General features: G+C 60.6%; 56 protein-coding genes (2 of these 56 only partly in view). 25 read left to right on the plus strand and 31 right to left on the minus strand.

Going from position 1 to position 55,504, the window contains the following annotated elements:
- The 11 genes from ccoG to ccoN (DK870_RS15620) form a co-directional block, all read right to left on the minus strand.
- Window positions 1-333, minus strand: the 5' portion of a protein-coding gene (gene ccoG, locus DK870_RS15570) for a cytochrome c oxidase accessory protein CcoG (protein ID WP_161549077.1). It extends 1,083 nt beyond the left edge of the window; the window shows 333 of its 1,416 coding nt (coding positions 1-333); its start codon is at window positions 331-333; its stop codon lies off the left edge, out of view.
- A 206-nt stretch (window positions 334-539) separates the two neighbouring features.
- Window positions 540-950 carry a type II toxin-antitoxin system VapC family toxin gene (locus DK870_RS15575; protein ID WP_161549078.1) on the minus strand — a complete coding sequence of 137 codons (411 nt, stop codon included), beginning with the start codon at window positions 948-950 and terminating at the stop codon, window positions 540-542.
- Window positions 950-1,204: a type II toxin-antitoxin system Phd/YefM family antitoxin gene (locus DK870_RS15580; protein ID WP_161549079.1), complete on the minus strand. Its 255-nt coding sequence runs from the start codon at window positions 1,202-1,204 to the stop codon at window positions 950-952. The genes DK870_RS15575 and DK870_RS15580 overlap by 1 nt, the downstream gene beginning before the upstream one ends.
- Before the next feature lie 153 nt (window positions 1,205-1,357).
- Window positions 1,358-2,335 (minus strand): cytochrome-c oxidase, cbb3-type subunit III, encoded by a 978-nt coding sequence (ccoP, locus tag DK870_RS15585; RefSeq protein WP_060756153.1) that lies wholly within the window; start codon window positions 2,333-2,335, stop codon window positions 1,358-1,360.
- Window positions 2,332-2,517, minus strand: coding sequence for a CcoQ/FixQ family Cbb3-type cytochrome c oxidase assembly chaperone (locus DK870_RS15590; protein ID WP_016775513.1), 186 nt, complete (start codon window positions 2,515-2,517; stop codon window positions 2,332-2,334). Before DK870_RS15590 ends, ccoP (DK870_RS15585) begins: the two co-directional genes overlap by 4 nt.
- Before the next feature lie 5 nt (window positions 2,518-2,522).
- Entirely contained in the window at window positions 2,523-3,131 is a 609-nt protein-coding gene (gene ccoO, locus DK870_RS15595) for a cytochrome-c oxidase, cbb3-type subunit II (RefSeq protein ID WP_161549080.1), read from the minus strand.
- Window positions 3,131-4,573, minus strand: a complete 1,443-nt coding sequence (gene ccoN / locus DK870_RS15600; RefSeq protein WP_060756152.1) for a cytochrome-c oxidase, cbb3-type subunit I — start codon at window positions 4,571-4,573, stop codon at window positions 3,131-3,133. The genes ccoO (DK870_RS15595) and ccoN (DK870_RS15600) overlap by 1 nt, the downstream gene beginning before the upstream one ends.
- 385 nt (window positions 4,574-4,958) lie before the next feature.
- Entirely contained in the window at window positions 4,959-5,906 is a 948-nt protein-coding gene (gene ccoP, locus DK870_RS15605) for a cytochrome-c oxidase, cbb3-type subunit III (protein WP_104994482.1), read from the minus strand.
- The gene (locus DK870_RS15610; protein ID WP_060756150.1) at window positions 5,903-6,103 is read right to left on the minus strand and encodes a cbb3-type cytochrome c oxidase subunit 3; all 201 of its coding nucleotides are present in this window, start codon (window positions 6,101-6,103) and stop codon (window positions 5,903-5,905) included. The genes ccoP (DK870_RS15605) and DK870_RS15610 overlap by 4 nt, the downstream gene beginning before the upstream one ends.
- Before the next feature lie 3 nt (window positions 6,104-6,106).
- Window positions 6,107-6,715, minus strand: a complete 609-nt coding sequence (ccoO, locus tag DK870_RS15615) for a cytochrome-c oxidase, cbb3-type subunit II (RefSeq protein WP_060756149.1) — start codon at window positions 6,713-6,715, stop codon at window positions 6,107-6,109.
- 10 nt (window positions 6,716-6,725) lie between these two features.
- Window positions 6,726-8,150 carry a cytochrome-c oxidase, cbb3-type subunit I gene (ccoN, locus tag DK870_RS15620; RefSeq protein ID WP_090369385.1) on the minus strand — a complete coding sequence of 475 codons (1,425 nt, stop codon included), beginning with the start codon at window positions 8,148-8,150 and terminating at the stop codon, window positions 6,726-6,728.
- A gap of 79 nt (window positions 8,151-8,229) precedes the next feature.
- On the opposite strand from ccoN (DK870_RS15620), the gene DK870_RS15625 reads away from it, so the two are divergent.
- The gene (locus tag DK870_RS15625; protein ID WP_161549081.1) at window positions 8,230-8,919 is read left to right on the plus strand and encodes an alpha/beta family hydrolase; all 690 of its coding nucleotides are present in this window, start codon (window positions 8,230-8,232) and stop codon (window positions 8,917-8,919) included.
- 35 nt (window positions 8,920-8,954) lie between these two features.
- Here the strand turns inward: DK870_RS15625 and DK870_RS15630 are convergent, their stop codons facing one another.
- Window positions 8,955-10,520, minus strand: coding sequence for a PAS domain-containing methyl-accepting chemotaxis protein (locus DK870_RS15630; protein WP_060756146.1), 1,566 nt, complete (start codon window positions 10,518-10,520; stop codon window positions 8,955-8,957).
- Window positions 10,521-10,593: 73 nt separating this feature from the next.
- Window positions 10,594-11,385 carry a CPBP family intramembrane glutamic endopeptidase gene (locus DK870_RS15635; RefSeq protein ID WP_060756145.1) on the minus strand — a complete coding sequence of 264 codons (792 nt, stop codon included), beginning with the start codon at window positions 11,383-11,385 and terminating at the stop codon, window positions 10,594-10,596.
- A gap of 419 nt (window positions 11,386-11,804) precedes the next feature.
- Between DK870_RS15635 and DK870_RS15640 the strand changes: the two genes are divergently transcribed.
- Window positions 11,805-12,665: a DMT family transporter gene (locus DK870_RS15640; protein ID WP_161549082.1), complete on the plus strand. Its 861-nt coding sequence runs from the start codon at window positions 11,805-11,807 to the stop codon at window positions 12,663-12,665.
- Between the two features lie 146 nt (window positions 12,666-12,811).
- On the opposite strand, the gene DK870_RS15645 is transcribed toward DK870_RS15640, so the two are convergent.
- Window positions 12,812-13,696: a DMT family transporter gene (locus tag DK870_RS15645; RefSeq protein WP_090369391.1), complete on the minus strand. Its 885-nt coding sequence runs from the start codon at window positions 13,694-13,696 to the stop codon at window positions 12,812-12,814.
- 52 nt (window positions 13,697-13,748) lie between these two features.
- Window positions 13,749-15,374, minus strand: a complete 1,626-nt coding sequence (locus DK870_RS15650) for a methyl-accepting chemotaxis protein (RefSeq protein WP_161549083.1) — start codon at window positions 15,372-15,374, stop codon at window positions 13,749-13,751.
- 391 nt (window positions 15,375-15,765) lie between these two features.
- Here DK870_RS15650 and aceK point away from each other — a divergent pair, with 391 nt between their 5' ends.
- The 5 genes from aceK (at window position 15,766) to DK870_RS15675 (ending at window position 23,733) form a co-directional block, all read left to right on the plus strand.
- On the plus strand, window positions 15,766-17,475 hold the full coding sequence (aceK, locus tag DK870_RS15655; protein ID WP_161549084.1) for a bifunctional isocitrate dehydrogenase kinase/phosphatase: 1,710 nt from the start codon (window positions 15,766-15,768) through the stop codon (window positions 17,473-17,475).
- Window positions 17,476-17,593: 118 nt separating this feature from the next.
- Window positions 17,594-21,505: an ATP-dependent RNA helicase HrpA gene (hrpA, locus tag DK870_RS15660; protein WP_161549085.1), complete on the plus strand. Its 3,912-nt coding sequence runs from the start codon at window positions 17,594-17,596 to the stop codon at window positions 21,503-21,505.
- A 240-nt stretch (window positions 21,506-21,745) separates the two neighbouring features.
- On the plus strand, window positions 21,746-22,867 hold the full coding sequence (locus DK870_RS15665) for a beta-ketoacyl-ACP synthase III (protein WP_161549086.1): 1,122 nt from the start codon (window positions 21,746-21,748) through the stop codon (window positions 22,865-22,867).
- A 15-nt stretch (window positions 22,868-22,882) separates the two neighbouring features.
- Entirely contained in the window at window positions 22,883-23,497 is a 615-nt protein-coding gene (locus DK870_RS15670; protein ID WP_161549087.1) for an RNA polymerase sigma factor, read from the plus strand.
- Window positions 23,491-23,733, plus strand: coding sequence for an anti-sigma factor (locus DK870_RS15675; protein ID WP_060756138.1), 243 nt, complete (start codon window positions 23,491-23,493; stop codon window positions 23,731-23,733). Before DK870_RS15670 ends, DK870_RS15675 begins: the two co-directional genes overlap by 7 nt.
- 105 nt (window positions 23,734-23,838) lie before the next feature.
- Here the strand turns inward: DK870_RS15675 and DK870_RS15680 are convergent, their stop codons facing one another.
- Complete coding sequence (locus tag DK870_RS15680) at window positions 23,839-25,161, minus strand: putative porin (protein WP_060756137.1); 1,323 nt, start codon at window positions 25,159-25,161, stop codon at window positions 23,839-23,841.
- Between the two features lie 284 nt (window positions 25,162-25,445).
- Here DK870_RS15680 and DK870_RS15685 point away from each other — a divergent pair, with 284 nt between their 5' ends.
- The 3 genes from DK870_RS15685 (at window position 25,446) to DK870_RS15695 (ending at window position 27,152) form a co-directional block, all read left to right on the plus strand.
- Window positions 25,446-26,570 carry a GNAT family N-acetyltransferase gene (locus DK870_RS15685; protein WP_161549088.1) on the plus strand — a complete coding sequence of 375 codons (1,125 nt, stop codon included), beginning with the start codon at window positions 25,446-25,448 and terminating at the stop codon, window positions 26,568-26,570.
- Window positions 26,571-26,647: 77 nt separating this feature from the next.
- Window positions 26,648-26,926, plus strand: a complete 279-nt coding sequence (locus DK870_RS15690) for a BrnT family toxin (RefSeq protein WP_060756135.1) — start codon at window positions 26,648-26,650, stop codon at window positions 26,924-26,926.
- Entirely contained in the window at window positions 26,904-27,152 is a 249-nt protein-coding gene (locus DK870_RS15695) for a BrnA antitoxin family protein (RefSeq protein ID WP_060756134.1), read from the plus strand. Before DK870_RS15690 ends, DK870_RS15695 begins: the two co-directional genes overlap by 23 nt.
- A 49-nt stretch (window positions 27,153-27,201) precedes the next feature.
- Here DK870_RS15695 and aqpZ read toward each other — a convergent pair whose 3' ends face one another.
- The 5 genes from aqpZ to DK870_RS15720 form a co-directional block, all read right to left on the minus strand.
- Complete coding sequence (aqpZ, locus tag DK870_RS15700; RefSeq protein WP_161549089.1) at window positions 27,202-27,906, minus strand: aquaporin Z; 705 nt, start codon at window positions 27,904-27,906, stop codon at window positions 27,202-27,204.
- Between the two features lie 182 nt (window positions 27,907-28,088).
- Window positions 28,089-29,921 (minus strand): ABC transporter ATP-binding protein, encoded by a 1,833-nt coding sequence (locus DK870_RS15705; RefSeq protein ID WP_161549090.1) that lies wholly within the window; start codon window positions 29,919-29,921, stop codon window positions 28,089-28,091.
- An 82-nt stretch (window positions 29,922-30,003) separates the two neighbouring features.
- Window positions 30,004-30,567, minus strand: coding sequence for a peptidylprolyl isomerase (locus tag DK870_RS15710; protein WP_161549091.1), 564 nt, complete (start codon window positions 30,565-30,567; stop codon window positions 30,004-30,006).
- Window positions 30,568-30,570: 3 nt separating this feature from the next.
- Window positions 30,571-31,374: an alpha/beta fold hydrolase gene (locus tag DK870_RS15715; RefSeq protein WP_090369402.1), complete on the minus strand. Its 804-nt coding sequence runs from the start codon at window positions 31,372-31,374 to the stop codon at window positions 30,571-30,573.
- 14 nt (window positions 31,375-31,388) lie between these two features.
- Complete coding sequence (locus tag DK870_RS15720) at window positions 31,389-32,312, minus strand: LysR family transcriptional regulator (protein ID WP_060756129.1); 924 nt, start codon at window positions 32,310-32,312, stop codon at window positions 31,389-31,391.
- A 48-nt stretch (window positions 32,313-32,360) separates the two neighbouring features.
- Here DK870_RS15720 and DK870_RS15725 point away from each other — a divergent pair, with 48 nt between their 5' ends.
- From DK870_RS15725 to DK870_RS15735, 3 genes are all read left to right on the plus strand, one after another.
- Window positions 32,361-32,675 (plus strand): 3-phosphoglycerate kinase, encoded by a 315-nt coding sequence (locus DK870_RS15725; RefSeq protein ID WP_161549092.1) that lies wholly within the window; start codon window positions 32,361-32,363, stop codon window positions 32,673-32,675.
- Between the two features lie 151 nt (window positions 32,676-32,826).
- The gene (locus tag DK870_RS15730; RefSeq protein WP_060756127.1) at window positions 32,827-33,426 is read left to right on the plus strand and encodes an FMN-dependent NADH-azoreductase; all 600 of its coding nucleotides are present in this window, start codon (window positions 32,827-32,829) and stop codon (window positions 33,424-33,426) included.
- Window positions 33,427-33,630: 204 nt separating this feature from the next.
- Complete coding sequence (locus tag DK870_RS15735; protein WP_090369408.1) at window positions 33,631-34,500, plus strand: carboxylate/amino acid/amine transporter; 870 nt, start codon at window positions 33,631-33,633, stop codon at window positions 34,498-34,500.
- Here DK870_RS15735 and DK870_RS15740 read toward each other — a convergent pair.
- Window positions 34,497-35,795, minus strand: a complete 1,299-nt coding sequence (locus tag DK870_RS15740; protein WP_060756125.1) for a mechanosensitive ion channel family protein — start codon at window positions 35,793-35,795, stop codon at window positions 34,497-34,499. The genes DK870_RS15735 and DK870_RS15740 overlap by 4 nt on opposite strands.
- A gap of 193 nt (window positions 35,796-35,988) precedes the next feature.
- Between DK870_RS15740 and DK870_RS15745 the strand changes: the two genes are divergently transcribed.
- Window positions 35,989-37,335 (plus strand): DEAD/DEAH box helicase, encoded by a 1,347-nt coding sequence (locus DK870_RS15745; RefSeq protein WP_161549093.1) that lies wholly within the window; start codon window positions 35,989-35,991, stop codon window positions 37,333-37,335.
- 49 nt (window positions 37,336-37,384) lie between these two features.
- Here the strand turns inward: DK870_RS15745 and DK870_RS15750 are convergent, their stop codons facing one another.
- Window positions 37,385-37,660, minus strand: coding sequence for a hypothetical protein (locus DK870_RS15750; protein WP_161549094.1), 276 nt, complete (start codon window positions 37,658-37,660; stop codon window positions 37,385-37,387).
- Window positions 37,661-37,814: 154 nt separating this feature from the next.
- Between DK870_RS15750 and DK870_RS15755 the strand changes: the two genes are divergently transcribed.
- From DK870_RS15755 to copD, 5 genes are all read left to right on the plus strand, one after another.
- Window positions 37,815-38,204, plus strand: a complete 390-nt coding sequence (locus DK870_RS15755; RefSeq protein WP_104994471.1) for a transcriptional regulator — start codon at window positions 37,815-37,817, stop codon at window positions 38,202-38,204.
- A gap of 124 nt (window positions 38,205-38,328) precedes the next feature.
- On the plus strand, window positions 38,329-40,035 hold the full coding sequence (locus DK870_RS15760) for a copper resistance system multicopper oxidase (protein ID WP_161549095.1): 1,707 nt from the start codon (window positions 38,329-38,331) through the stop codon (window positions 40,033-40,035).
- Between the two features lie 10 nt (window positions 40,036-40,045).
- A complete protein-coding gene (locus DK870_RS15765; RefSeq protein WP_161549164.1) occupies window positions 40,046-40,861 on the plus strand; it encodes a copper resistance protein B in 816 nt (271 codons plus the stop codon).
- Window positions 40,862-40,910: 49 nt separating this feature from the next.
- On the plus strand, window positions 40,911-41,297 hold the full coding sequence (gene copC / locus DK870_RS15770; protein WP_161549096.1) for a copper homeostasis periplasmic binding protein CopC: 387 nt from the start codon (window positions 40,911-40,913) through the stop codon (window positions 41,295-41,297).
- Window positions 41,294-42,148: a copper homeostasis membrane protein CopD gene (copD, locus tag DK870_RS15775; RefSeq protein ID WP_161549097.1), complete on the plus strand. Its 855-nt coding sequence runs from the start codon at window positions 41,294-41,296 to the stop codon at window positions 42,146-42,148. Before copC ends, copD begins: the two co-directional genes overlap by 4 nt.
- Here the strand turns inward: copD and DK870_RS15780 are convergent.
- From DK870_RS15780 to DK870_RS15790, 3 genes are all read right to left on the minus strand, one after another.
- Window positions 42,145-43,011 (minus strand): DUF6279 family lipoprotein, encoded by an 867-nt coding sequence (locus tag DK870_RS15780; RefSeq protein WP_161549098.1) that lies wholly within the window; start codon window positions 43,009-43,011, stop codon window positions 42,145-42,147. The two genes, copD and DK870_RS15780, sit on opposite strands and share 4 nt — an antisense overlap.
- A gap of 65 nt (window positions 43,012-43,076) precedes the next feature.
- Window positions 43,077-43,799 (minus strand): TorF family putative porin, encoded by a 723-nt coding sequence (locus DK870_RS15785; protein WP_161549099.1) that lies wholly within the window; start codon window positions 43,797-43,799, stop codon window positions 43,077-43,079.
- Between the two features lie 197 nt (window positions 43,800-43,996).
- Window positions 43,997-44,176: a hypothetical protein gene (locus tag DK870_RS15790; protein ID WP_003193095.1), complete on the minus strand. Its 180-nt coding sequence runs from the start codon at window positions 44,174-44,176 to the stop codon at window positions 43,997-43,999.
- 323 nt (window positions 44,177-44,499) lie between these two features.
- On the opposite strand from DK870_RS15790, the gene DK870_RS15795 reads away from it, so the two are divergent.
- The 3 genes from DK870_RS15795 (at window position 44,500) to DK870_RS15805 (ending at window position 47,428) form a co-directional block, all read left to right on the plus strand.
- A complete protein-coding gene (locus tag DK870_RS15795) occupies window positions 44,500-45,336 on the plus strand; it encodes a S1 RNA-binding domain-containing protein (protein ID WP_060756116.1) in 837 nt (278 codons plus the stop codon).
- Between the two features lie 52 nt (window positions 45,337-45,388).
- On the plus strand, window positions 45,389-45,787 hold the full coding sequence (locus tag DK870_RS15800) for a DUF2177 family protein (RefSeq protein WP_090369427.1): 399 nt from the start codon (window positions 45,389-45,391) through the stop codon (window positions 45,785-45,787).
- Between the two features lie 198 nt (window positions 45,788-45,985).
- Window positions 45,986-47,428: an NCS1 family nucleobase:cation symporter-1 gene (locus DK870_RS15805; protein WP_104994464.1), complete on the plus strand. Its 1,443-nt coding sequence runs from the start codon at window positions 45,986-45,988 to the stop codon at window positions 47,426-47,428.
- On the opposite strand, the gene DK870_RS15810 is transcribed toward DK870_RS15805, so the two are convergent.
- The gene (locus DK870_RS15810; RefSeq protein ID WP_161549100.1) at window positions 47,340-48,539 is read right to left on the minus strand and encodes an MFS transporter; all 1,200 of its coding nucleotides are present in this window, start codon (window positions 48,537-48,539) and stop codon (window positions 47,340-47,342) included. The genes DK870_RS15805 and DK870_RS15810 overlap by 89 nt on opposite strands.
- A gap of 104 nt (window positions 48,540-48,643) precedes the next feature.
- On the opposite strand from DK870_RS15810, the gene DK870_RS15815 reads away from it, so the two are divergent.
- Together DK870_RS15815 and DK870_RS29700 are read left to right on the plus strand one after the other, a co-directional pair.
- Window positions 48,644-49,537 carry a LysR family transcriptional regulator gene (locus DK870_RS15815; protein ID WP_060756112.1) on the plus strand — a complete coding sequence of 298 codons (894 nt, stop codon included), beginning with the start codon at window positions 48,644-48,646 and terminating at the stop codon, window positions 49,535-49,537.
- Window positions 49,538-49,680: 143 nt separating this feature from the next.
- Window positions 49,681-49,803 (plus strand): PA1414 family protein, encoded by a 123-nt coding sequence (locus DK870_RS29700; RefSeq protein WP_003193089.1) that lies wholly within the window; start codon window positions 49,681-49,683, stop codon window positions 49,801-49,803.
- A 237-nt stretch (window positions 49,804-50,040) separates the two neighbouring features.
- On the opposite strand, the gene DK870_RS15820 is transcribed toward DK870_RS29700, so the two are convergent.
- From DK870_RS15820 to speB, 4 genes are read right to left on the minus strand one after another with little or no spacing between them, the layout of a single operon-like run.
- Window positions 50,041-51,423 carry a sodium:solute symporter gene (locus tag DK870_RS15820; protein WP_060756111.1) on the minus strand — a complete coding sequence of 461 codons (1,383 nt, stop codon included), beginning with the start codon at window positions 51,421-51,423 and terminating at the stop codon, window positions 50,041-50,043.
- A gap of 23 nt (window positions 51,424-51,446) precedes the next feature.
- Window positions 51,447-52,970 carry a cytosine permease gene (locus DK870_RS15825; protein ID WP_060756110.1) on the minus strand — a complete coding sequence of 508 codons (1,524 nt, stop codon included), beginning with the start codon at window positions 52,968-52,970 and terminating at the stop codon, window positions 51,447-51,449.
- Window positions 52,971-52,991: 21 nt separating this feature from the next.
- A complete protein-coding gene (locus DK870_RS15830) occupies window positions 52,992-53,414 on the minus strand; it encodes a nuclear transport factor 2 family protein (protein WP_060756109.1) in 423 nt (140 codons plus the stop codon).
- A complete protein-coding gene (speB, locus tag DK870_RS15835) occupies window positions 53,414-54,364 on the minus strand; it encodes an agmatinase (RefSeq protein ID WP_161549101.1) in 951 nt (316 codons plus the stop codon). Before speB ends, DK870_RS15830 begins: the two co-directional genes overlap by 1 nt.
- Window positions 54,365-54,656: 292 nt before the next feature.
- On the opposite strand from speB, the gene DK870_RS15840 reads away from it, so the two are divergent.
- Window positions 54,657-55,504: the 5' portion of a LysR family transcriptional regulator gene (locus DK870_RS15840; protein ID WP_060756107.1), read on the plus strand. The gene runs 46 nt beyond the window's last position; 848 of the gene's 894 nt are visible here — the first part of the coding sequence; its start codon is at window positions 54,657-54,659; its stop codon lies off the right edge, out of view.

The raw sequence follows: 55,504 nt of genomic DNA on the forward strand, positions 1-55,504 counted from the left end.
ACCGGCGTACACCGTGATAAAGAACAGGCCAAATGCGGCAATGATCAACAGGCCCGACAGCAGGATGAAGTCCTGGGGCCAGAAGGTCGCGCCAAAAATGAAGAATTTGCGTTCCGGCAGGTTCCACCACACCGCCTGGTGGCCCCCCCAGTTCAGCCACACCGTGCCGAAATAGAGCAGGAACAGACCGGCACCGCCGAGCATGCGCAAATTACGGAACAGGCCGGTGAAGGCGCGGGTGTAGATCTTCTCTCGCGAGGCGTAGAGATCGACCGTGTTGCTGGCGTTTTTGGCAGGCGGGGTAACGTCATGTACCGGTATCTGGTTGCTCATCATTGCATCCCACGGCGGTGGAGACTTGCCTCGGCCAGTACGTGCCAGCCGGGGTCAAATAGGGGTGTGGCAGTGGCCTAATGATACGCCCCCGGTGGTGCGCTAAGGGTGCGACCTTTGGTCGCGTTGGGGGAATTCAATTGATGGTATATGTGATCTGGATCAATTGACTTGGGAAGTATGGACGGTTTTTGCCTCAAGGCGGGTCATTCGTTCCATGGATTGAGCAACGGAACGCCGCTGGACTGAAAGTCGCAGACATTGCGCGTCACGACGGTCAGCCCATGCACCAGCGCTGTCGCGGCGATCAGCGCATCACTTTCATTAGCCTGGTCGGGTACATGCAATTGCGCACAACGCAACGCAACTGCGGCATCGACAGGCAGGATCCTGGCATCAAAGGCGGGCATTACGTGCTTTTTCAGCCAGGTTCGTAACACCTTCCCTTGCACCGGGTCTCGACGTTCAATGCGCAAGACGCCGGTCTCCAGCTCCTTGAGGGTGATAGCCGAGATGAACATGCGTGGAGCAATGACACTTTTTGCCCAGGCGACGACTTTGGCGTCAGCCCGGGGTTTACGAAGTTCAGAGATTACGTTGGTGTCGAGCAGGTACATCAAGAGAGGTCCACAGGTCGATGGATGATCACGGCGCGTTCGGTTTCGAACTCGATATCGGCCGCTTCCGACATCATCAGCAAGTCAACGATGTCAGCATCGAGGCCTGTCAGTTTCTGGTAGTCCTCAATGCTTAGCAGGACATGGGCAGGCTTGCCGCGATCGGTGATAAAAACCGGCCCTTGGCGAGCGGCTTTTTTGGCACCACTTGTGTCTTGATTGAATTCCCGGCTGGAAATGGTGGTGATGGTCATGGGGTATCCCCCTTCGTCAGATTTTATGTAGGCACGTTACTACTTAGGTTCGAGCAGGAGCAAGTCCGAGGCTACGAGCGGTCATTCTGTGGGGGAACAAACAACAAAGCCCTGCGTAGCTGTCGCTGCGCAGGGCTTTGTTGATAGTCAGGTTTACTGCTCTTCGGTCTGCTTATCCCCATGGGACAGGCTGTAGACATATGCCGCCAGCAGATGCACCTTGTCATTGCCTTGCAGTTGCTCCTGAGCAGGCATCTGGCCCTGGCGGCCGTAACGGATGGTCTGCTGCAGTTGGGCGAAGCTGGAGCCGTAGATGAATGCACCCGGGTGGGTCAGGTCGGGGGCGCCCATCGCCGGGGTGCCTTTACCGGCGGGACCGTGGCAGGCCACGCAGTTGGCGGCGAAGAGTTTCGCGCCGTTGGCCGCGTCGGCTTTGGCCCCTTCCGGCAACTTGCGGCCGTCGAGGTTGGTCACCACAAAGGCTGCCACGTCAGCCACGCCTTGTTCGCCGATCACCTCGGCCCACGCCGGCATCACCGCGTGGCGGCCTTTCATGATGGTTTCCTTGATGGTGGCCGGTTCGCCACCCCAGCGCCAATCGGCATCGGTCAGGTTGGGGAAACCGTAGGCGCCCTTGGCGTCGGAACCGTGGCACACCGAACAGTTGGAGGCGAACAGGCGACCTCCCATCTTCAGGGCTTGCGGGTCCTTGGCGACTTCTTCAATCGGCATTGCGGCGAACTTGGCGAAGATCGGGCCGAACTTGGCGTCTGACTTGGCCATTTCCTTTTCCCATTCGTGCACGCCGGTCCAGCCGGTCTGGCCGTTGGCGAATGGGGTTTGCTTGTCGGTGTCGAGGTAGTTGTAGCCGGGCAGCAAGCCCTTCCAATTGCCGAGGCCGGGATACAGCGCCAGGTAGCCGAGGGCGAAGATGATGGTGCCGACGAACAGCATGAACCACCATTTGGGCAGCGGGTTGTCGTACTCCTCGATGCCGTCGAACGAGTGGCCGACGGTTTCGTCGGTCTGCTCGGCGCGCTGGCCCCGGCGGGTGGACAGCAGCAGCCAGGTCAGGGCGAAGATGGTACCCAGACTGAGGACTGTGACGTACAGACTCCAGAACGTAGTCATTCTTTGTTACTCCTAGAAGCTTGCTCGACGTGCTTGATGGCTTCGGGATCATCCGCAAAGGGCAGCATGGTCGCGTCGTCAAACTCCGACTTGCGCTTGGGGCTGAACACCCACAGCGCCAGGCCGATAAAGGCCACCATCACCACAACGGTGCCCAGGCCTCGAATCATCCCGATATCCATGTAGGTCACCGTTTGCTTTTGATGAGGGTGCCAAGGCCCTGCAGGTAGGCCACCAATGCGTCCATTTCGGTCTTGCCCTTCACGGCGGCGGCTGCACCGGCGATGTCTTCATCGGTGTAGGGCACGCCCAGGGTGCGCAAGACTTCCATCTTCTTCGCGGTGTCCTTGCCGTCGAGCTTGTTTTCCACGAGGAACGGATACGCCGGCATTTTCGACTCGGGCACGACGTTGCGCGGGTTGTACAAGTGCGCACGCTGCCAGTCATCGGAGTAACGCCCGCCGACACGGGCCAGGTCCGGGCCGGTACGCTTGGAACCCCACAGGAACGGGTGGTCCCACACGCTTTCACCGGCAACCGAATAGTGGCCGTAGCGTTCGGTTTCGGCGCGGAACGGGCGGATCATCTGCGAGTGGCAGCCGACACAACCGTTAGCGATGTAGACGTCGCGGCCTTCCAGTTCAAGGGCGGTGCGCGGCTTCATGCCTTCGACCGGTTTGTTGGTCACGTCCTGGAAGAACAGCGGGACGATCTGGGTCAGGCCGCCGATACTCACGGCGATGGCCATGAAGAAGGCCAGCAGGCCGATATTCTTCTCGACTACTTCATGCTTCATCAGTGGGCTCCCACAACGGCGATCTTGGCGGCGGCTTCGGCTTCTGCAGGGTCCGAGGCACGCACGGTGCGCCAGACGTTGTAGGCCATGAACAGCATGCCGGCGGCAAAGAACGCACCGCCCAGGGCACGGACGATGTAGCCCGGATGGCTGGCTTGCAGCGCTTCGACGAAGGAGTAGGTGAGGGTGCCGTCATCGTTGATCGCACGCCACATCAGGCCCTGGGTGATGCCGTTGACCCACATCGAGGCGATGTAGAGCACGGTGCCGATGGTGGCCAGCCAGAAGTGCGTGTTGATCAGCCCGACGCTGTGCATCTGCGCACGGCCGAACAGTTTGGGGATCATGTGGTACAGCGCGCCGATGGAGATCATCGCCACCCAACCGAGGGCGCCGGCGTGTACGTGGCCGATGGTCCAGTCGGTGTAGTGGGACAGCGAGTTGACGGTCTTGATCGCCATCATCGGGCCTTCGAAGGTCGACATGCCGTAGAACGCCAGGGACACCACGAGGAAGCGCAGGATCGGGTCGGTGCGCAATTTATGCCAGGCGCCCGACAGGGTCATCATGCCGTTGATCATGCCGCCCCAGCTCGGGGCCAGCAGGATGATCGACATCGCCATGCCCAGGGACTGCGCCCAATCCGGCAGCGCGGTGTAGTGCAGGTGGTGCGGGCCGGCCCAGATGTACAGGGTGATCAGTGCCCAGAAGTGCACGATGGACAGGCGATACGAGTAGATCGGCCGTTCGGCCTGCTTGGGCACGAAGTAGTACATCATCCCCAGGAAACCGGTGGTGAGGAAGAAGCCTACGGCGTTGTGGCCATACCACCACTGGATCATCGCATCCGTTGCCCCGGCGTAGGCCGAGTAGGATTTGAACCAGCTCACCGGCAAGGAGGCGTGGTTGACGATGTGCAGCATCGCCGTCACCAGGATGAACGCGCCGTAGAACCAGTTACCCACATAGATGTGCTTGGTCTTGCGCTTGACGATGGTGCCGAAGAACACCACGGCGTAGGTCACCCACACGATGGCGAGCAAAATGGCGATCGGCCATTCCAGCTCGGCGTATTCCTTGGTGGTGGTGTAGCCCAGCGGCAGGGTGATGATGGCGCCGAGGATCACGGCTTGCCAGCCCCAGAAGGTGAATGCGGCGAGGCCGTCGGAGATCAGTCGCGTCTGGCAGGTTCGCTGCACGACATAGTAGGAGGTGGCAAACAATGCACATCCGCCGAAGGCGAAAATCACCAGGTTGGTGTGCAGCGGGCGCAGGCGGCCGAAGGTCGTCCATGGCAAGCCGAAATTCAATTGCGGCCAGACCAGTTGCGAGGCGATGAACACCCCGAGCCCCATGCCAAGGATCCCCCAGACCACCGTCATGATGGCGAACTGGCGGACTACCTTATAGTTATAAGCAGTCGGACTGATTGCTGTGCTCATTCTAAGGTTCCACGGTTTAGGTTTTTTTATAGGTAAAATCGGCCGCAAGTATGTAGAAAGCGAGGGGTCATTGCAACGCAATGACTGACCTGTATCAATGCGTTCCACGCCAGATTCTGCGCCCTTTCCATGTTTGGTGTAAGGACAAAATCCGAAATAAAAAGCTGATCGAGTGGACAAGAAAATTTGGGGGCCGCAACAATAGTCGTGCGTACGCCAGGATCAGTCCGCTGTGCAAGCAAGCGTAGACCCGAATGGCGAGAGGGGAAAGTTGTGCTTTGGAAGGGTGTGACACTTGGTCGCGTTAAAAGTCCCCCTGTGGCGAGGGAGCAAGCTCCCTCGCCACTGGTAAGTTGCCGCCCCGCAGTGGGGCGGCGTTCAGGGGTTATTGCGACTGGCTTTCTGGCGTTGCGCCATCAGCGTTGTGCGACAGGCTATAAACGTAGGCGGCCAACAGATGCACCTTGTCATTACCTTGCAGCACGTCCTGCGCCGGCATCTGGCCTTGGCGGCCGTGGCGGATGGTCTGCTGCAGCTGCGCCAGACTGGTGCCGTAGATAAACCCGGCAGGCTCGGTCAGGTTCGGCGCGCCCATGGCTTCCATGCCGTGGCCTTGCGGACCGTGGCAGGCCACGCACGTGGTGTTGAAGGCCGCTTGGCCTGCGGCCAGGTCGGCAGTGCTGTCGGCCGGCAATGGCAGCTTGGCCAGGTCATGACGCACATAGGCGGCGACGTTTTTTACCCCGTCTTCGCCGAGTATTTCACCCCAGGCCGGCATTGCCGCGTGACGACCGTTCAAGATCGTGGCCTTGATCGCTTCAGGTGAACCGCCCCAGCGCCAGATATTGTCCGCCAGGTTCGGGAAGCCATAGGCACCCTTGGCATCCGAGCCGTGGCACACCGCGCAGTTGGAGGCGAACAAGCGGCCGCCCATTTTCAGCGCTTGCGGATCTTTCGCGACTTCTTCCACGGGCATGGCTGAGAATTTGGCGAAGATCGGCCCGAACTTGGCGTCGGCCTTGGCCATTTCCTTGTCCCATTCCTTATTCTGGGTCCAACCGTCTTCATAGCCCGGCAATACGCCTTTCCAGTTGCCCAGGCCCGGGTAGAGGATCAGATAGCCGACGGCGAACACCAGGGTGCCGGCGAACAGCATGAACCACCACTGGGGCAGCGGGTTGTCATATTCCTCGATGCCATCGAAGGCATGGCCCATGGTCTGGTCGACACTGCCCTTGGTCTCGCCCTTGCGGGTGCCGATCAATAGCCAGGTCAGGCCGATCAGGCTGCCGAGGGTCAGTACGCAGATCCATGTACTCCAAAAGGTAGTCATGGCCGAGTGCTCCTTGTTACAGGCTCTTCTTGAGCGTCGGATGGAGAGGGTTCATCGGCGAACGGCAGCAGGCGTGCCTGCTCGAATTCCGCATTGCGCCGGTTGTTGAACACCCACAGCGACAGGCCGATAAAGGCGATGGCGACCACCAGCGTGCCGAGGCCGCGGATGGTGCCCGCATCGAATTCAAATCCCATGGCTCACCTCTTGCTCTTGATGGCAGTGCCGAGTACTTGCAGGTACGCAACCAGCGCATCCATCTCGGTCTTGCCCTTGAGGCTGGCGACGGCGCCACTGATGTCGTCGTCGGTGTACGGCACACCGAGGGTGCGCATCACTTTCAACTTGGTTTCGGTGTGGCTGCTGTCCACGGGGGCGGTGACCAGCCACGGGTAGGCCGGCATTTTCGACTCCGGCACCACGTTGCGCGGGTTGTACAAGTGCGCGCGGTGCCAATCGTCCGAGTAGCGTGCGCCGACGCGCGCCAGGTCCGGCCCAGTGCGTTTGGAGCCCCACAGGAACGGGTGGTCCCACACGCTCTCGCCGGCTACCGAGTAGTGACCGTAACGCTCGGTCTCGGCGCGGAACGGGCGGATCATCTGCGAGTGGCACTGTACGCATCCCTCGCGGATGTAGATGTCGCGGCCTTCCAGTTGCAGCGCGGTGTAGGGCTTCATGCCTTCGACCGGCTTGTTGGTCACGTCCTGGAAGAACAGCGGGACGATCTGGGTCAGGCCGCCGATGCTCACGGCGAACACCATCAGCAGCATCAGCAGGCCGACGTTCTTTTCAATCGTTTCGTGTTTCATCACGGACTCCTCAGGCCATCTGCGCAGCAGCGGCGACTTCGACAGGTTGTGCCGAACGCACGGTGCGCCATGTGTTGTAAGCCATCAGCAACATGCCGGTGAGGAACACCGCACCGCCCACCAAGCGCACGATGAAGCCCGGATGGCTGGCCACCAGGGTCTCGACGAAGGAGTAGGTCAAGGTGCCGTCTTCGTTGACTGCACGCCACATCAGGCCCTGGGCGATGCCGTTGACCCACATCGAGGCGATGTAGAGCACGGTGCCGATGGTGGCCAGCCAGAAGTGCGCGTTGATCAGGCCGAGGCTGTACATCTGCTCGCGGCCGAAGACTTTCGGGATCATGTGGTACAGCGCGCCGATGGAGATCATCGCCACCCAACCGAGTGCGCCGGCGTGTACGTGGCCGATGGTCCAGTCGGTGTAGTGGGAGAGGGCGTTGACGGTCTTGATCGCCATCATCGGGCCTTCGAAGGTCGACATGCCGTAGAACGCCAGGGACACCACGAGGAAGCGCAGGATCGGGTCGCTGCGCAGCTTATGCCAGGCCCCTGAGAGGGTCATCATGCCGTTGATCATGCCGCCCCAGCTCGGTGCCAGCAGCACCAGGGACATCACCATGCCCAGGGACTGCGCCCAGTCCGGCAGCGCGGTGTAGTGCAGGTGGTGAGGGCCGGCCCAGATGTACAGGGTGATCAGCGCCCAGAAGTGCACGATGGACAAACGGTAGGAATACACCGGGCGTTCGGCCTGTTTGGGCACGAAGTAGTACATCATGCCGAGGAAGCCCGCCGTCAGGAAAAAGCCGACCGCGTTATGCCCGTACCACCATTGCACCATGGCATCTGTCGCACCGCCGTAGGCCGAGTAGGACTTGGTCCAGCTTACCGGCAGCGAGGCATGGTTGACGATGTGCAGGATGGCCACGGTGATGATGAACGCCCCGAAGAACCAGTTGCCGACGTAGATGTGCTTGGTCTTGCGCTTCATCACCGTGCCGAAGAACACCACACCGTAGGCGACCCAGACGATGGCGATCAAAATGGCGATCGGCCATTCCAGCTCGGCGTATTCCTTGGAGGTGGTGTAGCCCAACGGCAGGCTGATGGCCGCCAGCACAATCACCAGTTGCCAGCCCCAGAAGCAGAACGCGGCGATTTTCGGCGCGAACAGCTGCGTCTGGCAGGTGCGTTGTACCGAGTAAAAAGAACTGGCGAACAGCGCGCAGCCACCGAAGGCGAAGATCACCGCGTTGGTATGCAGCGGGCGCAAGCGGCCGAAGCTGGTCCAGGGCAAATCGAAGTTGAGTGCAGGCCAGACCAATTGGGCGGCGAGAAAAACCCCGAGCCCCATGCCGACGATGCCCCACACCACCGTCATAATGGCGAATTGGCGGACCACCTTGTAGTTATAGGCGGTACTTAAAGTAGTGTTCATGGTTCCCCATCCACGGTTCAACCCAAGCCAATGCGGCACTTGGGCTGGAGTTATAGGCAGACTAAAAAGCGAGGCAAGCATGGGCAAAGAGCACAAGGCCAGTATTGACGGGGATCAATGGGCGCACTGCGTGCAGGAACGCGGCTGGTTGTGGGATGTCGCGCAAGGGGCGGGCGCGCGTGAGCCTGTGACCCTGATCCTGGCCCACGGTGCCGGTGCGCCGATGGACTCCTCGTTCATGAACGACATGGCTGCACGCCTTGCCGGGCATGGCGTGAACGTGTTGCGCTTTGAATTTCCCTACATGGCCCAGCGCCGGCTGGACGGCGGCAAGCGCCCACCGAACCCGGCCCCGAAACTGCTGCAGGCGTGGCGTGAGGTGTATGTCGAGGTGCGACGTCATGTCGCTGGGAAACTGGCGATTGGCGGCAAGTCCATGGGCGGGCGCATGGCCAGTTTGTTGGCCGATGAATTGGCTGCCGATGGGCTGGTGTGCCTGGGTTATCCGTTCTATGCCGTGGGCAAGCCGCAAAAGCCACGGGTCGAGCACCTGGCCGGGTTGAAGACCGCGACGTTGATTGTGCAGGGCGAGCGCGATGCCCTGGGTAATCGGGAGGCGGTCGAGGGGTATGCGTTATCGCCGAGCATCGAGGTGATGTGGCTGGTGGCGGGGGATCATGATTTGAAGCCGTTGAAGGCGTCGGGGTTCAGCCATGAGCAGCATCTGGAGGCTGCGGCGGTGCAGGTGGCTGAGTTTCTCGGTGCCTGATAGGGCCCAATCGGGGGCTTGCCCCCGATCGCGATCTACCGGTTGAAACGCTCTACCAACGAGTACTGGGTATTGGCGGTATGCGTCAGCTCTTCACTCAATTGCGCCGAGTTCAGTGCCTGTTCCGAGGTCTGGTCCGCCAACAGCGCAATGGTGCTGATGTTGCGGCTGATCTCTTCGGCAACCGAGCTTTGCTCCTCGGTGGCGGCGGCGATCTGGGTGGTCATGTCGGTGATATGGGCGACCGCTTCGCTGATGCCCACCAACGCCTGATCCGCTTCCATCACCCGTGCCACACCCTCTTCGGCCTGGCGATGCCCGGCGTCCATGGTTTGTACTGCGGCGCTGGCGGTCTGCTGCAGCTTGGCGATCAACGTGTGGATCTGCCCGGTGGACTCGGCCGTACGTTGCGCCAACTGGCGTACTTCGTCGGCCACTACCGCAAAACCACGCCCCATTTCGCCGGCGCGGGCCGCTTCGATGGCGGCGTTGAGTGCCAGCAGGTTGGTCTGGTCGGCGATGCCTTTGATCACATCGACCACGCCGCCGATTTCATCGCTGTCCTTGGCCAGTTGGGTGACGGTCACGCCGGTTTCACCCACGGCAACGGACAGGCGCTGAATCGCCTCGCGGGTTTCCCCGGCGATGTCGCGGCCACGACCGGTCAGGCGATTGGCTTCCTGGGTGGCGTCGGCGGTGCGTTGTACGTGGCTGGCCACTTCCTGGGTCGTCGCCGCCATCTGGTTGACGGCGGTCGCCACCTGTTCGGTTTCCACGCGCTGGCGTTCCAGGCCGCTGGAGCTGTTATGCGCCAGGGTGTTGGACTGTGCGGCCTGGTCGTTGAGGTGTTCGGCGGTGTCCTGCAAGCGCGTAAGGCAAGTCTTCAGGCGTGCCTCCTGGCTGAGGATCGACATCTCCAGGCGCGCCTGTGAGCCGCGGCTGTCGGTGTACATCTGCGCGATCAACGGGTCGGAAGTGGTCTGCTCGGCCAGGCGCATCAGGCGCTTGAGGCCGCGCTGTTGCCAGCTCAGGCCCAGCAGGCCGAGTGGCACCGACAACCCCGCCGCGAGGGCAAAGCCCCAGTGGGAGTTGAGTGACGCACCGATCATGAAGCTCAACTGGCTCACCAGGATAAACGGCAGCCAGTCCTGCAGCACCGGCAGCCACTTGTCACGCTGGGGAATCGCCGACTTGCCCTGGTTGATGCGTTGATAGAGCGCTTCGGCCCGGCGGATCTGCTCGGCGGTGGGTTTGACGCGCACCGATTCGTAGCCGACCACCTGGTTGCCCTCGAAGACGGGCGTCACATAGGCGTTAACCCAGTAGTGATCGCCGGTCTTGCAGCGGTTCTTGACAATGCCCATCCATGGCAAGCCTTGTTTGAGCGTTGACCACATATGCCCGAACACCGCAGCCGGCACATCCGGGTGACGCACCAGGTTGTGCGGAGCACGGAGCAGTTCGTCGCGGGAGAACCCACTGATTTCGACGAAAGCGTCGTTGCAGTAGGTGATGACCCCTTTGGCATCTGTGGTGGAGATCAACCGTTGCTGAGCGGGGAAGGTACGTTCGCGCTGTGTAACGGGTTGGTTATTACGCATGATTGTTCAATCCGCAAGGCTTTCAGGGGTTATCGGTCGCGGCAGGCTTTTATTTAACTTAATTTTGTAACAATCAGCCGGCCAGCATCGGGTAGGTAAACAACCCGAAGTGAAGCAGATTCAAGCCAAAATGCGTGGCGATTGCGGCGCCCAAGCCACCAAAGCGATAAGCCAGGCCATATCCGGCACCCGCAATGGTCGCCAGCAGCACCCACTGCCAGCCTGCGCCCAGGTGCACCAGGCCGAACAGGAGCGAGGCCAGCAGCAGCGCGAGGTTTTCGCCATAGGGCAGGTGCTTCAAGCGTTGGCTCAGGCCGCCCTGGATGTAGCCGCGGAACAGCGCCTCTTCCACCAGGGTCACCAGCAGCAGGTTGTTGAGTACCCACAGCCAGGCCTGTTCAGGCCATTTCGGCGCCCAACTGACGATGCCCAGCAACGCCGCTCCACCCAGCGCGGCAACCGCTGTCAGCACCAGCGCCAGGGCGGCGACACAGATCGACAGGCGCAGCGAACGGCGTGCCACGATCCACGGGCAGGCCAGCAGTAGCCAGAAACCGATCAGGGGTTTGTCCTGATTCAGGTACATCGAGAAAGGCACTGCATCGGCGGTGAAGCGCTGCGGGGCAATGCCGCGCCCATTGTAGAAACCCGGCAGCCAATGCATGGCCAGGCCCAGGGCCAACACTATGAACAGACCGTGGCCGAGGTAGCGCGCCCAAGGGGTGCGTTGCTGACGTACGGCGTACCCGGCGATCAGCAGCAGGGCGACCGAGACGACCGCCAGCAGGCCCAGTTGCCCGTAGGTCAGGGCCAGTACGTAGCCGATGGAAAGAAGCGCCAGGTACAGCCAGGGCAGAGTGATCATGGGACATCCTTGGAAAAAACTGGGCGGCATTATAACGGCCGCAAGTCCAGCCAGGCATGAAAACTCCTCCACGCAATAGTTGCGATCAGGTGATTGCAAAATGTGTTTGCGGCTGGTTATAGTCGGTGCGTCTTTATCCCTTCAAAAAGATCAGCACATGCCAGCTTCCCCACGCACAGCGGTAGTCGATTCAGCGGTCAACGCTGTGGTCGTGCCGTGCGGGAACCAACAGCTTGTGCAGTTCGGTCATTACCCCCCACCTGTCAGCAGCACGCCGGTGTACGCAGTCGTATCACCGCCGGGTGTTGGCATCGCGGGCTGATCAGCTGATCGCTGTTCCCCTCTGCCCGCCTGAAAAAAACCATTGAACTTCAGCCTTTGCTGAGTCGGCTTTTTTTGCCTGATTACAGGTGGTAAACATGTCTGTTCTTTCGAAACAATCCGTGGCCGCGGCGGCCTCGACGAGCCTGTTTGTGCTGCTGTGGAGCAGCGGGGCGATTTTCTCCAAGTTGGGCCTGGCCCATTCATCGCCCTTCGCTTTTCTGTTGATCCGTTTTGCTATCGCCCTGGTCGGGCTGGTGCTGCTGATACCGCTCTTCAAACTGAAACTGCCGCGTCCCGGCAAGCCGCTGTGGTATGCGGTGGCAACCGGGCTGGTGTTGTTGGGCGCGTACCAGATTTTCTATCTGCTGGCCCTGGACCTCAAAGTCACCCCGGGGGTGATGGCAACCATCATGGGGGTACAACCGATCCTCACCGTGGTGCTGATGGAACGTCAGCGTTCATTGCGCCGGATGCTCGGCCTGGGCCTGGGGCTGGCGGGGCTGATCATGGTGGTCTATCAAGGCATCGGCTTGTCCGGGATGTCCCTGGCGGGGATGCTGTTCGGGCTGCTGGCGCTGGCGAGCATGACCTTTGGCTCGATCATGCAAAAGCGCATCACCGACAACCCTTTGGGCACGCTGCCGGTGCAATACCTGGCTGGCTTGTTGTTGTGCGCGGTGTTTGTACCGTTTCAGCCATTCCACTATGAACACAGCGCCGGCTTTTACCTGCCGGTGCTGTGGATGGGGCTGGTGGTGTCGTTGTTGGCGACGCTGTTGCTGTACCGCCTGATCGCCCGGGGCAACCTGGTGAACGTCACCAGCCTGTTCTATCTGGTGCCGGCGGTGACGGCGGTCATGGACTACCTGATCTTCGGCAATAAGCTCGCAGTGTTGAGCCTGTCAGGCATGGGCTTGATCATCATCGGCCTGGTCTTCGTCTTCCGTAAAAACTGACGCATGTAGTGAGCGGGCTTGCCCCGCGCTGGGGGGCGCAGCCGCCCTAAACCGGCCACCGCGTTCTTCCAGGAAGAGCTCAGGCGCCTGGTTTTGGGGCGGCTGCGCCACCCAGCGCGGGGCAAGCCCGCTCACTACAGAGGTGTTCAAGGTTTTTTCGGGCGCAGTACCAGCCACAACGCCCCGGCGATCAATATTCCACCATACAGATGCGCCATCGACAGCGGCTCATCCAGCAACAATGCGCCCCACAAAACCCCGAACGGCGGAATCATGAAGGTCACGGTCATCGATTTTACCGGCCCAATGGACGACAGCAGGCGGAAGTACAGGATGTAGGCGAACGCCGTACACACCAACCCCAACCCGAGCAGCGACAACCACACCTGCCAACCACCCCAACTGGCCGGGGGATGGCTGATTGCGCTGTAGGCGAATAGGGGCAGGAGAAACAGCGTAGCCCCCAGCATGCTGCCCAATGCGGCGAGCCGGCTGTCCAATCCGCCACGCTGATCCAGCCAGCGCCGCGCCAGGAAACCGGCAAAACCATAGCAAGTCGTCGCCAGCAGGCAGGCCAGCGCGCCCATCAACAATTGCAGGTCAAACGCCACCGGCCCGGCGCGTGTCAGCACGCCCACGCCCAGCAGACCCAGGCTGACACCGGCGATTTTTGCCGACGTCAGCCGTTCGCTGAAGAACAACCCGCCGATCAGCACGCCCATCAGCGGCGTGGTGGCATTGAAGATCGCCGAGTAGCCCGCCGGCAAGACCTGGGCCGCCACCGAGTACATCGTCGCGGGAATCCCCGAGTTGATCACACCCAGCAGCAGCACGGTTTTGAACTTGCCTTGGAAGTCCCAGTTGACGCGCATGATCGTCAGGATCACCAGCAAGCCGGCGGCGGCGATCGACACGCGAAAGAACGCGGTCGGCACGGTGCCGATTTCCGGCGCGATGATGCGCATGAACAGGAAGCTGGCCCCCCAGATGGCAGCCAGCCCCAATAGGTACAAGGTGTCGAGGGGTCTCACGGAACACTCCTACATCAATAAGGCGGCGAGTGTTGCATGACCCGGTGACGGATTACAGGACAAACCGCGTGACCAGACCATTGAGGTCCACGGCCAGGCGAGACAGCTCATGGCTGGCTGCCGAGGTCTGGGTGGCACCGGCGGCGGTCTGGGTGGACAGGTCGCGAATGTTGACCAGGCTGCGGTCCACATCGCGGGCAACCAGCGCCTGCTGCTCGGCGGCACTGGCGATCACCAGGTTGCGCTGGCTGATCTGTGAAATGGCGGCGGTGATTTTCTCCAGCGCGCTGCCGGCACTGTTGGCTCGCTGCAAGGTCTGGCCCGCGTGTTCGGCGCTGCTGTTGAGGGCGTCGACGGTGTTCTGAGTGCCTTGCTGGATGCCGTTGATCATCTGTTCGATTTCTTCGGTGGAGTCCTGGGTGCGCTGCGCCAGGGAGCGTACTTCATCGGCCACCACGGCGAACCCGCGCCCGGCCTCACCGGCACGCGCCGCTTCGATGGCGGCATTGAGCGCCAGCAGGTTGGTCTGCGCGGCGATACCGCGGATGACTTCCAGCACCTTGCTGATGTCTTGCGCCTGTACCGCGAGGCCCTCGGCTTTGGTCGAGGCACCGAGCACTTCGTCGACCAGGTTCTGGATCGAGCTGATGGTTTCGCTGATCTGGTAATGACCGTGCTTGCTGTCTTCGTCCGACGCCTTGGAGGCCTCGGCGCTGGACACCGCATTGCCGGCCACTTCGTCCACGGCAGTGCTCATTTCAGTGACGGCGGTGGCGGCCTGTTCGATCTCGTCGTTCTGCGCCTGCAGGCCACGCGTGCTCTGTTCCATCACCGAACTCATCTCTTCGGCCGCCGAGGCCAGCTGTTGCGCCGATTCGCTGATGCCACGGATAGTGCCCTGCAACTGCGCCTGCATGGTGGCCAGGGCCGCCAGCAGTTGGGCGGGCTCGTCCTTGCCGCTGACGCTGATCGGTTGGCTCAAGTTGCCGCCGGCGATGCTGCGTGCCACGGTCAGCGCCTGGGCGAGCGGGGCGGTGATGCTGCGGGTCAGCAGCCACGCCAGCAGCAAGGTGGCGATCAATGCGCACAGGATGATCAGGCCGACAATCCACTGCGCGCTGAAATAGGTCTGCGCGGAGGCGTTCACTGCGGTTTCCACGCCGTTCTGGTTGAAGGTAATCATGTCCTCCAGGCTCTTGCCGAGGATCAGGCCCTGTGGTGCGAGACGACTGTTGAGCAGGTCAATGGCATCCTGTTGCTGATCCTTGTCGACCAGGGCGACGATCTGTGCGACGAGCGTCAGATAAGTATTTACGTTGTCTTCGAGCTGCTTGAGCATGCCGCGCTCTTCGTCGTCGCTGAGCAGGGCCTTGTGATGGTCCAGCAGGGTTTGCAGCTCGGCGCGCTGGCGCGTGATCAGGGCTTTGCTGTTGTCACGGATGCGTGATTCGTCGGTGGTCGCCAGGCGCAGGGCCTCCAGGCGAATACTGGCCACCAGGGCCGCGCTGTCGTGAATGTTCTCGATGCTGGGCATCCACGACGCTTCGATGACCTGCGCGCTTTGTCGCAACTTGGCCATCTGGCCCAGGCCGAACATCCCGACAATCACCAGCAAGCCGGCCAGCATCCCAAAACTCAGACTGGCACGTAGACCGATCCGCATATTCCTCAATGACATCTCAACGCTCCTTGGGTGATTAGTACCTGTTCCCGGATCGGTCTTCTGACCTTGTTAGGGTGGGAGAAGGGGGCGCTGTATATCAAAGTGCCATCAATGTAGTAATCAGGGTTTCCCTTACGCTGTATCACCACCCTTGCCGGGACTTTCATCTGCGAAGCCGGGTTGTTTTTGCAGCGCACAAACCTCAGGCACCGCCGTTGCTGGCTCACAGCGCGGAGGGCGCGGCTACGCCAAGTGCATTTATTGACTGCTTGGTCGAGTTATAAAAATTGAAAATAAATGTACAAAACCAGTAAGGCTGTACAGCGAGGTTGGAAAAATCATCCTTCTCCTGCCACGGTTCACTGGCTAAGCTCAGGTTTCCCTGACGCCGCTTGAGGTTTTCCGCATGTCGCAGCACGCCCTCGCAATTGCCCGGATGATCCTGGATGGCTTCGACGATTACCGTGAGCACTTCCGCCGAATCACCGATGGTGCCCGCGAGCGTTTCGAAAAGGCTCAATGGCAGCAAGGCCAGGCGGCGTCGGCGGCGCGTATCAACCTGTATGAAGAGAAAGTCGGCGAAGTCACCGCGCGCCTGCGGGCCGGTTTCCCGGCAGCGGTGCTGCTGGAGGTCGATCAGTGGCCCTTGGTCAAGAGCGCGTATATCGGCCTGATCGACCTGCGCTTCGATGATGAGCTGTCGGAGACCTGGTACAACTCGATCTTCTGCGGCCTGTTCAGCCATGACCTGATCAGCGACGGCTGTATGTTCATTCACACCACGCGGCCGAGCCTGCGCCGGGCGCGTGCGGCGCAAACGCGGTTGTACACGCCGGATGGCAAGGTGGCCGAGATGCTGGCGCAGATCTTTGCCGACTACAGCTTCAGCGAACCTTACGCCGACCTGCCCGCCGACCTGCGCCGCCTGGAAGCCCAACTGCGGGAAAACCTGCCGGACTGGGTGTGCAAAGACCCGGACCTGAGCGTCGAGCTGTTTTCCTCAGTGCTCTACCGCAATAAAGGCGCTTATCTGGTCGGCCGTCTCTACACGCACGACGAGCAGTGGCCGCTGGTGATTCCATTGCTGCACCGCGAAGGGCGCGGTATTCAGATCGATGCGCTGATCACCGACGAGGCCGAAGTCTCGATCATCTTCTCGTTCACCCGTTCCTACTTCATGGTTGATGTGCCGGTGCCCGCCGAGTTCATCGGCTTTCTCAAGCGCATCCTGCCCGGCAAACATATCGCCGAGCTGTACACGTCGATCGGCTTCTACAAACACGGCAAGTCGGAGTTCTATCGTGCGCTGATCAACCATCTGGCCAGCACCGATGACCGCTTCATCATGGCTCCCGGCGTGCGCGGCATGGTCATGAGTGTGTTTACCCTGCCGGGCTTCAACACCGTGTTCAAGATTATCAAGGACCGTTTTTCGCCCTCGAAAAACGTCAACCGCGCCACGGTGATCGAGAAGTACCGCCTGGTCAAAAGCGTCGACCGGGTCGGGCGCATGGCCGATACCCAGGAGTTTGCCGACTTCCGGTTCCCCCTGAGCAAGTTCGAGCCCGACTGCCTGGCCGAGCTGCTGGAAGTCGCTGCGGGCACTGTCGAAGTGGAAGGCGACACGGTGCTCATCCGCCACTGCTGGACCGAGCGACGCATGACCCCGCTCAACCTCTACCTCGACAACGCCAACCCGGCGCAGGTGCGTGAAGCCCTGGAAGACTACGGCCTGGCGATCAAACAACTGGCGGCGGCGAATATCTTTCCCGGCGACATGCTGCTGAAGAACTTCGGCGTCACCCGCCACGGTCGCGTGGTGTTCTACGACTACGATGAAATCTGTTTTCTCACCGAAGCCAACTTCCGCCACATCCCGCCGCCGCGTACCCCCGAGGATGAAATGGCCTCGGAGCCCTGGTATTCGATCGGCCCGCTTGATGTTTTCCCCGAAGAGTTTCCGCCGTTCCTGTTTGCCGACGCCGCCCAGCGCAAGCTGTTCGATGAGTTGCACGGCGAGCTGTACAACGCCGATTACTGGAAGGGCCTGCAGGAGGCGATTCGCGCCGGCAAGGTGATTGATGTATTCCCTTATAAGAGAAAAGAGCAGCCATAAGCTTCAAGCGGCAAGTAAAAGCAGATCTTTCCTGACTTGCCGCTTGAAGCTTGCCGCTCGCAGCTGCTTTTCTGCGACAATCCGCCCCCTGCATAAATAGATGACCCAAACGCACCTGATGACTGACCAAGCACCCACGATCGATCAACTGCTCAAGACCCTCGACCACGCCATGCTCGCCGACCGCCACCGCTTGCGGCGGCAGTTGCTTGAATTGCGCAAGAAGCCTGACGAGGAAAAGCTGGCGCAGTGGGTGGCGCGGATGCAGGCGTCCTGTGCCCAGGTCACGGCGCGGCGGGCCAGCCTGCCGGTGATTCGCTACGACGACAGCCTGCCGATTGCCGCCAAGCGCGATGAGATCAAAGCTGCACTGAACAAGCATCAGGTGCTGATCATTGCCGGTGAAACCGGCTCGGGTAAAACCACCCAGCTACCGAAGATCTGCCTGGAAATCGGTCGTGGCCAATTCGGCCTGATCGGTCATACCCAGCCGCGTCGCATCGCCGCGCGCAGCGTGGCCACCCGCGTCGCCGAAGAGTTGGGCACGCCATTGGGGGCATTGGTCGGCTATCAGGTGCGCTTTGAAGACCAGAGCGATTCCAACACCCTGATCAAACTGATGACCGACGGCATCCTGCTGGCGGAAACCCAGAACGACCGCTACCTCGAACGCTACGACACGATCATCGTCGACGAAGCCCACGAGCGCAGCCTGAACATCGACTTCCTGCTTGGCTACCTGAAAACCCTGCTGCCGCGACGCCCCGACCTCAAGGTGATCATCACCTCGGCGACCATCGACCTGGAGCGCTTTTCCAAGCACTTCGACGATGCGCCGATTGTCGAGGTTTCGGGCCGTACCTTCCCGGTGGAAACCTGGTATCGCCCGCTGACCCTGGAACAGGACGAGGAGGGCAACCGTGTCGAGGACGACTTGACCGTCGACCAGGCGATCCTCGCCACCCTCGATGAAATCGCCGCCTATGAACGCAGCGAGCGGCGCAGCCCAGGCGACGTCCTGGTGTTCCTGCCGGGTGAACGCGAGATTCGCGATGCCGCCGAGATGCTGCGCAAGGCCCAGCTCAAGCACACCGAAATCCTGCCGTTGTATGCGCGCCTGTCACCGGCCGAGCAGCAGCGGATTTTCCAGTCGCACCCAGGGCGGCGCGTGGTGCTGGCGACCAACGTTGCGGAAACCTCGCTGACGGTGCCGGGCATTCGTTATGTGATCGACAGCGGCACTGCGCGCATCAGCCGTTACAGCTACCGCGCCAAGGTGCAGCGCCTGCCGATCGAAGCGGTTTCCCAAGCCAGCGCCAATCAGCGTAAAGGCCGTTGCGGCCGGGTCGAGCCGGGCATTTGCGTACGCTTGTACAGCGAAGAAGACTTTATGGGGCGTCCGGAATTTACCGACCCGGAAATCCTGCGCACGAACCTCGCCGCCGTGATCCTGCAGATGCTGCACCTGCGCCTGGGCGAGATCACCGACTTCCCGTTTATCGAACCGCCGGACGGCAAGGCCATCAGCGACGGTTTCAATCTGCTGCAAGAGCTTTCGGCGGTGGACCGCAACAGTCAGCTCACGCCGTTGGGCCGTCAGTTGGCGCGTTTGCCGGTGGACCCACGCATGGGGCGCATGCTGCTTGAAGCCGCCAAGCTTGGCAGCTTGCAGGAAGTGCTGATCGTCGCCAGCGCAATGTCGATCCAGGACCCGCGCGAACGCCCACCGGAGCGCCAACAGGCGGCCGACCAGGCGCACGCACAATGGAAGGATGCCGATTCCGACTTCGCCGGGTTGGTCAATCTGTGGCGCGGCTTTGAAGAGCAGCGCCAGGCGCTGACCGCCAGCCCGCTACGCAACTGGTGTCGCAAGAACTTCCTCAATTACCTGCGCCTGCGTGAATGGCGCGATTCCCATCGCCAGTTGAGCCTGATCTGCCGCGACATGCAGCTGGCCATCAACCAGGCCCCGGCGGACTACCCGAAGCTGCACAAGGCGGTGCTGTCCGGCCTGCTCAGCCAGATTGGCCAGAAAACCGAAGACGGCGACTACCTCGGTGCGCGTCAGCGGCGTTTCTGGATTCACCCGTCTTCGGGCATCGGCAAAAAGCGCCCGCAATGGTTGATGACCGCCGAACTGGTGGAAACCACCAAGCTGTATGCACGCATGGTGGCGAAGATCGACGCCGACTGGATCGAGCCGCTGGCCGGGCATTTGATCAAGAAAAACCACTTTGAGCCGCATTGGGAGAAGAAGCGTGGCCAGGTAGTGGCATTTGAGCAGATCACCCTGTTCGGGTTGATCGTGGTCGGACGTCGGCCGGTGCATTACGGGCCGATCGACCCCGTGGTGTCGCGCGAGCTGTTTATCCGCGAAGGCCTGGTGCGTGGGGAAATCCAGTCCCGTGCCAAGTGCCTGGCGGCCAACCAGCAGTTGCTGGAGCAGCTTGACGAACTGGAAGCCAAGGCCCGCCGCCGCGATATCCTGGCCGATGAAGAAACCCTCTACGCCTTCTATGACGCACGCCTGCCGGCGGAGATCCACCAGACCGCGACCTTCGACAGCTGGTACAAGGTCAACAGCCAGAAAAACCCGCAACTGCTGATCATGCGCGAAGAAGACGTGCTGGCACGCGAAGCCAGTGAAGTCACCGCCGCGCATTACCCGGATACCCTGCACCTGGGCGACCTGGCCCTGACGTTGAGTTACCACTTCGAGCCCAACCATCCGCGTGACGGCGTGACCCTACGCGTGCCAGCACCGCTGCTGCCGGCCCTGCCGCCGGAGCGTCTGGAGTGGCTGGTGCCGGGGCTGATCGAAGCCAAATGCGTTGCCCTGGTGCGTAATTTGCCCAAGGCACTGCGCAAGAACTTCGTGCCGGTGCCGGACTTCGTCAAGGCGGCGCTGCAGCGCATCGAATTTGGCCAGGGTTCGTTGCCCCAGGCGCTGGGGCACGAATTGCTGCGCATGACCGGCGCACGGGTCAGCGATGAGGCTTGGGCGGAGGCGGCTCAGCAGGTGGAAAACCACTTGAAGATGAACCTCGAAGTGGTCGATGGCCAGGGCAAGTTCCTGGGCGAAGGCCGCGATCTGGCGGAGTTGACCGCACGCTTTGCACAAGCCAGCCAAGCCGCCTTGGCCGTGCCGCAAACTGCAAAAAGCCAGCAACCGGTGCAGGCCAAGGTGTTTGCGGCGGTGGCCGAGAAAACCCAGCAAAACATCGCCGGCCTGTCGATGACCGTTTACCCGGCGCTGGTGGAGGACAATGGCACCGTCAAGGAAGGGCGTTTCTCCACCGCTGCCGAGGCCGAGTTCCAGCACCGCCGTGCTTTGCAGCGCCTGCTGATGCAGCAATTGGCGGAACCGGCGAAATTCCTGCGCGCAAAATTACCCGGGCTGACCGAGCTGGGTTTGATGTACCGCGAATTGGGGCGCGTTGACGCGTTGGTGGAAGACATTCTGCTGGCCAGCCTCGATACCTGCGTGCTGGAAGGTGAAGCCAGCCTGCCCCGTGATGGCGCGGGTTTGGCCGCCTTGGCCGAGCGCAAGCGCGGCCATTGGACCGAACATGCCGAACGCCTGGCGCGCCTGACCCTGGAAGTGCTCAAACTCTGGCACGGTTTGCAGAAGCGCTTCAAAGGCAAGATCGACCTGGCCCAGGCCGTGGCGTTGAACGATATCAAGCAGCAACTGAGCCAACTGGTGTACCCCGGTTTTGTGCGGGAAACCCCAGCGCAGTGGTTCAAGGAATTGCCGCGTTTTCTCAAGGCCATCGAGTTGCGCCTGGAGAAATTGCCGAGCCAGGTACAAAAGGACCGGGTGTGGAGCGGCGAGTTGGCAGGCTTGTGGACCCAGTACGAAAACCGCCTGAAAAAACACGCCCAGGAAGGTAAGCGCGACCCGCAACTGGAGCTTTATCGTTGGTGGTTGGAAGAGTACAGGGTGTCGTTGTTTGCCCAGCAGTTGGGCACTAAAGTGCCAATTTCCGACAAGCGCCTGAGCAAGCAGTGGAGCCAGGTGGAGCCCTGATTCTGACGTGGGTCGGGCTGGCTCACTTGCACATTAAAACGGTGCTTGTCTGGGACGTGGCGCCAAATCCCGGCATTTGTGGCAAACTTCGCCGCTATAAATGCCGGGATCGTCGCACAGAGCTGCGGCGCGATGGAATAAAGCGTTGCCAGTCTGATGTCCGCCGCGCGGAATCGGACTACTTACAGTTTGGTACGACGGTACCAATATCTTCTGCCTGACAGATTTAGAGGAACGACCGTGCATAACGTCGTCATCAGCGGCACTGGCCTGTACACCCCGGCCAACAGCATCTCCAACGAAGAGCTGGTGCAGTCTTTCAATGCCTACGTGCAACAGTTCAACAGCGACAATGCCGCTGCTATCGAGCGCGGTGAAGTGCAGGCGTTGACCGAGTCCAGCGCGGCGTTCATTGAAAAGGCGTCGGGCATCAAGAGCCGCTTCGTGATGGACAAGGAGGGCATCCTTGATCCGCAGCGCATGGCCCCGCGCCTGCCCGAGCGCAGCAATGACGAGTGGTCGGTGCTCTGCCAGATGGCGGTCGGCGCCGCCGAGCAGGCCCTCAAGCGTGCAGGCAAGACTGCCGCCGACATCGACGGTGTGATCGTTGCCTGTTCCAATCTGCAGCGTGCCTACCCGGCCATCGCTATCGAAGTCCAGAGCGCACTGGGCATCGAAGGTTTCGGTTTCGACATGAACGTGGCGTGTTCCTCGGCCACCTTCGGCATCCAGAACGCCGCCAACAGCATTCAGTTGGGCCAGGCGCGGGCGATCCTGATGGTCAACCCGGAAGTGTGCACCGGCCACCTGAACTTCCGTGACCGTGACAGCCACTTCATTTTTGGTGATGCGGCCACTGCCGTCGTGCTTGAGTGCGCTGACCTTGCGACCTCCGAGCATCAGTTCGAGGTGGTGAGCACCAAGCTGTTGACCCAGTTCTCCAATAATATTCGCAACAACTTCGGCTTTCTCAACCGCGCGGCGGAAGAGGGCATCGGCGCGCCCGACAAGCTTTTCGTGCAGGAAGGTCGCAAGGTGTTCCGCGATGTCTGCCCGATGGTTGCCGAATTGATCAGCACCCACCTGGCGCAGAACCAGTTGAATGTCACCGACGTGAAGCGCTTCTGGCTGCATCAGGCCAACCTGAGCATGAACCACCTGATCGTGAAGAAACTGTTGGGCCGCGAAGCCACGGTGGAAGAGGCCCCGGTCATTCTCGATACCTACGCCAACACCAGTTCGGCGGGTTCGGTGATTGCGTTCCATACTTACCAGGACGACCTGCCCAAGGGCTCCGTGGCGGTGCTCAGCTCGTTTGGCGCTGGGTATTCCATCGGCAGCGTGATCCTGCGCAAGCGATAAACATCGAGGTCTTGAATGGCGGCAGCGGACGACGCGCACCTGCTTGAACGACTGCTCAAGGGCGAGCAGCGGGCCTACAAGGACATGGTCACCACCTACCAGAGCTCGATGCGGGCGGTGGCCTATGCCATCGTCGGCCAACGCCACGCCGACGAAGTGGTGCAGGACGCCTGGTTGTCGGTGGTGCGCAACCTGGCCAAGTTCGAAGGGCGCTCCAGCCTCAAGACCTGGTTGCTGACCATCACCGCCAACGCTGCCAAAGGCCGTTATAAACAGAATCGTCGTGAAGTCTTGCTCGACGATTTGCCTTCGCCCCACGGCACCATCGGGGATGACCGCTTCGTACCCGACGACGGCCACTGGGCCGTCGCCCCCTACGCCTGGCATCAGGACACCCCGGAAGCCTTGCTGACCGAGGACGAGCTGCGTGAATGCCTGGAGCATACGATTCTGAGTCTGTCGGAGTTACAAAGTAGCGTGCTGGTGCTGCGTGAACGCCAGGGCCTGGAGTTGGAAGAGATCTGTAATCTTCTGACGCTCTCGCTCTCCAATGTCCGTGTGCTGTTGCATCGAGCGCGGCTTAAAGTCTTCGCCACGGTGGAGCATTTTGAGGAAACGGGCGAATGTTGACGTGTAAAGAACAAGTGGCGCGGTCCAGTGACTACCTCGATGGGCAATTGACCTTTCGCGAGCGTTTGCTGGTGCGTCATCACCTGATGTTCTGCCCCAACTGCCGGCGATTTATCCGTCAGATGCGCTTGTTGCAGGCGACGTTGAAGATCATGCCGCAAGCCCCGGTCAAGGATGCCGATGCGTTGGCTGAGCGACTGGCTGCCGAGCGGCGCCAGATCATTAAAGGCGGGTAAAGACAGGCTTGCGTAGGGAGTCGAACGGATGAGGGGCGACCCACCCACGCAAGGCTGTTGAAACCACCTCGGGCCGTCCTGGCCCAAGGCTTGTTACACACACATTTAGAACTTGGCTTCAGCATCCAACTGCAGGGTGTTGGTGTTGGCATCACGCTGGGTGCGGCTGGCGTAGTCGGCCTTGGTCAGGAAATACGTAGCGCCGAGGGCGAAGTTCTTGTCGATGTCGTAGCTGACCTTGAACTTGTGACCGCGTGAACCGGTGGTGCCGTTGGCGAAGTCCGAGTCGGTGAAAGCGCCAACGACCGCGTCACGTTGGGTATCGCGGTAGTTGTAGTCCAGGTTGAAACCGAACACTTTGGATTTGGCACCCAGCAACCAGGCGGTGTCCTGATCGGTCACGGCATCGTTGTTTTTCACGTACTGACCATAAAACGCCAGAGGCACGGCCAGGCCGCCGATATCGGCTTGGGCAAAGCCTTCGTACAGGCGGAACTGGTTGTCGGGCGAGTTGCCGTTGACCGCCAGTGCGCAAGGCGTGGTGGTTGTGGTGCAGCGGCTGTCTTTATCGTTCTGGTAGGCGTAAACGCTGCCGCCCAGGGTCATTTTCAGGTTGTCCGTGACCGAGAAGCGCGTGCCCAGCTGGCCGGATGTCAGGCGCAGGTCGTGGCGGAACTGCACGCCGTCGCCGTCAACGTTGTCCTTGAGGTTGTAGTTGCCGATGCTGCCGAACAGTTCGGCGCTGCTACCCAGTGGGTACTTGTAGGTCAGGGCCAGACCTTCCGGGTTGATGTCGCTATCCCAGATCACGTCGCCCATGTTCACCCAGGGTTGGAGCATCTTGCCGCCGATCACGTGCAAGTTCTTGATCTGGTCCGGGTGGTAGTCGATGTAGCCGAGGTCCAGCCAGATCGACTTCTTGTCGAAGTAGTTGTCCTGGTCCTGGTTGGTGGAGCGGGCATCGTCGTTGCTGCCCGTGGCGATTCGGATGCCGGTGTCCACTTGCGAGTTGATTTCGGTGTAGGCGCCCAGGCGTGCGCGAATACGTTGGCGGTCTTTGTCACGGCCGCCGTTGTTGGATTCGCCTTGGATCTTCACGGTTTCCTGACGGAAACGCACGTCACCCTTGAGTTGGGTGCGCGCGGCCCAGGCCAGCTTCTGGTCGAAAACGCTGAGGTCGTTGGTTTTTTTCGCGGTGGCCGCGATCTGCTCGTTGGTCTCTTGTTGAGCTTGCTGTGCGATCTGCTTTTCTTTCTGGTCTTTGGCCAATTCCGCTTGCAGTTCAGTGTACTGCGCCGCAGTGATCTGGCCGTTGGCCTTGAGCATGTCGAGCAATTTAGCGTCGACTGCAGCGCTGGCTGGAATGCTCAGGGCCATCAGCAGGCCGCCGCACAGGACCGCCGCAGTTTTAGTGGAAGCAAGACGCATATCAATCTCCGAAAGTGAGGAGGGATGGCAAACCATCCAGGACACAACCGACCGATGACGGACGGAAAATAGCCGCCTTATAGAACCAGGCGCTCTAAAAAACAGGCGTCAGTATTGCGATCGTTTATGACGAGGTAGTGGCGAAGTGATTTCATCTGCATGACAAATTATTTAAGAATGGAACTAATTGTTTCGAGGTTTGTCCTTGCGGTTTCGAGGTGTGCCCCGCGCTGTGATAGGCGATACTCGCCAGGCTTTTACGCCCAACACCCGCGAGGACGCCGATGCCGCTGCAACGTCTGGACAGCTTGTCCGAAATTGCCCCAAATGCCTGGGACGCCTTGGTGCCGCATGCTCAGCCCTTCGTGCGGCATGCATTTCTAAGTGCGTTGGAGGACAGCGCCAGCCTGGGCGCGCAGTCGGGTTGGCAGCCTGAGCACTTGCTGCACTGGGAAGGTGATCGCTTGGTGGCGGCCTTGCCCAGTTACCGCAAGTGGCACTCCTACGGCGAGTACGTGTTCGATCATGGCTGGGCGGATGCCTGTGAGCGCGCCGGTATCGACTATTACCCCAAGCTGTTGACGGCGGTGCCGTTCAGCCCGGTGAGCGGGCCAAGGTTGTTGGCAGCGAATGCCGAGGACGGTTTTGAATTGCTTAAAAGCCTGCCGGGCTACCTCGAAGTTGAAGGGCTTTCCAGTGCGCACATCAACTTCACCGACCCACTGGCCGACAGCGCACTGGCCCGGCAAGAGGGCTGGTTGCAGCGCCTGGGCTGTCAGTTCCATTGGCAGAACCGGGGTTATCGCGACTTTCAGGACTTCCTCGATGCCCTCAGTTCGCGCAAGCGCAAACAGATGCGAAAAGAGCGTGAGCAAGTGGCGGGGCAGGGGATCGATTTCGAATGGCTGCAAGGCCACGAACTGAGCGAGGCCCAATGGGACTTTGTCTACGCCTGCTACGCCAATACCTACGCCGTGCGCCGCCAATCCCCCTATTTGACCCGCGCCTTTTTCAGCCTGCTGGCCGAGCGCATGCCCGAGGCGATCCGCGTGGTGTTGGCCAGGCAAGGGGCGCGTCCGGTGGCCATGGCTTTCAGCTTGATCGGTGGCGATAGCTTCTATGGTCGCTATTGGGGTTGCCTGGCGGAGTTCGATCGTCTGCATTTCGAGACATGTTTCTACCAGGGCATGGACTACGCGATCGCCAACGGCTTGCAGCGTTTCGACGCCGGTGCCCAGGGCGAGCACAAGTTGATACGCGGGTTCGAACCGGTGATAACCCGTTCATGGCACTACCTGCGCCATCCGGGTTTGAAGCACGCCGTGGAGGATTTCCTGGCGCGTGAGCGGGTGGGAGTGCTGGTGTATGCCGAAGAGGCGAGGGCAGCTTTGCCTTATCGGCAGGGCTGAACCATCGGTCAGGCAATACTTCCAAGACGCTGGTACGTCGCTATTCTGTATGTACAAAAGTAAATACAGGGCGTGCCATGCTTTTTGAGTGGGATGAATCCAAGAATAAAGCCAATATATTGAAGCACGGCATCGATTTTAATGACGTTCCGGATATCTTCAGGCATCCAATGCTGGCCTTGCGCGATGATCGAGCGGATTATGGTGAGGAGCGTTGGGTCAGTATTGGCTGGATCAAATTGTTAATGGGTGTAGTCGTATACACCGAACGGTGTGGTGATGTGATCCGTATCATCTCCGCCCGAAAAGCAACCAAGAAGGAGGCCAAATACTATGACGCAAACATCGAAAACTGATTGGGAGCGCTTGGCCAAGATGAATGATGACGAAATTGACACCAGCGATATTCCGGAGCTCGACGCCGACTTTTTCCGGCGTGCCGAATTGCGTGTCCCGGTGAAACAGACGGTCACGATTCGACTTGATGCTGATGTACTGGAGTGGTTTAAAGGCCAGGGTACCGGGTATCAGACGCGAATCAATCAGCTCTTGCGTCAGTACATGCAGGCCCACCAAGGATGATGTGATTCACGGCAGCCCTGCCTTATCGGCAGGGCTGAACTCCTTTGCTTCAGGCCGTCTCTTCTTTGCCCAGCCAGCGATAAACCACACCGCCGACGATTGCGCCGAGGATCGGCGCGAGCCAGAACATCCACAGCTGCTGGATCGCCCACCCGCCGACAATCAATGCCGGGCCGGTACTGCGGGCCGGGTTGACCGAGGTGTTGGTGACGGGGATCGAGATCAGGTGGATCAGGGTCAAGGCCAGGCCAATGGCTATGGGTGCCAGGCCCGCAGGGGCACGGCGGTCGGTGGCGCCGAGGATGATCAGCACAAACATCGCCGTCATCACCAGTTCGGTGACAAAGCCTGCCGCCATCGAGTATCCACCGGGTGAGTGCTCGCCATAACCATTGGAAGCCAGGCCGCCGGCCAGTTCAAAACCCGGTTCGCCACTGGCAATGAAGTACAGCAGTGCCGCGGCGACGATGCCGCCGATGACTTGGGCCACGATGTACGCCGGTAATTCCCTGGCCGGAAACCTTCCGCCCACGACCAACCCCACCGATACTGCCGGGTTGAGGTGACAACCGCTGATATGACCGATAGAAAAGGCCATGGTCAGCACCGTGAGCCCGAATGCCAGGGCCACACCGAGCAGACCGATCCCGACGTTGGGGAACGCTGCGGCCAACACCGCACTCCCGCAGCCACCCAGTACCAGCCAAAACGTGCCCAATCCTTCCGTAACGGAACGTTTCAACAAAGTAGACATGAACACTTCCTTAGTAGATTGCTCTATCTAGTTAACGGGTAGGTGATGCTTCCTTGCAGTGTTACGTCAGGGCCATCCTGGTTCCTGCTTGTAGTACAGCAGGATTGTGGCCCATCACCCGTTCGATAGAGAAAACTGTCAGAATTGTTCGGATTTGGTGGCGCAGCCATGACCCGTCGGGGTCAGTCGATGCCTACAAAACCCCCTGTCTGGTGCTGCCACAAACGTGCATACAATCCGCCATGGGCCAGCAATTGGGCATGGCTGCCACTTTCGGCAATCCGGCCTTTCTCCAGCACCACCAACCTGTCCATTCGCGCAATAGTCGACAGCCGGTGCGCAATCGCAATCACCGTCTTGCCCTGCATCAGGGTTTCCAGGCTTTCCTGAATCGCCGCCTCGACTTCCGAGTCCAGTGCCGAAGTCGCTTCATCCATGATCAGAATCGGCGCGTCTTTAAGCAGCACGCGGGCAATCGCAATGCGTTGACGCTGCCCGCCGGACAGCTTCACGCCGCGTTCCCCCACATGCGCGTCCAGCCCGGTGCGGCCTTCGGCATCCGACAGCAATGGGATGAACTCATCGGCGCGGGCCTTGTGCACGGCGGCCCAGAGCTCTTCATCGGTAGCATCCGGCTTGCCATACAGCAGGTTGTCGCGGATCGAGCGGTGCAGCAGCGAGGTGTCCTGGGTGATCATGCCGATCTGTTCGCGCAGGGTTTCCTGGGCCACCTCGGCTATGTTCTGGCCATCGATCAGGATGCGCCCGCCTTGCAGGTCATAAAGGCGCAGCAGCAAGTTGACCAGGGTCGACTTGCCGGCGCCCGAGGGGCCGATCAAGCCGATTTTTTCCCCGGCCTGGATGTTCAGGTCCAGGCCGCCAATGATCCCGCTCTTTTTACCGTAGTGAAAATCCACCTGCTCAAAGCGCACTTCACCACGGGGCACGCTCAGGCGTGGAGCGTTGTCGCGGTCGGTCACCGCCAGCGGTTGGGCGATGGTTTTCAGGCCGTCCTGCACCATGCCGATGTTTTCGAAAATGCCATTGACCACCCACATGATCCAGCCGGACATGTTGACGATGCGAATCACCAGGCCGGTCGCCAACGCAATTGCGCCCACGGAAATCAGCGACTGGGTCCACAACCACAGGGCCAGGCCGGTGGTGGTGACGATCAACAGGCCGTTCATGGTGGTGATCACCACGTCCATGCTGGTCACCACACGGCTGGCCAGCTGGGTCTTTTCGGTCTGCTCGATGATCGCTTCCTTGGCATATTCCTGTTCGAAATGGGTGTGCGCAAACAGCTTCAAGGTGGTGATGTTGGTGTAGCCGTCGACGATACGGCCCATCAGTTTGGAGCGCGCCTCGGAGGAAATCACCGAACGCTCCTTCACCCGCGGCACGAAATAGCGCAGCGCCAGGCTGTAGCAGACGATCCAGGTCACAAGCGGGATCATCAGGCGCCAATCAGCCTCGGCAAACAGCACCAGGGAGCTGATGGCGTAGATCGCTACGTGCCAGATCGCATCTACCGCCGCCACGGCGGAGTCGCGCAGGGAGTTGCCGGTTTGCATGATGCGCTGGGCGATGCGCCCCGCGAAGTCGTTCTGGAAGAAGTTCAAGCTCTGCTTGAGCACGTAGCTGTGGTTCTGCCAACGGATCAGGCTGGTCATGCCCGGGCTGATGGTCTGGTGTACCAGCAGGTCATGCAAGGCGCCGAAAATCGGGCGCAGCAGCAGCGCGACCACGGCCATCCAGATCAGCTCGGCGCTGTGCATCTGGAAGAAGTTGGCAGGTGGCGTGCCTTGGGCCAGGTCGATGATGCGGCTCAGGTAGCTGAACAGCGCGACTTCAATCAGCGCACCGATCAGGCCCACCACCAGCAAGGCGACGAAATGCGGCCACACCTGGCGCAGGTAGTAGAGGTAGAAGGGCAGGACTTTATCGGGAGGGGCCGCGCTGGGTGCGTCGCGGAAGATATCGATCAGTTGTTCAAAGCGACGATAGAGCATTAAGTTTGACGCCCGCCGTGCGGGCTCTCCTTTCAAAGGTACGCGCGGCCTTGTGGGCCGCGCGCGAAGCGGCCTGCCGGCCTCAGTCGATGCGCTTGGCCGACTTGATCACGACAGGATCGATTGGCACGTTCTGCATGCCTTGCTTGGTGGTGGTCTGGGAGTTGACGATGATGTCGACGACGTCCATGCCCTTGACGACTTTGGCGAACACGGCATAACCGGCGTCACGACCCGGGTCGAGGAAGGCATTGTCGGCCACGTTGATGAAGAATTGGCTGGTGGCCGAGTTCGGGTCATTGGTACGCGCCATGGACAAGGTGCCGCGTACGTTATGCAGGCCATTGCTGGCTTCGTTCTTGATCGGTGCGTCGGTGGGCTTCTGCGACAACTGCGCGGTGAACCCGCCGCCCTGGACCATGAAGCCCGGGATCACACGGTGGAAAATCGTGTTGGTGTAGAAACCTTTATCGACGTAGGCCAGGAAATTCTTGGTGCTGATCGGCGCCTTGACCGGGTCCAGTTCGATCTCGATCTGGCCGTTGGTGGTATCGATCAGCACGTGAGGCGCCTTGGCGGGTTCGGCGGCCATCAGGTTGGCTGCGAACAGAACGGAGCCGGTAAAGAAGGCGATTTTTTTCAACATGGGTCAGTGATCCTGGGTAGTGGTTTCGACAGTCTTCAGAAAATCGAGCAAGGTCGCGTTAAAGACTTCGGGTTGGTCCAACGGCGTGGCATGGCGGGAATCCTCGATCACCACCAGACGCGCATCGGGCAGCAGTTTTACATAGTTTTCTTTATGCGCCACGGGGGTGTAGTCGTGGTCGGCGCTGATGACCAGGGTTGGACAGGTAATCCTGGAAAGTTGTTCCTGTACGCCCCAGCCCACAATCGCGTCGAAGCTGGCGAGATAAGCACGTTTGTCATTTTTTGCCCAGCGCTCGGCCATCTTGCGGCGCAGGTCGGCCTGGTGCGGTTTGGGGAACAGCCGGTCGCCGAGCGCCTTGCCGATGGTCGCAAGGCTGAGCAGGCGCGCCAGGCTCCAGCGTTTGGCCCATTGCCAGTAATCATCGACACTGCGCACCTTGACCTCGGGTGCGCTGTTGACGATGCACAGGCTCCTGACCCGGCCGGGTTCGTCCACTGCCAGCTGGAAGGCAATCATACCGCCCATGGACAAGCCGACCACATGAGCGGGTGGCAGGTCCAGGTGTTCGATCAGGGCGATCAGGTCAAAGGTGAAGCCTGCGATGCTATAGCGCTCACGGGGTTTGTCGGAACGCCCGTGACCGCGTACATCCACCACGATCAGGCGGTAATGTCTGGCCAGCACTGGGACCTGCAATTCCCAGTCCTGGCTGCTGGAGCCCAGGCCGTGGATCAGGATCAGCGGTGCGCCGTGACCATATTCCTCGTAGTGCAGGCTGCAGCCTTCGTGGTCGAACCAGGGCATGCATAAACTCCGTTTCAGGCTTGTCGTGGGGCGGCGAAAGGCGCATCCAGAGGGGCCGTGTCAAAGGTGCGCAGCAGTTCCACGAGGATCTGCGTGGCCGGCCCCAGGGGTTTGTCCTTGTTTGAGTAAAGGTAGAACGTGGGGTTGCGGCTGCCGCCTTTTTCCAAGGGAAGCTGCTTGAGCAGGCCGTCCCTGAGTTCACGTTCGATCAGGTGTCGGGGCAGCCAGGCGAAGCCCAGGCCGCTGCTGACGAACGTGGCGGCAGTGGACAGGCTGCCGACGGTCCAGCGCTGTTCGGCACCGAGCCAGCCGACATCCCGCGGCTGCTGCCGTCCGGAATCGCGGATCACCACCTGCATCTGGCTTTCCAGGTCCTGGAAGCTCAGTTCGCGGTTCATGCGGTGCAGCGTGTGCTCGGGATGGGCCACGGCTACAAACTCCACATCGCTCATTTCCGTGCCCAGGTAACCGGGGATGCTGAAGCCGCAAATCGCCAGGTCGGCCACGCCTTCAATCAGCAGTTCTTCAACACCCGACAGCACCTCCTCGCGCAGGCGCACGCGGCAACCGCGGCTCTGCGGCATAAAGGCGGAGAGGGCGCGCACCAGACGCGCATTGGGGTAAGCCGCATCGACCACCAAGCGCACTTCCGCTTCCCAGCCTTGTTCCATATGGTGGGCGAGGTCTTCCAGCTGGCTGGCGTTTTTCACCAGTTGCCGCGAGCGGCGCAACAGCACCTCACCGGCGTCGGTGAGCACTGCCTTGCGCCCGTCGATGCGCAGCAATGGCACCCCGAGTTGATCTTGCATACGCGCCACGGTGTAGCTCACCGAGGACTGCGAACGGTGCAGCGCTTCAGCCGCCTGGGCGAAGCCACCATGGTCGACCACGGCTTGCAGCGTGCGCCATTGATCGAGGGTAACGCGGGGCGCTTTCAAGATGAGCTCCTCTTGTCCTAAGCTGGCAGCCTTTATGGAGACTGCCGAATGAGAAAATTCTGTTGTGTGTGGCTGGCGCTGTTGCCGATGAGCGCGTTTGCCTACCCGATCGACGTGACTAAAAAGATCGACGGTGTGAGCATTGATTACACCGCGTCCGACGTGGACGGCGACATCAGTTCGATCCAGTTGAATAACTACGGCACGAATGACGCCGTCTGTTCGGTAACCTTTACCAACGGCCCGGAATCTCCACGTCGTCGTACGGTTACGGTGCTGGCGGGTAAAAGCACCAACACGACGGTCAAGTTCAACCGCGCCATTATCAAAATGCGTATCGCCCTGGCCTGCGCTCCCAAATGAGGCGACAGCGGAGCCTGCGCTTAGCAATACTCCGCTTATTAACAAATTTCTAGATGGGTTATAGCAGTTTTTTGCGCTTTTTTATCGAATGGGCGTTGTTTAATCTTTTCTCCATCGACTTACAGCAAGTACAGATGGAGCCTACATAGCCATGTCCAATGTTCTGATCATCGAAAGCAGTGCCCGCCAGCAGGATTCGATTTCCCGCCAACTGACTCAGCAATTCATCAGCCAATGGCAAGCCGCGCATCCGGCGGATCAGATCAGCGTGCGAGACGTGGCGCTCAACCCGGTTCCGCACCTGGACGCCAATCTGCTGGGCGGCTGGATGAAGCCGGTCGAGCAACGCAGCGCCATCGAACAGGCGTCCCTGGACCGCTCCAACGAATTGACCGACGAATTGCTCGCCGCCGATGTGCTGGTGATGGCTGCGCCGATGTACAACTTCGCTATCCCCAGTACGCTCAAAGCCTGGCTGGACCACGTGTTGCGCGCCGGTGTGACCTTCAAGTACACCGCCACCGGGCCCCAGGGCTTGCTGACGGGTAAACGTGCCATCGTGCTCACTGCGCGGGGCGGCATTCATACCGGCGCGACGTCTGATCACCAGGAACCGTATTTGCGCCAGGTCATGGCTTTCATCGGGATTCACGACGTGACGTTCATTCACGCTGAAGGGGTGAACCTGAGCGGTGACTTCCAGGAAAAAGGCATCAACCACGCCAAGGCGTTGCTGGCCCAGGTCGCTTGATCCGTTAATCGTCAGATAATCGCGCGGTGTTTATCTAGCTCCACGCCAACCCTTCAAGTACGCGTATCGAACCTCCCTTTGCACTTTTTGCTCCTGAGTGCTCCTGCCCGACTGCCGCTATAGCGAGGTCGGGCTTTTTTTTGCCGTGAGTTTCGTGCCGCGCCGAAAACCTTTAATGTCCCGCCCATTCGAAACGAGGCGCGCATGGGTTATCTACTGGTTGTCACTCTGATTCAGGCATTTTCCTTCAGCTTGATCGGCGAATACCTCGCCGGCCACGTCGACAGTTACTTCGCCGTGCTGGTGCGCGTGCTGTTGGCCGGGCTGGTCTTCATCCCGCTGACCCGCTGGCGCTCGGTGGAACCCGCGTTCATGCGCGGCATGCTGGTCATCGGCGCATTGCAGTTCGGCGTCACGTACGTGTGCCTGTACCTGAGCTTTCGCGTGCTTACGGTGCCTGAGGTGCTGCTGTTCACCATCCTCACGCCGTTGCACGTGACCCTGATCGAAGACGCCCTCAACCGGCGCTTCAATCCCTGGGCGCTGATTGCCGCATTGGTGGCGGTGGGCGGCGCAGCGGTGATCCGTTTCGATCAGATCACACCGAATTTCTTCATGGGTTTCTTGCTGCTCCAGCTGGCCAACTTCACCTATGCCGCCGGGCAGGTGATGTACAAGCATCTGGTGGCGCGCTACCCGAGTGATCAGCCGCATTATCGGCGCTTCGGTTATTTCTACCTGGGTGCGCTGCTGGTGGTGTTGCCGGCGTTCTTGCTGTTCGGCAAGGCCAACTTCCTGCCCGAAGCGCCGCTGCAGTGGGGCGTGCTGTTATTTCTCGGCTTGGTCAGCACCGCGCTGGGCATGTACTGGTGGAACAAGGGCGCCTGCCTGGTCAATGGCGGCACCCTGGCGGTGGTGAATAACCTGCATGTGCCGGTGGGCCTGCTGCTCAACCTGCTGATCTGGAACCAGCACGAACCGCTGGGCCGCTTGGCGCTGGGCGGCTTGGTGATTCTGGGGGCGGTGTGGATCAGCCGGTTGGGCGCCAAGGCCCCCCATCGTCGCGTGGCTTAGCCGGCGCGACTCTCAGGGGCTGGTAAATGGCTGGCCCCCAACACCGCCGGCAACACCCCCGCCCGTAGATCATTACCACTCGGCTGCTGATACAGGCTCAGGCCGAACTCCGGCAATACCGCCAGCAAGTAATCGAAGATATCGCCCTGGATGCGCTCGTAATCCGCCCACGCCGTGGTGCGCGTGAAGCAGTAGATCTCCAGCGGCACGCCCTGGGCGGTGGTTTGCATCTGGCGCACCATGCAGGTCATGTTCGGCTGGATCTCCGGATGGCTTTTCAGGTACGCCAGCGCATAGGCACGGAAGGTGCCGAGGTTGGTCATGCGGCGGCGGTTGGCCGACAGCTGCGCACTGTGCCCCTGGGCTTCGTTCCAGGCTTTGAGTTCGGCCTGCTTGCGGCTGATGTAGTCGGTGAGCAGATGCACCTGGGTCATGCGCACTTCTTCATCGTCACGCAGGAAGCGCACACCGCTGGCGTCGATGTACAGGCTGCGCTTGATGCGACGGCCACCGGAGGCCTGCATGCCACGCCAGTTCTTGAACGACTCGGACATCAATCGCCAGGTGGGGATCGAGACGATGGTCTTGTCGAAATTCTGCACCTTGACCGTGTGCAGGGTGATATCCACCACATCACCATCGGCGCCTACTTGAGGCATTTCGATCCAGTCGCCGACCCTCAGCATGTCGTTGCTGGTCAGTTGCACGCTGGCGACGAACGACAGCAGGGTGTCCTTGTACACCAACAGAATCACCGCCGACATGGCGCCAAGCCCGGACAGCAGCAACAGCGGTGAACGGTCGATCAGTGTGGCGACGATGATGATCGCGGCAAATACGAACAGCACCATCTTCGCCAATTGCACATAACCCTTGATCGAGCGGGTGCGCGCATGTTCGGTACGGGCGTAGATGTCCAGCAGGGCGTTGAGCAGGGCGCTCACGGCCAGCGTCATGAACAGGATGGTGAACGCCAGCGCCACGTTGCCGATAAACAGGGCGGCGGTCTTGCTCAGGTCCGGCACCAGATACAGGCCGAACTGGACCACCAGTGACGGCGTCATCTGTGCCAGGCGGTGGAAGACTTTGTTATGGCGAAAGTCGTTGAGCCAATGCAGTGCCGGCTGGCGCCCGAGCATTTTGACCGCGTGCAGGATGAGGTAGCGCGCGACCCGCCCGACCAGCAAGGCGGCTACCAGCAACACCAGCAGACCGAGGCCGGCGTGCAGCATCGGATGTTCGTCGAGGGTGCCCCAGAGGCCTTGGACGTTGAGCCAGAGCTGTTTGATATCCATGGGTAAAACCGATTCCTCTAAATGCAAGACGGGGCCGATTAGAGCATTTAACGGCGACAATGTTGGCTTTATGGACAAAAGCTCTAACAAAAAAGCAGCTGATTAGCCCCGTTCGCGTAAAGAAACTCGGTTTGGGCGCCCGAAACCGTTACCCTATGCAGCTGATATTTTGTATTTCTTCGAGGTAGCACCCGTGTTTTCCCAATTCGCCCTGCACGAACGCCTGCTCAAAGCCGTGGCCGAGCTTAAATTTGTCGAGCCTACGCCGGTGCAAGCAGCGGCCATCCCGCTCGCGCTCGAAGGGCGTGACCTGCGGGTGACGGCTCAAACCGGCAGCGGCAAGACCGCCGCTTTCGTCCTGCCGGTACTGAACCGCCTGATCGGCCCGGCCAAAGTTCGCGTCAGTATCAAGACCCTGATCCTGCTGCCGACCCGTGAGCTGGCCCAGCAGACCTTGAAGGAAGTGGAACGTTTCTCGCAATTCACCTTCATCAAGTCCGGCATCATTACCGGCGGCGAAGACTTCAAGGTCCAGGCCGCCATGCTGCGCAAGGTGCCGGACATCCTGATCGGCACCCCAGGCCGCATGATCGAACAACTCAACGCCGGCAACCTCGACCTCAAGGAAGTCGAAGTGCTGGTGCTCGACGAAGCCGACCGCATGCTCGACATGGGCTTTGCCGATGATGTGCAGCGCCTGGTGGGCGAGTGCGTCAATCGCCAGCAGACCATGCTGTTCTCCGCCACCACCGGTGGCTCGACCCTGCGCGACATGGTCGCCCAGGTGTTGAAAAACCCTGAGCACCTGCAGGTCAACAACGTCAGCGACCTGAACGCGACCACGCGTCAGCAGATCGTCACCGCCGACCACAATGTGCACAAAGAGCAGATCCTCACCTGGCTGCTGGCCAACGAGACCTATCAGAAGGCCATCGTGTTCACCAACACCCGTGCTGCCGCCGACCGTATCTATGGCCGCCTGGTGGCCCAGGAATACAAGGCGTTCGTGCTGCACGGCGAGAAAGACCAGAAGGACCGCAAACTGGCCATCGACCGTCTCAAGGCCGGCGGCGTGAAAATCCTCGTGGCCACCGACGTTGCCGCCCGTGGCCTGGATGTCGACGGCCTGGACCTGGTGATCAACTTCGACATGCCCCGCAGCGGCGACGAATACGTGCACCGTATCGGCCGTACCGGGCGTGCCGGTAACGATGGCTTGGCGATCTCGCTGATCTGCCACGGCGACTGGAACCTGATGTCGAGCATTGAGCGCTACCTGAAGCAGTCGTTCGAGCGTCGTACCATCAAGGAAGTCAAAGGCACCTACACCGGTCCGAAGAAGGTCAAGGCGTCGGGCAAGGCTGTCGGTGTGAAGAAGAAAAAAACCGACGCCAAGGGCGACAAGAAGAAGACCGGCGCCAAGTCGCCGACCAAGCGCAGGATCGCCAACCGGCCGAAGACCGACAACCTGTCGCTCGTCAGCAAGGACGGCATGGCCCCGCTCAAGCGCCGCAAGCCAGAAGCGCCAGCTGCCGAGTAAGGCAGGGGTGAAGTGAAAAAACCGGACATTGTCCGGTTTTTTTATGGCCTCAGTTTTTGCTCTTGGCGGCGGCCTCTTCCAGATCCTTGAGGCGTTGATCGATCAGTTGGCACTTGTCGGGCAAGTCGGCCGCGGTGGTGTCCACGTCCATTTTCTTCAGCTCGGCGTTGATTTGCTCGGCCTTGGCCGGGTTTTGCTGTGTCAGCTGGGTGACTTCCCGGGCCAGTTGTTCGCGCTTGGCGGTGGCCTCTTCGGGAGTGCAGGCCCAGGCGGGCAGGGCGGACAGCAGCGTGGCGGCAATCGCCAGTTTCATCAGGGCATTCATGGTCGGACCTCCTTGGCAGTGATGTTCAGTGGAGGTGACGGGGGCGTGGAAAGTTCATAGAAATGACGCCTGTCTACTCAGCTGAACGGCCGCTGACGTGGCCTGTCACACCTTTTGACGGGCTACTTTCCATCGGCCTGCGGGAGGAATCAGGATGACGACTTACAACTGGGATCTGATCGAACGTCTGCTGCATGAAGTACAGAACGGCGAAGGTAGCTTCGCCCCACGCAAATACGCCGAGCAGGAGGCGGCCGAGAAGGCTACGGCGGGTGAGCCTACCGGCAATCTGGATGCGCTGAAAAAGACCGCCGCGGATTACGAAGCACTGCTGTTCAAGCGTGGTTTTATTGAGTCGCGCCCGGAGGAAGAGGGCGGCAATGGCGAGAACTTCATCCTGACCGCGCTCGGTGCGCAGTTGCTGGCGTTGATCGACAGTTCGATCCCGGGCAATGACCACCCGCGCCAGGTACTCGACGAGCAGCCTGATGCACTGGACCCGGCAACCTTTGCCACCGTTGCGTCCAAGGCCCAGATCGCCTGATGCCCAACGCCCGCGCCGATGTGGGGTGTCGGGCGAAACTGTCAGATCGGTAATCTGCCGCTAAGGTGGCTGACAGCCGTGCGTGCCTAATCTGCTGCCATTCAACGTATGGAATTGAATTGGCATGCACTCCAAAACCACCCGACGAACATTCGTCAAAGGCTTGGCCGCCAGCGGCTTGCTGGGCGGCCTCGGGCTCTGGCGCACCCCGGTCTGGGCGTTGGCCAGCCCCGGCCAGCCCAGCGTGCTCGCGGGCACGCAATTTGATCTGTTTATCGATCAGTCCCCGGTCAACCTCACAGGCCGCGACCGCACCGCGCTGACGATCAACGGCAGCCTGCCCGGCCCGCTGTTGCGCTGGCGCGAGGGCGATACCGTGACCCTGCGCGTGAAAAACCGCCTGGCTGAGCCGACGTCGATCCACTGGCACGGCATTCTCCTGCCGTCGAACATGGATGGTGTACCGGGCCTGAGCTTTCAGGGCATCGAACCGGGTGGCGTGTTTGTCTATCGGTTCACGGTCAAGCAGCACGGCACGTACTGGTACCACAGTCATTCCGGATTCCAGGAGCAAAGGGGGGTGTATGGCCCGCTGGTGATCGATCCCAAGGTGCCCGAGACGTTCAGCTACCAGCGCGATTACGTAGTGATGCTGTCGGACTGGACCGATGAAGACCCCGTTGCGCTGATGAAAACCCTCAAGAAACAGTCGGATTACTACAACCGGCACAAGCCGACCGTGGGCGATTTTGTACGGGATGTGGGTAAGCAGGGCTGGTCAGCGACCGTCGACGATCGCTTGATGTGGGCACAGATGAAGATGAACCCTACGGACCTGGCCGACGTCAGTGGCCAGACCTACACCTATCTGCTCAACGGCCAGCCTCCCGGACGCAATTGGACTGGCGTGTTTCAGGCGGGGGAAACGATTCGGCTGCGCTTTATCAACGGATCGGCGATGAGCTATTTCGACGTGCGCATCCCGGGGCTGAAGATGACCGTGATTGCCGCTGATGGCCAGCCGGTGCAGCCGGTGAGTGTCGACGAGTTCCGCATTGCCGTGGCGGAGACTTTCGACGTGCTGGTCGAGCCGACGGCGCCAGCCTATACGCTGTTTGCCCAATCGATGGACCGCAGCGGCTACGCCCGCGGCACCCTGGCTTGTCAGCCCGGGGCGATTGCCTCAGTCCCGGAGTTGGATCCGCGCCCCTGGATCACCATGGGTGATATGGGCATGGGCGGTATGGATCACGGTGCCATGGCGGATATGCCGGGTATGGAAGGCATGGACCACAGTGCGATGCCGATGCAGGCCCACCCCGCCAGCGAGCAGGACAACCCGTTGGTAGATATGCAAGCCATGAACCCGGTCCCCAGGCTCGACGACCCCGGCATCGGCCTGCGTAACAACGGCCGGCGTGTTCTGACTTACGCCGACCTGCGCAGTACCTTCGAGGATCCTGACGGCCGCGACCCCAGCCGCACCCTTGAGTTACACCTCACCGGGCATATGGAGAAGTTCGCCTGGTCGTTCAATGGGGTGAAGTTTTCCGATGCCGAGCCTTTGCAATTGACTTATGGCGAGCGGGTCCGATTGGTGTTGGTCAACGACACCATGATGAGCCATCCCATTCACCTGCATGGCCTGTGGAGTGACCTGGAAGACGAAAACGGCCAGTTCCAGGTACGCAAACATACCGTCGACATGCCGCCGGGTTCCCGGCGCAGCTACCGCGTAACCGCTGATGCGCTGGGGCGATGGGCCTATCACTGCCATCTGCTGTACCACATGGAGATGGGCATGTTCCGCGAGGTGCGCGTACATGAATGAGCAAGCGAGCATGAGCCGGCGTGTTTTATGGGCATTCATCGGGTTGGCGTTCAGCCCGCTGGCCCTGGCGGATGAGTTTCAAGGCATGAGCCCGGCGACACCCGCGCTCAGCGAGAGCCGCACGCCGATCCCGACCTTGACCGACGCTGATCGCGCCGCGGTGTACAACGCTCCCGGTGGGCACAAGGTTCACGACAGTGCGATCAACTCACTGTTGCTGATCAACCAGTTGGAATGGCAAGACGGCGACGGCGAGGGTGCGCTGAACTGGGATATCAAGGGTTGGGTCGGTGGCGACATCGACCGCCTGTGGTTGCGCAGTGAAGGCGAGCGCAGTGCCGGTCGTACTGAAAGCGCGGAAGCCCAGGTGCTGTGGGGGCATGCCATCAGCCCATGGTGGGATCTGGTGGGCGGTGTGCGCCAGGACTTCAAGCCGGGGGACGGGCAAACCTGGGCAGCTTTTGGTACACAGGGCATGGCGCTGTACAACTTTGAAGCTGAAGCCACGGTGTTTGTCGGCGAGGCGGGGCGTACCGCAGCCCGATTGGAAGGCGACTACGACCTCCTGCTGACCAACCGGCTGATCCTGCAGCCCACCGCCGAACTCAATTTCTATGGCCGTAACGATCCGCAGCGCGGCATCGGTTCTGGCCTTGCGCAGAGCGAGCTGGGCTTGAGGCTGCGTTATGAAGTCCGCCGCGAATGGGCGCCCTACGTGGGTGTCACCTGGAGCCGCAGCTACGGCCAGACTGCGCAATACGCACGGGATGAAGGCGCAGACACCCGTCAGGTGCGCTGGGTGGTGGGCGTACGCCTGTGGTTCTGACGCTTTACTCTTTCTATAACTCGCCGCCACGAGCGGCCTGGAGCCTTGCATGTCAATGTTGAAAACCACCCTGGCGGGCGCTGTGCTGTGGGCGGGACTGATCGCCAGCCAGGCGGCCTCGGCCCATCCGAAACTGTTGTCGTCGACCCCGGTTGAGGGGGCCAAGGGGGCGCCACCGGCCGTGATCGAGCTGCGTTTTTCGGAGAACCTGCTGACGCAGTTTTCCGGCGCCAAGCTGACCATGACCGATATGCCCGGTATGCCGAATTCGCCGATGCCGGTAAAAGCCAGTGTCGCGGCCAGTGCCGACCCCAAGGTGATGCTGATCAAGCCGGCCTCTACACTGGTGACCGGTACCTATAGGGTCGACTGGCGTGCCGTGTCGTCCGACACCCACCCGATCCTCGGCAACGTGGTGTTCAGCGTCCAGCCATGAGTGAACTGCTTCCGGTTGTTCTGCGCTTTGCTCTTTATCTGGACCTGATGCTGGTGTTTGGCCTGGGGCTGTTTGGCCTGTATGCCGATAGCCGGCCGCTGGATCTGAAGTGGTTGCTGCGGGTGTTGGCAAGCCTGGGGGTGCTGCTTTCGGTGGCGTCGCTGTTGTCGATGACCCAGGCCATGAGCGGTGCCGAGGATTGGTCGACGCTGTGGCCACACCTGCAGATGATGCTCTGGCAGACCGAACTGGGCTGGAGCTGGTGGCTACGGATTGTTGCGCTGTTCTGGTTGGTGCTCAGCAGCCGCTTGGCCACTTGGTTCGGGGGCCTGGCATTGGTGACTCTGGCGTGGACCGGGCATGGGGTGATGCATGAGGGCGCGCTTGGGGTATGGCATCTGCTCAGTGACAGTGCGCACCTGTTGGCGGCGGCGGGCTGGGTCGGGGCATTGGCGGCGTTCGGTTTATTGCTGATGCGCAGGTCCGCGCCGGCGGTGCAGGTATTGGCACACACCTTGGCGGGCTTCGAGCGCGTGGGTGTGGCATTCGTCGCGGTGCTGATTGCCACGGGCGTGGCGAACTATCTGTTTGTGGTCGGGCCGAACCTGGATGGCATCACGGGTGGCGTCTACGCGATCCTGTTGTGTTTCAAGTTGGGATTGTTCGGCCTGATGCTGGGGCTGGCGGCGCTCAATCGTTCCCATCTGACGCCGTTGCTCCAGCGTTCGCTGGCGCAGGGCGACCACGCCGCCGCGTGTACAGCCTTACGCCGCAGCATCGCCCTGGAATTTGCGGCGGTGCTGTTGATCCTGGCGTTGGTGGCTTGGCTCGGGACGCTGGCGCCGACCTAGGGCTGCGTGCTCTTCAGGCATTTGAGCGCTTGGAAATCGGCGCGCACCTTGTCGATTTTCTGGGTGAGCTTCTGACGTTGTTGCACGCTGCTTTCGGCCATCAGGTCGACGATCAGGCTGCGCGCTGCCGCTTCTGTTTGTGTATAGGCGGTGCGGTACTGCGGGGTCCAAAGGCTTTCGCGGTTCACCAGCAATTGCTCGATCTTCTGCGGGAAGTCGGCGTTGCGGCGTTGTTGCAGGGCCTCGATAAATTGCGCCTGCCAGCGCGCGCGGTTGTCGATCCAGGCTTGGTTCTGCGGGCCCAATGCGATGGACCAGGCTGTCACGCGGTTCTGCTGGCTGGTGCTCAACGGGCCGATCCAGGCGTCCAGGCGTTTGCTCATACGCTCGGCGCGCTCCTTGATCTGCCGCTCCAGCGGTGGCTTGAGGTATTCGTCCTGGCGTTTTTTCAGGTCCTTGGCAAAGGCGTCCTGCATGTCCTTGACTTGCTGATCATCCAGGCCTTGTAACAGCTCGACCGCTGACGGGGTGATTTGCCGGGCAATCTCGGCGATCGCCTGCTTGGCCTCCAGGGTACGCGATTGCAGAGCGGCGTCGCTGACCTTGTTTTCGTCGACCATCTGTTGCAGGCGGTCGAGCCAATCCAGGTAGCCGGGCAATTGCGTGGTGCAGTGCCAGGCCAGGTGTTGCTTGAGTGTGTCGTTGAACCAGCTCTTCTGCCCGGCGTTCATCTCCAGGTAGTCACTGAGGGTCCAGGGGATGATCACATCGAGATTGCGGTAGGCCAGGCCTACGCGATTGCAGCCGGCCAGTATCAGGCTCAGGCTCAGCAGTATCACCAGAAGTTTGAGCCGACGCAGCATGGGCAGGTCCTTGCGCAGTGGGGTTCATGCATGTGAACCCACGCCGGGCGCGACAGTTCAGCCGATTAATAAAACGACCGCGCAGCCTTCAAGGTCAACAGGCCATCGCATTGCGAGTTGTGTCCGGAATATGCCGAGCAGTCGCTGCCGCTGAGGCTGGAGCCGCTGTAGATCAGGTCCAGGTCGATGCCTTTCCATTCGCGCGAGAACTGTACCGACCAATCGTTGAAGCTGCTGATCGAGCCTCCCTCCACTGAGACCGGGCTGCCCAACTGATGCGTGGTGTACTTCATGCTGACGCCGATGCCGAAGGGCTGCGTGCCGCCGAGGTCGGCGAACAGGGTGCTGTCCTGCCGGTCCGGGTCGTTGCTCAAGGACACGCCGAAGCGATTGCCCAGCAGGTTCAGGCCGCCATAGATCTCCTGGCTGTCGAGCGGGCTGAGCTTGGGATGGCTGTAGTGGATCAATCCGACTTCGTAGCCCAGGGTCTGGTCGAAGGGGCGTTTGAAGCCCATGTAGGAATCGACTTCGAAGTTTTTGCTGGAGGACAAGCCCATGCTGGGGGAGAACTGGCCGAAATACAGGCCGCTGTCATGGCTCAGGTCCAGGCCACCGTGGAACGAGTCACTGCCTGGCGAGGTGGGTTTGACCAGGCCTTGGGCCATGCTGCGGCTGGGGGTGGTGCCTAATTTCAGATCGAAGTCGCCCAGTTCGCGCTGGAAAATCTGCGCCTCGGCCAGTGGGCTCGCCACCAGGATGCTGATCAATACAATGCAGGGTTTGAGCACGCTTCACTCCATAAAAAGCGAGGAGCCGTAACGGAAAAATCGGGCAAGTGCCCGTGCTAGACGTGTGCAAGCATACCGGCGAATGCCAGGCGGTGAGCCCCGTTCGTCGATTGGCACAAATATGGAGAAGGTGTTTCGGGCTCCAGTCCTAGCGCCTTGAAGGCAAGACGCTTAGGGACCAGATGGGTAGACAGGTGTTATTTCTTGCCCAGGCTGATCTGCTTGGACGGGCCGAAAGTCTGGCCGCTTACGCCCTTGGCAATTTGCTGGATTTCGCCACCGGACTTGAGAAACGCTGCAATCTGGCTGTTGATCGATTCGCTGGTTTCAACGGCGGGAGCTGGCTTTGCTTTGCTGTTGGATGCTTTTACGCGCATGGCGGCCACTAACCTGTAGAAAATTAACTTGGCCAGGCATCGTACAGGAAATACTTGACAATTGCTTGGCAAATATCCCCTGGGAATAACTGGCGCGGCGGAAAATAGCCGAAGTCTATCTATCAAATAATCGCCTAACTTACTGTTTTAACTCGAAACCACGGGGCATACGGCGCTTCGCATCCCTGGAAAAACTCAGGCGTTTGATCAGACGAGCGGGGCGTCGCCGCTGGAAGCCCGTGCCAGCCCGCGATTTTTCAGGCGCACGCGCGTGGTAGGCGCAACTCGGGTAGAATGCCGCCGACGTAATGAGGGTATTGGACATGGCTTTAGTCGGGCGCTACAACAGTTTGCAAGTGGTTAAACATACTAACTTCGGTTTGTACCTGGATGGCGCGCAAGATGGTGAAATCCTCTTGCCGAATCGGTATATCCCCAAAGATATTCCCAGCGAAGATGAAGACTGGCTTAACGTTTTCATTTATCTGGACAGCGATGACAAACTTATTGCCACGACTGAAAAACCGAAAGTTCAAGTGGGCGAATTTGCCAGTTTGAAAGTGGTGGAAGTCAACAGCATTGGTGTATTCCTTGACTGGGGCTTACCCAAGGATCTGTTGCTCCCGTATTCGGAAGAAAAACGCCAATTGAGTGCCGGTGATTACTGCGTAGTGCATGTCTACCTCGACAAGCACACCAAACGCATCACCGCCACTGCACGCCTGGATCGTTACCTGGACAAAACGCCGGCCAACTACCAGGTAGGCCAGGAAGTCGACCTGCTGGTGGCCGAAGCCACCGACATGGGTTTCAAGGCGATCATCAACAACAAGCACTGGGGCCTGATCCACAAGAACGAAGTGTTCAAGTTCCTGCGCCCCGGCAAGCAGGAAAAAGGCTTTATCAAAGAGATCCGTGCCGATGGCAACATCAGCCTGAGCCTGCAGCCGGTTGGCCAGGAAGCAGCGTCCAGCCTCAATTCGAAGATCCTTGCCAAGTTGCGCGAAAACAACGGCACCTTGCCGGTCAGCGACAAAAGCGACCCGGCGCTGATCAGCAACTTGTTCGGCGTCAGCAAGGGCAACTTCAAGAAGGCCATTGGTGCGCTCTACAAGCAAGGTCAGATTGTGATTCATGCCGATCGCATTGAACTAAGCTGAGCCCGGCTTGCTCTTCTGTAGGCGCCCATCGGCGCCTACAGAGGCTACATAAATGATGCGCAAAACACTCTTCGCTTACCTCGGCACCTTGCTCGCCTTTCTGCTGCTCGACGGCCTCTGGCTCGGCGTCCTGATGGGCCCTACCTATAAGTCCCTGCTCGGCTCGCTGATGCTCGATCAACCTCGCCTACTGCCGGCGGTGCTGTTCTATCTCCTGTACGCCGCCGGTTGTGTGGCATTGGTCGTGCTGCCAAGCGCCAGCTGGCAACGCGCCGCACGCCTGGGGGCGCTGCTCGGCCTGGTGGCCTACGGCACTTATGACTTGAGCAACTGGGCCACGCTGCAAGGCTGGTCTGCCGGTTTGGCGGTGATGGACATGGCCTGGGGCACCTTTCTGACGGCGGTATGTTGTGCTGCCGGCTACCTGTGTGCACATCGGGTGCAACACTGATTGTGTACAGGATTTTAATGCACCGTTGCTGAGCGCCCATCCTGCTTGTAAAGCCTTTGTAGTCCCTGTGGAACGCTGATTCAGAGGGATTGTGTGCCATTGGCACGTATTCTGCTGAATGCCTCGTATACAAACCGCGCCGCCTAACGTATGCACGCTGCGACGACAGCGCTGGCCGGTATTTCGAGGAGCCCAGCGATGACCGAACAACACCCCAAAGGCTACAGCCCGCGCCTGTACAACCAGGACCTGGGGCCTTTGCCGCAAAAATGGACTTGGTACAACATCTTCGCCTTCTGGATGAGTGATGTGCACAGCGTGGGCGGCTATGTCTTCGCCGCCAGCCTGTTCGCGCTCGGCCTGGCCAGTTGGCAGGTGTTGATCGCCTTGCTGGCCGGGATCTGCATCGTGCAGTTGATCGCCAACTTGGTGGCCAAGCCGAGCCAGCAGGCTGCCGTGCCGTATCCGGTGATCTGTCGGCTGGCGTTTGGTGTGTTCGGAGCGAATATTCCGGCGGTGATTCGTGGGTTGATCGCTGTAGCGTGGTACGGCATTCAGACGTACTTGGCGTCGAGTGCCTTGATCATCGTGGTGCTGCGCTTTTTCCCACAGATGGCGGTGTATGCAGAGCCGCATTTTGCAGGGTTGTCCTATCTGGGCTGGTTTGGCTTTCTCAGCTTATGGGTATTGCAGGCAGCGGTGTTCTGGGCCGGCATGGAGTCGATCCGCCGCTTTATCGACTGGGCTGGGCCGGTGGTGTACGCGGTGATGTTTGCCTTGGCCGGTTGGATCGTATGGAAGGCCGGCTGGGCGAATATCAGTTTCACCCTGGCGGAAAAATCCCTGTCGGGCTGGCAAGCCTTCGGTCAGGTGATCGTGGCGACGGCGCTGGTGGTGTCGTACTTCTCCGGCCCCACACTGAATTTTGGTGATTTCAGCCGCTATTGCCGCAGCATGCGCGACGTACGGCGCGGTAATTTCTGGGGGCTACCGGTGAATTTCCTGGCATTTTCCCTGGTCACCGTGGTGATCGTTTCGGGCACGCTGCCGGTATTTGGCGAAATGCTTCACGACCCGATCGCCACCGTCTCGCGCATCGACAACAGCCTGGCTGTGTTGCTGGGAGCCTTTGCTTTCGTCACCGCGACCATCGGCATCAATATCGTGGCCAATTTCGTGTCGCCGGCGTTTGATTTTGCCAATGTGGCACCGAGCAAAATCAGCTGGCGGGCCGGGGGGATGATCGCCGCCGTGGCATCGATCTTCATCACCCCGTGGAACCTGTTCAATAACCCACTGATGATCCACTACACCCTGGACATCCTTGCAGCGTTCATTGGCCCGTTGTTCGGGATTCTGCTGGTGGACTTCTACCTGGTCAAAAAGCAGAAGATCGATGTGGATGCGCTGTTCGATGACAGCCCGAGCGGGCGCTACTACTTCGACGGCGGGGTGAATTGGACGGCGGTCAAAGCCTTGGTGCCCGCGACGCTGGTGGGGGTTGCAATCACCTTTACGCCGGCGCTGCAGGGCATGGCCAACTTTGCCTGGTTTACCGGCTGTTTCCTGGGAGGGCTGTTTTTCCTGGTGCTTGCCCGGCGCGAGCAGGTTCGCTCGCCGACGCCGCTGGTTGCCGGTTGATCAGTATTACGCCCGCCAATATCAGGCCGCCGCCGGCAATCAGCAAGGCCGGTTGCAGGCCGCCGCTCCAGTGACTGCTCAGCGACGCCAGCAACGGGCCGCTCAATTGCCCGACGGCAAAGCTGGCGGTCAACAGCCCGGTGCTGCGCTGGTAGCCGTGGGGGGCGACTTCCCGCAAGCGTGCCATCACCAACTGCATGCAAGCCAGGAACGGTGCACCGCACAGCAATACGCCCAGCGCCAAGCCCCAGCCATTGCCCAGCAAGCAGGCGAACACCCCGGCTGCTTGTAGCCATAACGTGCTCATCAGCCAGCGGCGGGTGGTGTGCGGGTCTTTGCGGCGCAGGCTGGCGATCACCACGCCCATCGCGGCAGCCAGGCCAAAGCATGGCCAGAACAGATCGGCTTGCCAGGCGCCGTTGAATTGCGCGCTGGCCATTTGTGACAGGAAGGTCGCCGGAATGATGTAGCCCAGGCCATACAGGAAGTAAATCCAGCACAGATGCGCGATGCTGGCGTTGCCACCCGTGTGATGGACGTGGGCAACTGGCGCGATCGGTTGAGGCAGGAACGGCAGGGTCGCCAGCAGCATTACCAGCGCCACCACGCCATACACCAGCCACAGCGTTGCCGAGCTTTGCCCCAGGCGGTTCGAGCCCAATGCCAGCAGCCCGGTCAGCAGAATGCCCAGCCCCGGGCCGGCAAACACCAAGGCGCCCAGGCGTGCTCGCCCGGCGGCAATCGCCAGGGGCTGGCTCAAGCTGGTGATCATCACCAACGCCCAGGCACTGGCGGCGCCGGTGCCAAAGCGCAGCAACAGGTGCGGCCAGAAGCCCTGTGCCCAATACGACGCCAGGGTCAGCAGCACGCAAAGCCACAGCCCGCCGTACATCCGACCTCGTACGTGGTGATGGCTGCGGGCGAAGATCGAATCCACTGCACCCACGAAGTAGCCCAGGTAATTGGCCGCCGCGATCAGCCCTGCGCCGGTCAGGTCGACCTGGCCTTCACTGAGCAGGTGGGGCATCTGCGGGGTCAGCGCGAAGCGGCCAATGCCCATGGCCATCATCAAGGCGATAAAGCTGGCGAGTAAGCGAGTCAGGGGGGACATGTTCAGGTTTCCTGCAAAGCAGCGATTGACCTTCAGGCTAAATCGAGTTTACTTTCTGTAAAAATGAATAATATTGAGTAACTTGTTCAGTTTTGGAGAATAGTGTGGAGTTCAGTCAATTGCGTATTTTCCAGGCCGTGGCAGAGGAGGGTTCCATCACCCGTGCGGCTGAACGCTTGCACCGAGTGCCGTCGAACCTGTCGACACGCCTCAAGCAGATGGAAGAGCAGCTCGGTGTTGAGTTGTTCGTGCGCGAGCGCCAGCGTTTGCAGCTTTCTCCAGCGGGCAAAGTGTTACTGGACTACAGCACCCGTCTGCTGGCGCTGCACGACGAAGCTCACGGCGCTGTGCAGGGCGGGCAACCGGCCGGCGATTTTGTGCTGGGCAGTATGTACAGCACTGCGGCGATTCATTTGCCGAAGTTGTTGGCGCGTTACCACAAGGCCTACCCGATGGTGAACCTGCAGGTGCAATCGGCGCCCAGCGGTGAGCTTTTGGAGGGCCTGATCGCCGGTCGCCTGGACGCGGCGCTGGTGGACGGCCCCATCACCATCGCCACCCTTGATGGTGTGCCCCTGTGCGAAGAGCGGTTGGTGTTGATCTGCGAAGCCGATCACCCACCCGTGCGCGGCCCCCAGGATGTGGCGGGCCGCTCGGTATTCACCTTCCGCCGCAGTTGTGCTTACCGCGCACGCCTTGAAACCTGGTTTTCCCACGACCGTGTGGCCATGGGCCGGGCGATCGAGATCGAGTCTTATCAAGGCATGCTCGCCTGCGTGATTGCCGGTTCCGGTGTGGCATTGATGTCTGAATCCATGCTCGACAGCCTGCCGGGCAAGGACGGTGTGTCCGTTCATCCCCTGACCGGGCCTTTTGCCACTGCGACTACCTGGCTCATGTGGCGAAAGGGGATGCTCGGCGCTAACCTCAATGCATGGATTGACCTGCAGCAGGCAGGCAGAGCCGAGATCCTGCAAGACACGCGCGCGATCGCTTGAGCGATCCGTCAGGATTTAGATGAATTCAGTAATAGTTCGTTGTGTTTTCGTACAAGCAATACGTAAGACTTAAGGCTACTATCTGTAGGAAGCGGCGACAGAATTAGCGCCGACCCGCATTACCCTCAAAGGGGGGCACCACCATGAAAGAGAAAATTCAGAACTGGCTCCATGACCTCGGCGTGGCACTCGGCTTGATCGAGCCGCCGCTGCAACCGGTGCCTATTCGTACGGATGATGAGCAACGCCGTCCCCGTCGCAGGTAATCCCTGAGGCGCTCACGTGATCGTGGCCGTGATCATGCGGGCGTTGAGGGCGTGGGTTCTCTTCGGAGTGCCTTCCGTGCTCCTTATGCCTTACGCGGCCGCGTTTTTTATTATCGTGTTCCGAATGCAAGACCTGCGGCGATCTGTTTGAGAAGGCTTGGCAGTAGCCCCCAAAAAAACGGGCGCGACACCCGACGTCGCACCCGCTGAAGCAACCGCTTTAAATCCTGTTGCGCCTCAAACCGCCCGGGCTACCGATGCCTGGGGGCTGCGCGACAACATACTCACCACCACGAAGCTCACCAGCCCAATCGCCAGGCTGTAGTAGATCGGCGTATTCGCGTCCAACCCATCCTTGATCATGAATACCAGCGCCGTCACAAAGCCCAGGGTCATGGAGGTGATCGCGCCTGAGGTGGTTGCCCGCTTCCAGAAGATCGCGCCGATCAGTGGGATCAGCATGCCACCTACCAACAGGTTGTAGGCCAGGGTGAGCGCGCTGATCACATCGTTGACCACCAGTGCGATCCCCAGTACGGCAATGCCGGTGAGCATGGTGAACAGGCGGTTGACCGCCAGGCTCGACGGTTTGCCGCCACGCAAGCGCGGCAGCAGGTCTTCGGTCAATACCGTGGAGGCCGCCAGTAAGCCGGCGCTGGCGGTGGACATCATCGCGGCCAGGGCCGCAGCAATTACCAGGCCGCGGATGCCATCCGGCAGCGAGGCTTTGACGATGGCGGCGAAGGCGTTGTTGACGTTGTCCAGGTTGGGGAGCAGTACATGCGCCGCCATGCCAATCAGCGCGCAGGCCAGGCCGTAGAGGATGCAGTAGAAACCGGCGAAAGTGCCTGCGTACTTGGCGACCTTTTCATCGCGGGCGGTGAACACTCGCTGCCAGATGTCCTGGCCAATCAGGATGCCGAAAAAGTAGATCATGAAGTAGGTGATGATCGTGTCCCAGCCGATTTCGGTGAAGCTGAAGTTCGATGCCGGCAGCTTGGCGACCAGCTCATCCCAACCGCCGACGCGGTACAGGCAGATGGGGAGCAGGATGAACATCAGGCCGACGGTCTTGATCACGAACTGCACGATATCGGTGAGGGTCAGCGACCACATGCCGCCGATGGTCGAGTACACCACCACCACGCCACCGCCCAGCAGCACCGAGACCCAGAACGGCAGGCCGAACAGCACTTGCAGTACGGTGCCAATGGCCAGGATCGAGGTCACGCCGATCATCAAGGCATAGGCCAGCATGATCACCGCACTCGCTTGACGGGCCATGGGGTTGTAGCGCTTTTCCAGAACCTGGGTGACGGTGAAGATTTTCAGCTTCAGCAGCGGCTTGGCCAGGAACAGGTTCAGCGCGATGATCCCGGCGCCCAGCGCGGCGCACAGCCAGAAACCGGAAATACCATGCACATAACCCAGGCGCACGGTGCCGACGGTCGATGCACCGCCCAGTACGGTGGCCGCCATGGTGCCCATGTACAGCGACGGCCCCAGGTTGCGGCCGGCCACCAGATAGTCCTCGTGGGTCTTGGCGCGGCGCATGCCGTAATAGCCGAGCACGAGCATGCCGGCGGCGTAGATGAGTACGACGAATAAATCCAAAGCCATGACGGCGGTTCTCCGATTATTTTTTATTGTGCTGAAGGCGCTTGCTGTGGCGAGGGAACATGCGGTGGTGAGAGTGAACGCTCCCTCGCCACGACAGCCGGCCCATAAACCGAGGCCGGCTCGGGAAACAGCCGCAGCAAGGTCAGGTACACCACGCAAGCCAGCCCCAGCGTCACCGGCAGGCTGATATCGATGCCATCCGCCAGGTTGCCCAGCGGCCCGACAAACTGCCCCGGCAGGTTGACGAAGCACAGGCCCACCAGTGCACTCGGGATCCAGGCCCCGAGCCCGCGCCAGTTCCAGCCATGGTTGAACCAGTAGCGACCGCCGGTCTCACCGCGGGTGAACACTTGCAGATCGTCCGGGCAGTAGAAGCCCCGGCGTACGATCAGGCCGATGATCATCATCACCATCCACGGCGTGGTGCAGGTGATGATCAACACGGCGAAGGTCGAGACGCTTTGCACCAGGTTGGCGGCGAAACGTCCGATAAAGATGAAGGCTATCGACATCACCCCAATCAGCAATGTGGCCTTGACCCGCGACAGCAGGCGTGGGAACACGCTGGACATGTCCAGCCCGGTGCCATACAGCGAGGTGGTGCCGGTGGACATGCCGCCGATCACCGCGATCAGGCACACCGGCAGGAAGAACCAGCTCGGCGCCACCGCCAGCAGGCCGCCGACATAATTGTTGGCCGCGATGTAGTCCGGCGCCTTGATCGCCACGATGGTCGCGGTGGCCAGGCCGAACAGGAACGGGATCAAAGTGGCGATTTGCGCGAGGACCACCGCCAGCATGATTCGACCTTTCGGTGTTTCACGCGGGATATAGCGCGACCAGTCACCCAGGAACGCCCCGAAGGAAATCGGATTGCTCATGGCCACTAATGCGGCGCCGATAAACGCCGCCCAGAAACCCGGCTGACCCAGCGCTACAGTGCCGGCGAACTGGCTGTCGAAGGCCGGCGCAAACGCGAAGATCCCCAGCAGGAACAACAGGCTCGCCGCCCATACGGCGATACGGTTGACCCACAGCATGAAGCGAAAGCCGTAGATGCACACCGTGAGCACCAGGAGGGCGAACAGGCCATAGGCCAAACCCAGGGTCAGATCGGTTTCCGGCAGGCCAATCAGACGTTTCGCACCACCGACCAAGGCATCACCCGAACTCCACACCGAGAGTGAGAAGAAGGCAATCGCGGTCAGCAGCGACAGAAATGAGCCGACAATCCGCCCGTGCACCCCGAAGTGCGCACCGGAAGACACTGCGTTGTTGGTGCCATTGATCGGCCCGAACAGGCCCATGGGGGCCAGGATCAACGCGCCCACCAGCACGCCCAGTACGATCGCCCAGGCGCCGGCCTGGAACGACAGGCCGAACAGCACGGGAAATGAGCCCAGCACGGCGGTGGCAAAGGTGTTGGCACCGCCGAAGATCAGACGGAACAGATCCTTGGGGCTGGCGGTACGTTCGTGGTCCGGGATCTGTTCGACCCCGTTGGTTTCTATTTTTCGAATACTTTTATCGTTGTTTTTATTATTCATGATCAGCTCCGATCACATTGGCTAATGGGGCGGCAGCCCTTCCGGCATAGCGGATAAATGTTCGTGACAGGCCAGCCACAGGCCCTCTTGTTGTTCTGCGCGCAACCGTTGCCGTCTGAAGACAATGGTTTCGCGTTCCTGGCTATTGAATTGCTCCCCGTTCATGCGCAGCTCGGTGGCCACGTCATGAATCAATATCGCCACCTCACCTTGCAGGCTGACAGTGGCGTTGCTTGAGGTGCAGGACAGCACCTCAAACCCCTCGTCCTGGCGCCAGCTGTCCCACAACGCCTGGTAGGCGTCGCGGCTGAGCAGTGGCTCGGGGAGGGTATAAAACACAAAGGTGGCATCGGCCGTGAACGCGTCGAAATAAGCGGCGCGGTCATTGCGGGCAAACGCCGACACCAGGTCGGCGGCAGCTTTCAGCACGGCTTGCGTGCTCATCAGCGATGCGCCACGCCAGGCAGTACGCAGAGCATCTCGTACAGCAAGTTGGCGCCCAGCAGCGAGGTGTTGCCGGTGGTGTCGTACGGTGGCGAAACTTCCACCAGGTCGCAACCAATCAGGTCCAGGCCCTGGCAGCCGCGGATGATCTCGATCGCCTGGATGGTGGTCAGCCCGCCGATTTCCGGGGTGCCGGTACCGGGCGCCCACGCCGGGTCGATGCCGTCGATATCAAAGCTCAGGTACACCGGGCCACCGCTGACTTTTTCACGTACTTCGGCCATCAAGGGGGCGAGGGAGTGGTGCCAGCATTCTTCGGCCTGGACCACGCGAAAGCCCTGTTTGCGGCTCCAGTTAAAGTCTTCGGCGGTGTAGCCCTGGGCGCGCAGGCCGATTTGCACCACACGGTCGCAATCGAGCAAGCCTTCTTCGACGGCGCGGCGGAAGGTGGTGCCGTGGGCGATTTTCTCACCGAACATGTGGTCGTTGACGTCAGCATGGGCATCGATGTGCACCAGGCCGACCTTGCCGTGTTTTTTGTGGATCGCGCGCAGGATCGGCAAGGTGATGGTGTGGTCACCGCCCAGGGTCAGCGGGATCACGTCGTGGTCAAGAATCTCGTCGTAGGCTTCTTCGATGATGCGCACGGCGTCGAGCAGGTTGAACGTGTTGATCGCCACGTCGCCGATATCGGCCACCGACAGCGAGTCGAATGGGGCGGCACCGGTGGCCATGTTGTAGGGGCGGATCATCACTGATTCGGCGCGGATTTCACGCGGCCCGAAGCGTGTGCCGGCACGCAGTGAAGTGCCGATATCCAAGGGCACGCCGATAAAGGCGGCGTCCAGGCCCTGGGCCGTTTGCAGGTGGGGCAGGCGCATCATGGTGGCGATGCCGGCGAAGCGCGGCATTTCGTTGCCGCCCAGTGGTTGGTGGAAAATCTTGTCCACGGGAGTGCCTCATCGTTGTTTTGTTTATTAGCGGCCGATTCTGCGAAAAGCCCGTGGCGGGAAGAATCGGCAGGGGCAAATACTTAGTTCAGGTTTTTCTAAACTAATCCCCAGCGGTTAAACTCTCTGGGTTGTAGTGAGCGGGCTTGCCCCGCGCTGGGTGGCGAAGCCGCCCCAACAAAGACGCCGCGGTATTTCAGAAGAACCGAGGAGCCCGGGTTTGGGGCGGCTTCGCCACCCAGCGCGGGGCAAGCCCGCTCACTACAAGCCAACTGAACATTGTGGAGAGCCCATGGCCAACGCCTTGCCCGACTTGAAACTGCTGCGCATCTTCGTCAGCGTGGTGCGCCACCAGGGCTTCGCCAATGCTCAGCACGAACTCAACCTGTCGACGTCAGCCATCAGCACCTACATGAGCCAACTGGAGTCGGCGTTGGGCCTGGTGCTGTGCCATCGCGGGCGGGGCGGGTTCAGCCTGACCAGCAAGGGCGAGTTGTTCTATCAGGAAACCCTGCGCCTGCTTGGTGAACTCGAAGGTTTCGAGCAATACGCCGCCGCGTTGAAAGGCGAGTTGCGCGGCACCCTCAAGCTGGGCGTGCTCGACTCCACTGTCAGCGACAAGGCGTTGCCATTTGCCGAAGTGATCGGCGCCTACAGCCTGGAACACCCGGCGGTGCATTTGCATCTATCGGTGATGAGCCCTTACGAATTGCAATTGGGGGTGCAGGACAATCGCCTGGACCTGGCCATCGGCGCTTTTTCCAATCGCATGAGCGGGTTGATCTACATGCCGCTGTATCGCGAGCAGCACTGGTTGTATTGCAGCACGCGGCACCCGCTGTTCAACGAGCGGCGCATCCCCGAACAAGTGATTACCCAGCAGCGCATGGTCGGCCGCGGCTACTGGAGCCAGGCGGAACTGGCGCGCCATGGCTTCAAGCACAGCGCCGCGACGGTGGAGAGTATGGAGGCGCAGCTGATCCTGGTGCTGTCCGGTGCTTACATCGGCTACCTGCCCGAGCACTATGCCCAGGCGTGGGCCGACAAGGGCGACCTGCGCGTGTTGCTGCCGGCGACCTTCGGCTACCAGGCGCCGTTCTCCATGATCATGCGTCGGGGCCGCAGCCGCGAGCCGTTGAT

Origin of the sequence: Pseudomonas sp. Q1 (genome assembly GCF_009935975.1) — a bacterium.
GTDB lineage: Bacteria > Pseudomonadota > Gammaproteobacteria > Pseudomonadales > Pseudomonadaceae > Aquipseudomonas > Aquipseudomonas palleroniana.

Coding starts and splice junctions, on each gene's coding strand:
- DK870_RS15575 (WP_161549078.1), bottom strand. CDS start 950: ATGTACCTGCTCGACACCAACGTAATCTCTGAACTTCGTAAACCCCGG.
- DK870_RS15580 (WP_161549079.1), bottom strand. CDS start 1,204: ATGACCATCACCACCATTTCCAGCCGGGAATTCAATCAAGACACAAGT.
- ccoP (WP_060756153.1), bottom strand. CDS start 2,335: ATGACTACGTTCTGGAGTCTGTACGTCACAGTCCTCAGTCTGGGTACC.
- DK870_RS15590 (WP_016775513.1), bottom strand. CDS start 2,517: ATGGATATCGGGATGATTCGAGGCCTGGGCACCGTTGTGGTGATGGTG.
- ccoO (WP_161549080.1), bottom strand. CDS start 3,131: ATGAAGCATGAAGTAGTCGAGAAGAATATCGGCCTGCTGGCCTTCTTC.
- ccoN (WP_060756152.1), bottom strand. CDS start 4,573: ATGAGCACAGCAATCAGTCCGACTGCTTATAACTATAAGGTAGTCCGC.
- ccoP (WP_104994482.1), bottom strand. CDS start 5,906: ATGACTACCTTTTGGAGTACATGGATCTGCGTACTGACCCTCGGCAGC.
- DK870_RS15610 (WP_060756150.1), bottom strand. CDS start 6,103: ATGGGATTTGAATTCGATGCGGGCACCATCCGCGGCCTCGGCACGCTG.
- ccoO (WP_060756149.1), bottom strand. CDS start 6,715: ATGAAACACGAAACGATTGAAAAGAACGTCGGCCTGCTGATGCTGCTG.
- ccoN (WP_090369385.1), bottom strand. CDS start 8,150: ATGAACACTACTTTAAGTACCGCCTATAACTACAAGGTGGTCCGCCAA.
- DK870_RS15625 (WP_161549081.1), top strand. CDS start 8,230: ATGGGCAAAGAGCACAAGGCCAGTATTGACGGGGATCAATGGGCGCAC.
- DK870_RS15630 (WP_060756146.1), bottom strand. CDS start 10,520: ATGCGTAATAACCAACCCGTTACACAGCGCGAACGTACCTTCCCCGCT.
- DK870_RS15635 (WP_060756145.1), bottom strand. CDS start 11,385: ATGATCACTCTGCCCTGGCTGTACCTGGCGCTTCTTTCCATCGGCTAC.
- DK870_RS15640 (WP_161549082.1), top strand. CDS start 11,805: ATGTCTGTTCTTTCGAAACAATCCGTGGCCGCGGCGGCCTCGACGAGC.
- DK870_RS15650 (WP_161549083.1), bottom strand. CDS start 15,374: ATGTCATTGAGGAATATGCGGATCGGTCTACGTGCCAGTCTGAGTTTT.
- aceK (WP_161549084.1), top strand. CDS start 15,766: ATGTCGCAGCACGCCCTCGCAATTGCCCGGATGATCCTGGATGGCTTC.
- hrpA (WP_161549085.1), top strand. CDS start 17,594: ATGACTGACCAAGCACCCACGATCGATCAACTGCTCAAGACCCTCGAC.
- DK870_RS15670 (WP_161549087.1), top strand. CDS start 22,883: ATGGCGGCAGCGGACGACGCGCACCTGCTTGAACGACTGCTCAAGGGC.
- DK870_RS15675 (WP_060756138.1), top strand. CDS start 23,491: ATGTTGACGTGTAAAGAACAAGTGGCGCGGTCCAGTGACTACCTCGAT.
- DK870_RS15680 (WP_060756137.1), bottom strand. CDS start 25,161: ATGCGTCTTGCTTCCACTAAAACTGCGGCGGTCCTGTGCGGCGGCCTG.
- DK870_RS15685 (WP_161549088.1), top strand. CDS start 25,446: ATGCCGCTGCAACGTCTGGACAGCTTGTCCGAAATTGCCCCAAATGCC.
- DK870_RS15690 (WP_060756135.1), top strand. CDS start 26,648: ATGCTTTTTGAGTGGGATGAATCCAAGAATAAAGCCAATATATTGAAG.
- DK870_RS15695 (WP_060756134.1), top strand. CDS start 26,904: ATGACGCAAACATCGAAAACTGATTGGGAGCGCTTGGCCAAGATGAAT.
- aqpZ (WP_161549089.1), bottom strand. CDS start 27,906: ATGTCTACTTTGTTGAAACGTTCCGTTACGGAAGGATTGGGCACGTTT.
- DK870_RS15705 (WP_161549090.1), bottom strand. CDS start 29,921: ATGCTCTATCGTCGCTTTGAACAACTGATCGATATCTTCCGCGACGCA.
- DK870_RS15710 (WP_161549091.1), bottom strand. CDS start 30,567: ATGTTGAAAAAAATCGCCTTCTTTACCGGCTCCGTTCTGTTCGCAGCC.
- DK870_RS15715 (WP_090369402.1), bottom strand. CDS start 31,374: ATGCCCTGGTTCGACCACGAAGGCTGCAGCCTGCACTACGAGGAATAT.
- DK870_RS15725 (WP_161549092.1), top strand. CDS start 32,361: ATGAGAAAATTCTGTTGTGTGTGGCTGGCGCTGTTGCCGATGAGCGCG.
- DK870_RS15730 (WP_060756127.1), top strand. CDS start 32,827: ATGTCCAATGTTCTGATCATCGAAAGCAGTGCCCGCCAGCAGGATTCG.
- DK870_RS15735 (WP_090369408.1), top strand. CDS start 33,631: ATGGGTTATCTACTGGTTGTCACTCTGATTCAGGCATTTTCCTTCAGC.
- DK870_RS15740 (WP_060756125.1), bottom strand. CDS start 35,795: ATGGATATCAAACAGCTCTGGCTCAACGTCCAAGGCCTCTGGGGCACC.
- DK870_RS15750 (WP_161549094.1), bottom strand. CDS start 37,660: ATGAATGCCCTGATGAAACTGGCGATTGCCGCCACGCTGCTGTCCGCC.
- DK870_RS15755 (WP_104994471.1), top strand. CDS start 37,815: ATGACGACTTACAACTGGGATCTGATCGAACGTCTGCTGCATGAAGTA.
- DK870_RS15760 (WP_161549095.1), top strand. CDS start 38,329: ATGCACTCCAAAACCACCCGACGAACATTCGTCAAAGGCTTGGCCGCC.
- DK870_RS15765 (WP_161549164.1), top strand. CDS start 40,046: ATGAGCCGGCGTGTTTTATGGGCATTCATCGGGTTGGCGTTCAGCCCG.
- copC (WP_161549096.1), top strand. CDS start 40,911: ATGTCAATGTTGAAAACCACCCTGGCGGGCGCTGTGCTGTGGGCGGGA.
- copD (WP_161549097.1), top strand. CDS start 41,294: ATGAGTGAACTGCTTCCGGTTGTTCTGCGCTTTGCTCTTTATCTGGAC.
- DK870_RS15780 (WP_161549098.1), bottom strand. CDS start 43,011: ATGCTGCGTCGGCTCAAACTTCTGGTGATACTGCTGAGCCTGAGCCTG.
- DK870_RS15790 (WP_003193095.1), bottom strand. CDS start 44,176: ATGCGCGTAAAAGCATCCAACAGCAAAGCAAAGCCAGCTCCCGCCGTT.
- DK870_RS15795 (WP_060756116.1), top strand. CDS start 44,500: ATGGCTTTAGTCGGGCGCTACAACAGTTTGCAAGTGGTTAAACATACT.
- DK870_RS15800 (WP_090369427.1), top strand. CDS start 45,389: ATGATGCGCAAAACACTCTTCGCTTACCTCGGCACCTTGCTCGCCTTT.
- DK870_RS15805 (WP_104994464.1), top strand. CDS start 45,986: ATGACCGAACAACACCCCAAAGGCTACAGCCCGCGCCTGTACAACCAG.
- DK870_RS15810 (WP_161549100.1), bottom strand. CDS start 48,539: ATGTCCCCCCTGACTCGCTTACTCGCCAGCTTTATCGCCTTGATGATG.
- DK870_RS29700 (WP_003193089.1), top strand. CDS start 49,681: ATGAAAGAGAAAATTCAGAACTGGCTCCATGACCTCGGCGTGGCACTC.
- DK870_RS15820 (WP_060756111.1), bottom strand. CDS start 51,423: ATGGCTTTGGATTTATTCGTCGTACTCATCTACGCCGCCGGCATGCTC.
- DK870_RS15825 (WP_060756110.1), bottom strand. CDS start 52,970: ATGAATAATAAAAACAACGATAAAAGTATTCGAAAAATAGAAACCAAC.
- DK870_RS15830 (WP_060756109.1), bottom strand. CDS start 53,414: ATGAGCACGCAAGCCGTGCTGAAAGCTGCCGCCGACCTGGTGTCGGCG.